Origin of the sequence: Roseomonas genomospecies 6, assembly GCF_008365375.1 — a bacterium.
In the GTDB taxonomy this organism is placed as follows: domain Bacteria; phylum Pseudomonadota; class Alphaproteobacteria; order Azospirillales; family Azospirillaceae; genus Azospirillum.
Map to the genome: position 1 here is coordinate 55,639 of NZ_QOKW01000014.1, position 57,480 is coordinate 113,118.

47 protein-coding genes and 1 tRNA gene (2 of these 48 cut by a window edge) are annotated in these 57,480 nt (G+C 68.7%); 30 read left to right on the forward strand and 18 right to left on the reverse strand.

Features of this window, described 5'->3' with window-relative positions:
- The 9 genes from DS843_RS17960 to xsc form a co-directional block, all read left to right on the forward strand.
- Positions 1-371 carry the 3' portion of a tripartite tricarboxylate transporter permease gene (locus DS843_RS17960; RefSeq protein ID WP_149470235.1) on the forward strand. 1,168 nt of this gene lie to the left of the window's left edge, so the window shows 371 of its 1,539 coding nt (coding positions 1,169-1,539); the start codon falls outside the window, past its left edge; it ends in the stop codon at positions 369-371.
- Between the two features lie 50 nt (positions 372-421).
- Positions 422-1,849: an acylating sulfoacetaldehyde dehydrogenase gene (sauS, locus tag DS843_RS17965; RefSeq protein WP_149470236.1), complete on the forward strand. Its 1,428-nt coding sequence runs from the start codon at positions 422-424 to the stop codon at positions 1,847-1,849.
- A gap of 11 nt (positions 1,850-1,860) precedes the next feature.
- Positions 1,861-2,985 (forward strand): ADP-forming succinate--CoA ligase subunit beta, encoded by a 1,125-nt coding sequence (gene sucC / locus DS843_RS17970; RefSeq protein WP_149470237.1) that lies wholly within the window; start codon positions 1,861-1,863, stop codon positions 2,983-2,985.
- Positions 2,982-3,890: a succinate--CoA ligase subunit alpha gene (locus tag DS843_RS17975; protein ID WP_149470238.1), complete on the forward strand. Its 909-nt coding sequence runs from the start codon at positions 2,982-2,984 to the stop codon at positions 3,888-3,890. The genes sucC and DS843_RS17975 overlap by 4 nt, the downstream gene beginning before the upstream one ends.
- A gap of 100 nt (positions 3,891-3,990) precedes the next feature.
- Positions 3,991-6,987, forward strand: coding sequence for a molybdopterin oxidoreductase family protein (locus DS843_RS17980; protein WP_149470239.1), 2,997 nt, complete (start codon positions 3,991-3,993; stop codon positions 6,985-6,987).
- A complete protein-coding gene (locus DS843_RS17985; protein ID WP_149470240.1) occupies positions 6,984-7,742 on the forward strand; it encodes a 4Fe-4S dicluster domain-containing protein in 759 nt (252 codons plus the stop codon). The genes DS843_RS17980 and DS843_RS17985 overlap by 4 nt, the downstream gene beginning before the upstream one ends.
- A 13-nt stretch (positions 7,743-7,755) precedes the next feature.
- A complete protein-coding gene (locus DS843_RS17990) occupies positions 7,756-8,706 on the forward strand; it encodes a dimethyl sulfoxide reductase anchor subunit family protein (RefSeq protein WP_149470241.1) in 951 nt (316 codons plus the stop codon).
- 38 nt (positions 8,707-8,744) lie between these two features.
- A complete protein-coding gene (locus tag DS843_RS17995) occupies positions 8,745-9,128 on the forward strand; it encodes a hypothetical protein (protein ID WP_286192165.1) in 384 nt (127 codons plus the stop codon).
- A 59-nt stretch (positions 9,129-9,187) separates the two neighbouring features.
- Complete coding sequence (gene xsc, locus DS843_RS18000; RefSeq protein ID WP_149470242.1) at positions 9,188-10,963, forward strand: sulfoacetaldehyde acetyltransferase; 1,776 nt, start codon at positions 9,188-9,190, stop codon at positions 10,961-10,963.
- Positions 10,964-11,224: 261 nt separating this feature from the next.
- Here the strand turns inward: xsc and DS843_RS18005 are convergent, their stop codons facing one another.
- Complete coding sequence (locus DS843_RS18005) at positions 11,225-12,082, reverse strand: ParB/RepB/Spo0J family partition protein (protein ID WP_149470243.1); 858 nt, start codon at positions 12,080-12,082, stop codon at positions 11,225-11,227.
- Positions 12,072-13,094 carry an AAA family ATPase gene (locus tag DS843_RS18010; protein WP_149470244.1) on the reverse strand — a complete coding sequence of 341 codons (1,023 nt, stop codon included), beginning with the start codon at positions 13,092-13,094 and terminating at the stop codon, positions 12,072-12,074. The genes DS843_RS18005 and DS843_RS18010 overlap by 11 nt, the downstream gene beginning before the upstream one ends.
- A 295-nt stretch (positions 13,095-13,389) precedes the next feature.
- Here DS843_RS18010 and DS843_RS18015 point away from each other — a divergent pair, with 295 nt between their 5' ends.
- Both DS843_RS18015 and DS843_RS18020 read left to right on the forward strand, forming a co-directional pair.
- The gene (locus tag DS843_RS18015) at positions 13,390-13,614 is read left to right on the forward strand and encodes a hypothetical protein (RefSeq protein WP_149470245.1); all 225 of its coding nucleotides are present in this window, start codon (positions 13,390-13,392) and stop codon (positions 13,612-13,614) included.
- Between the two features lie 453 nt (positions 13,615-14,067).
- Positions 14,068-15,180: a lipid II:glycine glycyltransferase FemX gene (locus DS843_RS18020; RefSeq protein ID WP_286192166.1), complete on the forward strand. Its 1,113-nt coding sequence runs from the start codon at positions 14,068-14,070 to the stop codon at positions 15,178-15,180.
- Positions 15,181-15,239: 59 nt separating this feature from the next.
- On the opposite strand, the gene DS843_RS18025 is transcribed toward DS843_RS18020, so the two are convergent.
- Together DS843_RS18025 and DS843_RS18030 are read right to left on the reverse strand one after the other, a co-directional pair.
- Positions 15,240-15,437, reverse strand: coding sequence for a hypothetical protein (locus DS843_RS18025; protein WP_149470247.1), 198 nt, complete (start codon positions 15,435-15,437; stop codon positions 15,240-15,242).
- Positions 15,438-15,546: 109 nt separating this feature from the next.
- A complete protein-coding gene (locus tag DS843_RS18030) occupies positions 15,547-16,200 on the reverse strand; it encodes an HAD family hydrolase (protein ID WP_149470248.1) in 654 nt (217 codons plus the stop codon).
- 282 nt (positions 16,201-16,482) lie between these two features.
- On the opposite strand from DS843_RS18030, the gene DS843_RS18035 reads away from it, so the two are divergent.
- Positions 16,483-17,004 carry a hypothetical protein gene (locus DS843_RS18035; protein WP_149470249.1) on the forward strand — a complete coding sequence of 174 codons (522 nt, stop codon included), beginning with the start codon at positions 16,483-16,485 and terminating at the stop codon, positions 17,002-17,004.
- Positions 17,005-17,079: 75 nt separating this feature from the next.
- On the opposite strand, the gene DS843_RS18040 is transcribed toward DS843_RS18035, so the two are convergent.
- Positions 17,080-18,150: a YeiH family protein gene (locus tag DS843_RS18040; RefSeq protein WP_149470250.1), complete on the reverse strand. Its 1,071-nt coding sequence runs from the start codon at positions 18,148-18,150 to the stop codon at positions 17,080-17,082.
- Between the two features lie 116 nt (positions 18,151-18,266).
- Here DS843_RS18040 and DS843_RS18045 point away from each other — a divergent pair, with 116 nt between their 5' ends.
- Positions 18,267-19,148, forward strand: coding sequence for a LysR family transcriptional regulator (locus DS843_RS18045; protein WP_149470251.1), 882 nt, complete (start codon positions 18,267-18,269; stop codon positions 19,146-19,148).
- A gap of 15 nt (positions 19,149-19,163) precedes the next feature.
- Here the strand turns inward: DS843_RS18045 and DS843_RS18050 are convergent, their stop codons facing one another.
- On the reverse strand, positions 19,164-20,126 hold the full coding sequence (locus DS843_RS18050; RefSeq protein WP_149470252.1) for a replication initiator protein A: 963 nt from the start codon (positions 20,124-20,126) through the stop codon (positions 19,164-19,166).
- Between the two features lie 1,769 nt (positions 20,127-21,895).
- Between DS843_RS18050 and DS843_RS31800 the strand changes: the two genes are divergently transcribed.
- From DS843_RS31800 to DS843_RS18100, 9 genes are all read left to right on the forward strand, one after another.
- Positions 21,896-22,822, forward strand: a complete 927-nt coding sequence (locus DS843_RS31800) for a hypothetical protein (RefSeq protein WP_475849233.1) — start codon at positions 21,896-21,898, stop codon at positions 22,820-22,822.
- Positions 22,823-22,987: 165 nt separating this feature from the next.
- Entirely contained in the window at positions 22,988-25,567 is a 2,580-nt protein-coding gene (locus DS843_RS18065) for a PAS domain S-box protein (RefSeq protein ID WP_286192178.1), read from the forward strand.
- Positions 25,568-25,667: 100 nt separating this feature from the next.
- Positions 25,668-26,276 carry a hypothetical protein gene (locus DS843_RS18070; RefSeq protein WP_149470256.1) on the forward strand — a complete coding sequence of 203 codons (609 nt, stop codon included), beginning with the start codon at positions 25,668-25,670 and terminating at the stop codon, positions 26,274-26,276.
- A gap of 117 nt (positions 26,277-26,393) precedes the next feature.
- Positions 26,394-27,887 (forward strand): ATPase domain-containing protein, encoded by a 1,494-nt coding sequence (locus tag DS843_RS18075; RefSeq protein ID WP_149470257.1) that lies wholly within the window; start codon positions 26,394-26,396, stop codon positions 27,885-27,887.
- Between the two features lie 9 nt (positions 27,888-27,896).
- On the forward strand, positions 27,897-29,561 hold the full coding sequence (locus tag DS843_RS18080; protein ID WP_149470258.1) for an ATP-binding protein: 1,665 nt from the start codon (positions 27,897-27,899) through the stop codon (positions 29,559-29,561).
- A 424-nt stretch (positions 29,562-29,985) separates the two neighbouring features.
- A complete protein-coding gene (locus DS843_RS18085; protein WP_286192167.1) occupies positions 29,986-30,393 on the forward strand; it encodes a DUF2946 family protein in 408 nt (135 codons plus the stop codon).
- A 39-nt stretch (positions 30,394-30,432) separates the two neighbouring features.
- Positions 30,433-30,939: a copper chaperone PCu(A)C gene (locus DS843_RS18090; RefSeq protein ID WP_149470260.1), complete on the forward strand. Its 507-nt coding sequence runs from the start codon at positions 30,433-30,435 to the stop codon at positions 30,937-30,939.
- Between the two features lie 167 nt (positions 30,940-31,106).
- Positions 31,107-32,012, forward strand: a complete 906-nt coding sequence (locus DS843_RS18095) for a DMT family transporter (RefSeq protein WP_149470261.1) — start codon at positions 31,107-31,109, stop codon at positions 32,010-32,012.
- A gap of 164 nt (positions 32,013-32,176) precedes the next feature.
- Positions 32,177-32,374: a hypothetical protein gene (locus DS843_RS18100; RefSeq protein WP_149470262.1), complete on the forward strand. Its 198-nt coding sequence runs from the start codon at positions 32,177-32,179 to the stop codon at positions 32,372-32,374.
- A gap of 62 nt (positions 32,375-32,436) precedes the next feature.
- On the opposite strand, the gene amaB is transcribed toward DS843_RS18100, so the two are convergent.
- On the reverse strand, positions 32,437-33,939 hold the full coding sequence (amaB, locus tag DS843_RS18105; RefSeq protein ID WP_149470263.1) for an L-piperidine-6-carboxylate dehydrogenase: 1,503 nt from the start codon (positions 33,937-33,939) through the stop codon (positions 32,437-32,439).
- 21 nt (positions 33,940-33,960) lie between these two features.
- On the reverse strand, positions 33,961-35,619 hold the full coding sequence (locus DS843_RS18110; RefSeq protein ID WP_149470264.1) for a thiamine pyrophosphate-binding protein: 1,659 nt from the start codon (positions 35,617-35,619) through the stop codon (positions 33,961-33,963).
- Positions 35,620-35,728: 109 nt separating this feature from the next.
- Here DS843_RS18110 and gcvA point away from each other — a divergent pair, with 109 nt between their 5' ends.
- The gene (gcvA, locus tag DS843_RS18115) at positions 35,729-36,628 is read left to right on the forward strand and encodes a transcriptional regulator GcvA (protein WP_149470265.1); all 900 of its coding nucleotides are present in this window, start codon (positions 35,729-35,731) and stop codon (positions 36,626-36,628) included.
- Here the strand turns inward: gcvA and DS843_RS18120 are convergent.
- Entirely contained in the window at positions 36,603-37,031 is a 429-nt protein-coding gene (locus DS843_RS18120; RefSeq protein WP_040138311.1) for an Lrp/AsnC family transcriptional regulator, read from the reverse strand. The two genes, gcvA and DS843_RS18120, sit on opposite strands and share 26 nt — an antisense overlap.
- A 129-nt stretch (positions 37,032-37,160) precedes the next feature.
- Between DS843_RS18120 and DS843_RS18125 the strand changes: the two genes are divergently transcribed.
- Positions 37,161-38,288, forward strand: a complete 1,128-nt coding sequence (locus tag DS843_RS18125) for a saccharopine dehydrogenase family protein (RefSeq protein WP_149470266.1) — start codon at positions 37,161-37,163, stop codon at positions 38,286-38,288.
- 33 nt (positions 38,289-38,321) lie between these two features.
- Here DS843_RS18125 and DS843_RS18130 read toward each other — a convergent pair whose 3' ends face one another.
- Complete coding sequence (locus DS843_RS18130) at positions 38,322-40,076, reverse strand: thiamine pyrophosphate-dependent enzyme (protein ID WP_149470267.1); 1,755 nt, start codon at positions 40,074-40,076, stop codon at positions 38,322-38,324.
- Positions 40,077-40,337: 261 nt separating this feature from the next.
- Here DS843_RS18130 and DS843_RS18135 point away from each other — a divergent pair, with 261 nt between their 5' ends.
- Complete coding sequence (locus DS843_RS18135; protein ID WP_149470268.1) at positions 40,338-40,616, forward strand: hypothetical protein; 279 nt, start codon at positions 40,338-40,340, stop codon at positions 40,614-40,616.
- Between the two features lie 145 nt (positions 40,617-40,761).
- Positions 40,762-40,935, forward strand: coding sequence for a DUF1328 domain-containing protein (locus tag DS843_RS18140; protein WP_149470269.1), 174 nt, complete (start codon positions 40,762-40,764; stop codon positions 40,933-40,935).
- A gap of 4 nt (positions 40,936-40,939) precedes the next feature.
- On the opposite strand, the gene DS843_RS18145 is transcribed toward DS843_RS18140, so the two are convergent.
- The 4 genes from DS843_RS18145 to DS843_RS18160 all read right to left on the reverse strand — a co-directional run bounded on the left by DS843_RS18145 (position 40,940) and on the right by DS843_RS18160 (position 45,815).
- Positions 40,940-42,136 carry a S41 family peptidase gene (locus tag DS843_RS18145; protein ID WP_149470270.1) on the reverse strand — a complete coding sequence of 399 codons (1,197 nt, stop codon included), beginning with the start codon at positions 42,134-42,136 and terminating at the stop codon, positions 40,940-40,942.
- A gap of 111 nt (positions 42,137-42,247) precedes the next feature.
- A complete protein-coding gene (locus tag DS843_RS18150; RefSeq protein WP_149470271.1) occupies positions 42,248-42,895 on the reverse strand; it encodes a DUF47 domain-containing protein in 648 nt (215 codons plus the stop codon).
- A gap of 253 nt (positions 42,896-43,148) precedes the next feature.
- Positions 43,149-45,353, reverse strand: coding sequence for a xanthine dehydrogenase family protein molybdopterin-binding subunit (locus DS843_RS18155; RefSeq protein ID WP_149470272.1), 2,205 nt, complete (start codon positions 45,351-45,353; stop codon positions 43,149-43,151).
- Between the two features lie 3 nt (positions 45,354-45,356).
- Positions 45,357-45,815, reverse strand: a complete 459-nt coding sequence (locus DS843_RS18160; protein ID WP_149470273.1) for a (2Fe-2S)-binding protein — start codon at positions 45,813-45,815, stop codon at positions 45,357-45,359.
- Positions 45,816-46,092: 277 nt separating this feature from the next.
- Here DS843_RS18160 and DS843_RS18165 point away from each other — a divergent pair, with 277 nt between their 5' ends.
- Positions 46,093-46,986 (forward strand): LysR family transcriptional regulator, encoded by an 894-nt coding sequence (locus DS843_RS18165; RefSeq protein ID WP_149470274.1) that lies wholly within the window; start codon positions 46,093-46,095, stop codon positions 46,984-46,986.
- A gap of 129 nt (positions 46,987-47,115) precedes the next feature.
- Positions 47,116-49,500 carry a bifunctional diguanylate cyclase/phosphodiesterase gene (locus tag DS843_RS18170; RefSeq protein ID WP_149470275.1) on the forward strand — a complete coding sequence of 795 codons (2,385 nt, stop codon included), beginning with the start codon at positions 47,116-47,118 and terminating at the stop codon, positions 49,498-49,500.
- 19 nt (positions 49,501-49,519) lie between these two features.
- On the opposite strand, the gene DS843_RS31260 is transcribed toward DS843_RS18170, so the two are convergent.
- The 3 genes from DS843_RS31260 to DS843_RS18180 all read right to left on the reverse strand — a co-directional run bounded on the left by DS843_RS31260 (position 49,520) and on the right by DS843_RS18180 (position 51,659).
- Positions 49,520-49,684: a hypothetical protein gene (locus DS843_RS31260; RefSeq protein ID WP_167525358.1), complete on the reverse strand. Its 165-nt coding sequence runs from the start codon at positions 49,682-49,684 to the stop codon at positions 49,520-49,522.
- A gap of 146 nt (positions 49,685-49,830) precedes the next feature.
- On the reverse strand, positions 49,831-51,342 hold the full coding sequence (locus DS843_RS18175) for an FAD-binding oxidoreductase (protein WP_149470276.1): 1,512 nt from the start codon (positions 51,340-51,342) through the stop codon (positions 49,831-49,833).
- A 241-nt stretch (positions 51,343-51,583) separates the two neighbouring features.
- Positions 51,584-51,659 (reverse strand) — tRNA-Phe (locus DS843_RS18180).
- Positions 51,660-51,998: 339 nt separating this feature from the next.
- On the opposite strand from DS843_RS18180, the gene adhE reads away from it, so the two are divergent.
- A complete protein-coding gene (adhE, locus tag DS843_RS18185; RefSeq protein WP_149470277.1) occupies positions 51,999-54,659 on the forward strand; it encodes a bifunctional acetaldehyde-CoA/alcohol dehydrogenase in 2,661 nt (886 codons plus the stop codon).
- Positions 54,660-54,952: 293 nt separating this feature from the next.
- Entirely contained in the window at positions 54,953-56,605 is a 1,653-nt protein-coding gene (locus tag DS843_RS18190; RefSeq protein WP_149470278.1) for an AraC family transcriptional regulator, read from the forward strand.
- Between the two features lie 56 nt (positions 56,606-56,661).
- Here the strand turns inward: DS843_RS18190 and DS843_RS18195 are convergent, their stop codons facing one another.
- Positions 56,662-57,480: the 3' portion of a hypothetical protein gene (locus DS843_RS18195; RefSeq protein ID WP_149470279.1), read on the reverse strand. The gene runs 399 nt beyond the window's last position; 819 of the gene's 1,218 nt are visible here — the last part of the coding sequence; its start codon lies beyond the right edge, outside the window — the gene reads right to left on this strand; the stop codon is at positions 56,662-56,664.

The following is a 57,480-nucleotide window of genomic DNA, read 5'->3' on the forward strand; positions in this document are numbered from 1 at the left end:
TTCTCGGCGCCTTCATCATCGTGCTCAGCGTCGTCGGCGCCTACGGCGTGCGCAACAACCTCTTCGACGTCTACGTCTGCCTCGCCTTCGGCATCGCCGGCTACATCATGAAGCGCACCGGCTTCCCGCCGGCCCCGCTGGTGGTGGGCGTGATCCTGGGGCCGCTGTGCGAGCGCTACTTCCTCACCTCGCTCGCCAACTACGACGGCAACATGGCGGTCTTCTTCACCCGCCCGATCAGCGGCACGATCCTGGCCCTGGCCGCCGCCTTCCTCGTCTGGTCGATGTGGCCGTCGGGCAGGCCGCTGCTCCGCCGCCGCCCCAAGAGCCAGCCTCACGAGGAACCGCCGCAACGGGTGCTCAAAGCCTGACCGTCCGCCCCAACGAATGAACGAACCTTCAGGGAGAGAGACAAGCAACCATGGACAACATCATGCTCGACCGAACGCCGGCCAGCGCCGACCAGGAGGCCATCGCCGCCCTCGTCGCCCGCGCCCGCGCCGCCCAGCGCGCCTTCGCCGACGCGACGCAGGAGCAGGTGGACGACGCCGTCGCGGCCCTCGCCTGGTCCATCTACGAGCCGGGCCGCGCCCGCGCCCTGGCGGAGCTGGCGGTGGCCGACACCGGCCTCGGCAACGTTACGGATAAGATCACCAAGAACCAGCGCAAGACCTTCGGCACGCTGCGCGACCTGATGCGGGTGCGCACCGTCGGCGTGATCGAGGAGGACACCGCCAAGGGCATCGTCAAGATCGCCAAGCCGCTGGGCGTCGTCGGCGCCGTCACCCCCTCCACCAACCCGGCGGCCACCCCGGTCAACAAGGCGATGATGGCCGTCAAGGGCCGCAACGCCATCATCATCGCCCCCTCCCCCATGGGCTCCACCGCCACCGGCCGCACGGTCGAGCTGATGCGGGCCGAGCTGGCGCGGATCGGCGCGCCGGAGGATCTGGTGCAGATGATCCCCACCCCCATCACCAAGGGCCTGACCCAGGCGCTGATGGAGGCGGTCGATCTGGTCGTCGTCACCGGCTCGCAGGACAACGTGCGCCGCGCCTATTCCAGCGGCACCCCGGCCATCGGTGTCGGGGCCGGCAACGTTCCGGTCATCGTGGACGAGAGCGCCGACCTGGCCGAGGCGGCGCGCAAGATTTGCGCCTCCAAGACCTTCGACAACTCCACCTCCTGCTCGTCGGAGAACGCGCTCGTCGTTCTCGACTCCGTCTACGACGCGACCATCGCGGCGCTGGAGGAGGCCGGCGGTTACCTCTGCACCGCGGAGGAGCGGGAGCGGGTGCAGTCCCGCCTGTGGGAGAACGGCAAGCTGAACCGCAAGCTGATCGCCAAGGACGCCGCCATCCTGGCCGATGCGTTCGAGCTGTCGCCCAAGGCGCGCGAGGCCCGCTTCTTCCTGGTGGAGGAGACGGGCGTAGGCAAGGCGCATCCCTTCTCCGGAGAGAAGCTGTCGCTGGTCCTGGCCGTCTACCGGGTGCCGGACTTCGACGCGGCGGTCGATCAGGTGCGCCGAATCCTCGACCACCAGGGGCGCGGCCATTCCTGCGGCATCCACACGCGGGACGACGCGCACGCCAAGCGGCTGGCCGACGAGCTGGACGTGGTGCGCGTTCTGGTCAACTTCGCGCACACCTTCGGCAACGGCGGCGGCTTCGACAGCGGGCTGAACTTCACCCTCTCCATGGGCTGCGGGAGCTGGCAGAAGAACTCCATCTCCGAGAACCTGAACTGGAAGCATTTCGTCAACATCACCCACCTCGTCCGCCCGATCCCGGAGGACAAGCCGAGCGAAGAGGCCCTGTTCGGCCCCTTCTGGTCCCGCCACGGACGCTGACGGAGGCGACGATGAACTTCGAGGAACATGCCGGAAAATCCGTTCTCGCCCGTGCCGGGGTGAGCGTTCCGCAGGGGCGCCTCTGCGCCAGCGCGCAGGAGGCCGAAGCCGCCGCCCGCGCCATCGGGCCGGTGGTGGTCAAGGCGCAGGTGCCGACCGGCAAGCGCGGCAAGTCGGGCGGCGTGAAGCTGGCCGCCACGCCGGAGGAGGCCGCAGCATCCGCGCAGGCCATCCTGGGCATGGAGATCGGCGGCTTCCCGGTCGCCCGCGTGCTGGTCGAGGAGCAGGCGGCCATCGCCCGCGAATTCTACGCCGCGGTGCTGAACGACCCGGCCAGCCGCAGCCCGCTCGTGCTGTTCTCCACCGAGGGCGGCATGGACATCGAGGAGGTCGCGGCGACCCGCCCCGAATCCCTGCGCCGCATGTCGGTGGACATCCGCAAGGGCTTCGGCCCGGCGGACGCGCGCCGCCTGCTGCTGGGGCTCGATCTCGGCGAGGCCGCCGTGCCGGTGGCGGCGATGCTGGTCGATCTCTACCGCGTCTACCGCCAGCACGACGCCGAACTGCTGGAGATCAACCCGCTGGCCCTGCTGGCCGACGGCCGCGTCGTGCCGCTGGACTGCAAGCTGACGGTGGACGATTCCGCGCTCTACCGGCAGGCGGACATCGCCGGGCTGGGCGCGAAGGAGCCGCTGTCGGCGCTGGAGGAGCGCGGACGGGCGCTCGACCTCAAATACATCGAGCTTGAGGGCAACGTCGGCGTCCTGGCGAACGGCGCCGGGCTGACCATGACAACGATGGACGTGGTCAGCCACGCCGGCGGGCGCCCCGCCAATTTCCTGGAGATCGGCGGCGAGGCCTACACCAAGGGGACGGAGGCGCTGGACCTCGTGCTGTCCAACCCCGGCGTCAAAAGCCTCGTCGTCAATTTCTGCGGCGCCTTCGCCCGCACCGACGTGATGGCTGGCGGCGTGATCCAGGCCTGGAAGACGCTGAACCCCACCATCCCCGTCTTCTTCTCCATCCACGGCACCGGCGAGGACGAGGCCGTGCGCATGGTGCGGGAGGAATTGGGGATCGAACCCTACGACCGGATGGAAGACGCCATCTCGGCAGCCGTGGAGGCCGCGCGATGATCGTACGCAAGAGCGACCGGGTCCTGGTGCAGGGCATCACCGGCAAGCAGGGCACCTTCTGGACCGAGCAGATGCAAGCCTACGGCACCACCGTGGTCGGCGGCGTCAACCCGAAGAAGGCGGGGCAGAGCCATTGCGGCGTGCCCATCTTCGCCACCGCGAAGGAGGCGATGGCGAACGGCGGCTTCGACGTGTCGGTGATGTTCATCCCGCCCGCCGCCGCCAAGGCCGCCGCCATCGACGCCATCGAGGCCGGGGCGAAGACGGTCGTCTGCCTGACCGAGCACATCCCATCCCACGACGTGATGGAGATGCACGCCGCGGCGGCGGAGCACGGCACCCGCATCATCGGGCCGAACACCGCCGGCATCGTGACGCCGGGGGAATGCTTCGTCGGCATCATGCCCGCCTTCAACCCGCGCGTCTTCCAGCCGGGCCGGGTCGGCGTCATCTCGCGCAGCGGCAGCCTGGGCACGCTGGTCTGCCTGAACCTCGTGCGCGGCGGCCATGGCCAGTCGGCCTTCCTCGGCATCGGCGGCGACCCGATGATCGGCACCACGACCAAGGACGCGCTGGCCGCCCTGATCGACGATCCGGGCACCGACGCCATCGCCCTGATCGGCGAGATCGGCGGCAGCATGGAGGAGGAGGCGGCGGAGCTGGTGGCGAAGACGGACAAGCCCGTCGTCTCCTTCATCGCGGGGCGCGCCTCCCCGCCGGGCAAGAAGATGGGCCATGCCGGGGCCATCGTGACCGGCGACCGCGGCAGCTACGCCTCCAAGCGCGGTGCGCTGGAACGGGCCGGGGCCGTCGTGGTGGACGTGCCCGGCGACCTGCCGGCGGCCCTCGACGCGCTGATGGCCGAGGCCGCGAAGCGGTCGGGCGCGCAGCGGCTCGCGGACTGAGCGACCGGCGGCTTTTTTAGGAACGGCACGGCAACCGCCCCCTCTCCCGGCACCCGCCGGGAGGGAACGGGGGAGGCATTCCGGAAGGGAACGGAACAGGATGGCGAAGATCGACGACGTCGGCGGCCAGCGTGCGCGCGGGTTCGCCTTCACCCAGAGCCACCAGCGAAGGAGCGGGCCGGCGGCGCCGGAGGACGCGCGCGGCTGGCTCGACCGCTACCAGTCGCCGCGCGAGAACATCGACCCCTCGCCGACCGTCTCCGACACGGTCAAATACACCACCTGCTACATGTGCGCCTGCCGCTGCGGCATCAAAGTGCACATCAAGGACGGCCAGCTCCGCTTCATCGAGGGGAACAAGGACCATCCGGTGAACCACGGCGTGATCTGCGCCAAGGGGTCCGCCGGCATCATGACCCAGAACTCCCCGGCCAAGCTGCGCAAGCCGCTGCTGCGCACGGGGGAGCGCGGCACCGGCGAATTCCGCGAGATCGAGTGGGACGAGGCGCTGACCATCCTGACCGAGCGCCTGTCCAAAATCCGCGACGACGACCCCAGCAAGCTCGCCTTCTTCACCGGGCGCGACCAGAGCCAGTCGCTGACCGGCTTCTGGGCGGCGCAGTTCGGCACGCCCAACTTCGCGGCGCACGGCGGCTTCTGCTCCGTCAACATGGCGGCGGCGGGCATGTACACGCTGGGCGGCAGCTTCTGGGAGTTCGGGGAGCCGGACTGGGACAACACCCGTTACCTGCTGCTGTTCGGGGTGGCCGAGGACCATGACAGCAACCCGATCAAGATCGGCCTGTCGAAGATGAAGGCGAACGGCGCCAAGATCGTCTCCGTCAACCCGATCAAGACCGGCTATTCCGCCATCGCCGACGAATGGGTCGGCATCCGTCCGGGCAGCGACGGGCTGTTCGTCTTCGCCCTGATCCACGAGCTTCTGCGCGCCGACCGCATCGACGCCGAGTATCTCGTCCGCTACACCAACGCCCCCTGGCTGGTCATCCAGGACCCCGGCGCCCCCGACGACGGCCTGTTCGCCCGCGACGCCGACGGCGCCCCGCTGGCCTGGGACGCGGTGGAGCGGCGCGCCGTCCCCGCCGCGCAAGCCGGCATCCACCCGGCACTGGTCGGCGCCGTCACCCTGCCCGACGGGCGGCGGGCCGTGCCCTCCTTCCATCTGCTGGCCGAGCGCTACCTCGACCCGCAGCACGCGCCGGAAGCGGTGGCCGAGCGCTGCGGCGTTCCCGCCGACACCATCCGCCGCATCGCCGCGGAGATGGCCCACCTCGCCTTCCAGGAGACGCTGACCATCGAGCAGCCCTGGACCGACTGGGCCGGGCGGCGCCACGAGCGGATGGTCGGGCGGCCCATCGCCATGCACGCCATGCGCGGCATCTCGGCCCATTCCAATGGCTTCCACACCTGCCGGGCCATCCACATCCTGCAAATCCTGCTGGGCACCATCGACGTGCCGGGCGGCTGGCGCTACAAGTCGCCCTACCCCCGCCCCGCCCCGCCGGGTCCCAAGCCCGCCGGCAAGCGCGGCGAGACCGGCCCCGGCAAAGCCATCGCCGGGATGCCGCTCGGCTACCCCATGGGGCCGGAGGATCTGCTGGTCGGCGAGGACGGGCAGCCGCTGCGCATCGACAAGGCCTTCAGTTGGGACGCGCCGCTGTCGGTGCACGGGCTGATGCACATGGTGGTCGCCAACGCCTGGGAGGGCGACCCGTACCGCGTCGACACGCTGTTCATGTACATGGCCAACATGGCCTGGAACTCGTCGATGAACACGTCCGAGACGATGCGGATGCTGTCCGACAAGGACCCCGACACCGGCGAGTACCGCATCCCCTTCATCGTCTATTGCGACGCCTACGCGTCGGAGATGGTGGCCTACGCCGACCTCGTGCTGGCCGACACCACCTATCTGGAGCGGTGGGACTGCATCTCGCTGCTCGACCGTCCGATCGGCAGCGCGCACGGCCCCGGCGATTCCATCCGCCAGCCGGTGCTGACCCCCGACCGCGACGTGCGGCCCTTCCAGGACGTGCTGATCGAGCTGGGCGCCCGTCTCGGCCTGCCCGCCTTCGTCCGCGAGGACGGCAGCCCGCGCTACCCCGGCGGCTATCCCGACTACATGACCAACCATGAGCGCAAGCCCGGCATCGGCCCGCTGGCCGGCTGGCGCGGCGCCGACGGGACGGAGGCCGGCAAGGGCGCGCCCAACCCGGACCAGCTCGACCGCTACGTCCGCAACGGCTGCTTCTGGCATTTCGAGCTGCCACCGGAGCAGCACTATTTCAAACACGCCAACCAGGCCTATCTGGAGACCGCCACCCGCATGGGCTTCCTCGACAAGCCGGAGCCGGTGATCCTCCAGCTCTACGTCGAGCCGCTCCAGAAATTCCGCCTCGCCGCGCGCGGGCACGGCGCGGTGGTGCCGCCCGCCGACAAGCGGCAGCGGGTGGAGACCTACTTCGACCCCCTGCCCTTCTGGTATCCGCCGCTGGAGGAGGAGGGGCTGGACGAGGGCGCCTTCCCCCTGCACGCCGTCACCCAGCGCCCGATGCCCATGTACCATTCCTGGGGCTCGCAGAACGCCTGGCTGCGGCAGATCCTGGCGCGCAACAGCCTCTACATTGCGCGCTCCACCGCGGAGGAACTCGGCCTCGCCGACGGCGACTGGGCCTGGGTGACCAGCCCGACCGGGCGCGTCCGGGTGCCGGTCCGGCTGATGGACGGGGTGGAGGCCGGGACGGTCTGGACCTGGAACGCCATCGGCAAGCGCTCCGGCGCCTGGAACCTGTCCACCGACGCGCCGGAGGGGACGAAGGGCTTCCTGCTCAACCACCTGATCTCGGAACTGCTGCCGGAGCGCAACGGCTACCGCCACGCCAACGCCGACCCTGTGACCGGGCAGGCCGCCTGGTACGACCTGCGCGTCCGCGTCGAGAAGGCCCCGCCCAAGGAGCGGGCCGAGACGATGCCGCGCTTCCCCGCCCAGGCCATGCCGCCGGGCGTCGAGCCGCCCCCCGCCATCCTGCGGACCGGCGCCGTCTTTCGCCCCGCTGCCCGGAGGAACCGCGCATGACGAGCCTTCCCGACCGCGAGCCCGGCGCCCCCCGGCTGGGGCTGGTCATCGACCTCGACACCTGCGTCGGCTGCCACGCCTGCGCGGTGGCCTGCAAGCAGTGGAACCACGGCGGCCACATGGCGCCGCTGACCGATGTCGACGCCTACGGCGCCGGGCCGGACGGGGTGTGGTTCAACCGCATCCACAGCTTCGAGGCCGGCACCGAGCAGAGCGGCGGCTGCGGATCGCGCACCACCAACTTCCCGCGCTCCTGCCTGCATTGCGAACAGCCGGCCTGCGTGACCGTCTGCCCGACCGGCGCCTCCTACAAGCGGGCCGAGGACGGCATCGTTCTGGTCAACGAGGATCTGTGCATCGGCTGCAAGCTCTGCTCCTGGGCCTGCCCCTACGGCGCGCGGGAGTTCGACCAGGATGTCGGCGTGATGAAGAAATGCACGCTCTGCATCGACCGCATCTACAACGAGACCTTGGATGAGGCGGACCGGGTGCCGGCCTGCGTCATGGTCTGCCCGACCTCCGCCCGCCATTTCGGCGACCTCGCCGACCCGTCCTCCGCCGTGTCGAAGCTGGTGGCGGAGCGCGGCGGCTACGACCTGATGCCGGAGCTGGGCTACGAGCCGACCAACAAGTATCTGCCGCCCCGGCCCCGGCCCACTCTGACGCTTGACGAGCGCGTCGCCAAGGACAGCGCCAACGACGATCTGCCACTCCACGGCCTGCTGAAATGGGCCGACCGCATCCTGGCGCGCTGAAGGAGGAAGTCCCATGCATCCGGCCTTCTCCATCATCTTCTTCACGAGTGCTGCGGGCGCCGGCTATGGGCTGCTCGCCCTGCTGGGCCTGCTGGCGCCGCTCGGGCTGCTTCCGGCGAACCCGCTGTTCGGCCTCGCCGCCCTTGCCCTCGCCCTGGGGCTGGTGGTGGCCGGGCTGCTGTCCTCACTGGCCCATCTCGGCCGTCCGGAACGGGCGTGGCGGGCGCTGTCGCAATGGCGCAGCTCCTGGCTGTCGCGCGAAGGGGTGGCGGCGGTCGCCACCTTCCTGCCGGCAGGTGTCTTCGCCATCGCCTGGATCGCCCTGGCGACCACCGGCGTCATCACCGGCATCGCCGGCTGGATCACCGCGGCGATGGCGGCGGTGACCGTCTACTGCACGGCGATGATCTACGCCTCGCTGAAGCCCATCCGCCAGTGGGCCAACCCCTGGGTGCCGCGCGCCTATCTCGCCCTGTCGCTGATGACCGGGGCGCTGCTTCTGAACGCGCTGCTGGGCGTGGCGGGGCAGGCGTCGGGTTGGTCCTCCCTGCTGGCGCTGGCGTCGGTGGGGCTGGCCTGGGCGGCCAAGGAAGGGCATTGGCGCCACTGCGCCACCGCCCGTCCCGTCAGCACGGCGGAGACGGCGACCGGCCTCGGCCATATCGGGCGGGTCCGCCTGCTCGATAGCCCGCACAGCGAGGACAACTACCTGCTCAAGGAAATGGGCTTCCGCGTCGGGCGCCGCCACGCCGTCCGCCTGCGCCTCGTCACCCGCGTCGCCGCCTTCGCCCTGCCGGCGGCGCTGAGCCTCGGCGCGCTGGCCGCCGGCCCCGGCGCCCTGTCCGGCACCCTGGCGCTTCTGGCCGCCGCCGCCGCCACGCTGGGGGTGATCGCCGAGCGCTGGCTCTTCTTCGCCGAGGCGAAGCACACCGTGACCCTCTTCTACGGCGCCGGGGAAGCCTGAGCGCGCCTCTTCGCCCCAACATCGGGAAAGGAGCAGACATGCCGCATGCAGACATGCCGCACGGCCAAGCACATCACGGCTCCGCCCTGGCCTTCTTCATGACCCGCGCCGAGGCGATGGGCGCCCAGAGCCTCTACATCTGCGGTTCACCCTCCCGCCCCCGCGTGGGGTTCCGCTCCGGTCCCGGCGTCGTCTACGAGCCGCTGACCGCCGGCCTCGCCTGCCGCCTTATGGACCGCTTCGCGGTGGACGGGAACGGCCTGAGCCAAGGGCTGCTCGTCTGGAGCGGGCGCCATTACCGCTGGTTCGCCATGCCGATGCCGGAGGGGGCCGACGGCTACGCCCCCCTGATCGCCGTGCACCGGCCCGCCATTCTCCCCGGCCCCGGCGAGCGGGCCATGCCGCGCGTCACCGCCGGCTGACCGCTTCGCCCTAACCCCTTCATCCCATGCCACCCATCCATGAAACGAGGATGCGCACCATGAAAATGACCACCGAGGAAGCGTTCGTGAAGGTCCTTCAGATGCACGGCATCCGGCACGCCTTCGGGATCATCGGATCGGCCATGATGCCGGTCTCCGACCTCTTCCCCAAGGCCGGCATCCGGTTCTGGGACTGCGCACACGAGACCAACGCCGCCCTGATCTGCGACGGATACAGCCGCGTCACCGGCGAGATGGCCATGGCCATCGCCCAGAACGGCCCCGGCGTGACCGGCTTCGTCACCTCCATCAAAACGGCCTACTGGAACCACACGCCGATGCTTCTGGTGACGCCCCAGGCTGCCAACAAGACCATCGGCCAGGGCGGTTTCCAGGAGGTCGAGCAGATGGCCATGTTCAAGGACATGGTCTGCTATCAGGAGGAAGTGCGCGACCCCAGCCGCATGGCCGAGGTTCTGAACCGCGTCATCGAGAAGGCGTGGCGCGGCTGCGCACCGGCGCAGATCAACGTGCCGCGCGATTTCTGGACCCAGGTGATCGACGTCGAGCTGCCGCAGATCGTCCGGCTGGAGCGCCCGGCGGGCGGACGGCAGGCCATCGCCGAGGCGGCGCGCCTGCTGTCGGAGGCGAAATTTCCGGTCATCCTCAACGGCGCCGGGGTGGTGATCGGCGGTGCCATTCCGGACAGCATCGCGCTGGCGGAGCGGCTGGACGCGCCGGTCTGCTGCGGCTACCAGCACAACGACGCCTTCCCCGGCAGCCACCCGCTGTCGGTCGGGCCGCTCGGCTACAACGGGTCGAAGGCGGCGATGGAGCTGATCGCCAAGGCCGACGTCGTTCTGGCGCTCGGCACGCGGCTCAACCCCTTCTCCACCCTACCCGGCTACGGCATCGACTATTGGCCGAAGGATGCGAAGATCATCCAGGTGGACATCAATCCCGACCGCATCGGCCTGACCAAGAAGGTCTCGGTCGGCATCTGCGGCGATGCCCGCCAAGTTGCGCAGCAAATCCTGGCGCAGCTCGCCCCCGGCGCCGGGGATACGGGACGGCTGGAGCGCCGCGCCTTGATCCACCAGACCAAGTCGGCGTGGCTGCAACTGCTCTCCTCGCTCGACCATGAGGACGACGACCCCGGAACGAGCTGGAACGCCGAGGCGCGCGAACGCGAGTCCGACCGCATGTCGCCGCGGCAGGCGTGGCGGGCCATCCAGGCCGCCTTGCCGGCGGACGCCATCCTCTCCACCGACATCGGCAACAACTGCGCCATCGGGAATGCCTACCCCACCTTCGAGGAGGGGCGGAAGTATCTGGCGCCGGGCATGTTCGGCCCCTGCGGCTACGGCTTCCCGTCGATCGTCGGCGCGAAGATCGGCTGCCCGAACACGCCGGTGGTGGGGTTCGCCGGTGACGGCGCGTTCGGCATCTCGATGAACGAGATGTCCTCCATCGGGCGCGAAGGATGGCCGGCGGTCACCATGGTGATCTTCCGGAACTTCCAATGGGGCGCGGAGAAGCGCAACACGACGCTGTGGTTCGACAACAACTTCGTCGGCACGGAGCTGAACCCCAAGCTCAGCTACGCCAAGGTCGCCGAGGGCTGCGGTCTGAAGGGCGTCACCGCGCGCACCCAGGACGAGGTGACGGCGGCCCTGCGCCAGGCCATCGAGGACCAGGGGCGCGGCATCACCACCTTCGTCGAGGTGATCTTGAACCAGGAGCTGGGCGAACCGTTCCGCCGCGACGCCATGAAGAAGCCGGTCGCGGTCGCCGGCATCGACCCGGCGGACATGCGCACGCAGCAGGCCTTGTAAGGCGGGGCGCGGCGCCGTTTGAGCGGTGCTTCTTTGTCATGAGTTGCAGGGGCTTTGCCCCCTCCCTAACCCTCCCCCGCTAACGCAGGGGAGGGAACTTTTTTGCCCCCTTCCCCGCTGCGCAGGGGAGGGTTGGGGTGGGGGCAAGGCTTTCCAAATGCAACACCTAATGGCATCCCACGTTTCGACTTCGAAAGCCCTCACTGGTTGCAATACAAGATATTAATAGCAACCATAAGACGCTTTCGATTTCGAAACCCTTTACTCCCCCAGCAGATCGTCGATGCGCATCCGCAGGTCCCGCAGAAGCTCCCGATGCTCCTTCTGCATCGCGTTGCTGACCGCGTCGATGGCCTTCAGCTCCTTCTCGATGCGGTTGATCGAGCGGCCAAGAACGCGCATCGGCTCCACCGAGCCCGGCGCTTTGGCCGCCCGCGCCGCGCGGACCGACTGCACCGTCAGCCCGCCGGTGCGCGCCGACTGCCACAGCCGCCTCACCTCCCCTTCGTCGCCGACGAAGGCCAGCTCGACCAGAGCGGAACGGGACACCGCGTCGGGGTTTTCCCGGTACTCGCGGAGGATGTCGGTCGGCAGGTCCAGCACCTTCAGCCGCTTCGACACCTCGGCCTCCGAGCAGCCGAGCACCGCGGCGACCTCCGCCTGGGCGTAGCCGTGGCTGTCGATGAGCTGGGTCAGGCCGCGGGCCAGATCGATGGCGTCCAGGTCCACGCGCTGGACGTTCTCGATCAGCGCGATCTCCTCCGCCTTGCCCTTGGTGATGATGGCGGCGATGGTCGGACGTCCGAGCATCTGGTGGGCGCGCAGACGGCGCTCGCCGGCCACGAGGCGATAGACGCCCTTCTCCGCCGTCTCCTGCACCAGAACCGGCTGCTGAAGCCCGTGCCGCTCGATGGAGTCGGCCAGCGAGGCGAGCGCCGTCTCGTCGAAGACGGTGCGGGGCTGGTTGGGGTCGGTGCGGATGGCGGCCACGTCGGCCTCGATCAGCCGGGGCAGGGTGCCGGTCAGCCCGAACAGCCGGTCGGTCTCCAGAGCCGGAGCGGTGTTCTTCGCTTGCAGGACCGTGGCGGCGGTCTGGCGGGTCAGCTTCTTAGGCGGCATCGACCGACTCCCGGATGCGTCCGGCGGCCTTCAGAAGGGCACCGGCGATGGCGGCGTAGCTCTCCACGCCCGGCGCGCCGATGTCGGCGTCCAGCGTGATGACGTTGGCACCGGCGGCCTGCGCGTAGATGGTCGCGCGCGGCACCGGCGGGAAGACGCGGTAATCCTCCCCCCACAGCCGACCGATGTCCTCCAGCGAAGAGCGGTCCTGGGTCTGGCGGGGGTTCAGCATGGTCGGAAGAACGCCCAGCACCCGCAGGTTCGGGTTCAGCCGCCGTTGGATCTTCGTCACCGTGTCCAGGAACGCGTTCACGCCCAGGATGGCGTGGGGCTCCGCCTGGCAGGGGATCAGGACATAGTCCGCCGCGGTCAGCGCGTTGATGGTGACCGCCCCCAGGTTCGGCGCGCAGTCGATCAGGATGAAGTCGTAATCGGCCCGCACCGCGTCCAGCATCTCCGCCATGGCGGTCTGGGCGTTGGTCAGGTTGCCGGGCAGCTCCGTGTCGGCGCTGGCGAGCGCGATGCTGGACGGCACGACGTCCAGCCCCTCCACGCCGGTCGGGCGGATGACCTCGGCCAGCTTCGCCTTGCCCATCAGCGCGTGGTAGAGCACCCTGCCCTGCTCCGTCAGCGCCACCACGTCGGTCTGCGGCACGCCGACATGGACCGTGGCGTTGCCCTGCGGATCGGCGTCCACCAGCAGCACGCGGTTGCCCGAACGGGCCAGCATGAAGGCGACGTTGATGGAGGTCGCCGTCTTGGCCGTGCCGCCCTTTTGCAGGCCGACCGCGATGGTCGTGCCGGCCCGGGGCGCCTCGGTCGGCGGCTGTTCCAGGGACAGCAGAAGCAGCCGGCCCAGCACGTCGCGGGGCAGGGGCTCGCGCCCCGTCTCCCACTTGCTCAGCCGCTGCTTGTCGTATCGGCGGCCCGTCAGTTCGTTCACGAACGCGGCCATCTGCGTCTGGGTGAGGCCGCGCCTCTCGCGCAGCAGCTTCAAATCGTCGCCGGTCATTGCCCCCTCATCGACCCATTGCCGGAGTCGTCCGCGAAGCTATCAAGTCGTCCCAACCCCCGCAATGGGTGTCTACCCGCTGCGCCGGCTTCCTTCGTGGGAAAGATGAACCACAGAGGCACAGAGACACGGAGACCATCACGCTGTTTCTTCTCCGTGTCTCTGTGCCTCTGTGGTGAAATACGCGGCGGATGACCAAGTTGACGATCAACCGGCACTGGCGAAAACAGGGCTCTCCGGTGCATAACTAGGCATGCGGGGCCGGCGGCGGCACCGGGGATATGGGGTTGCGCGAATGGCGGCGAACTGGTCTGTGCGGCAACTGGTGTGTCAGGCGCATGGCTGCGAGCTGGCCGTGTCGTGGCGGACCGATGGCCGCTGGACCTGGACGGTGTCGGTGGCCGGGGAGCGCATCGCCATCGGGATCGCCCAGTCGCAGGAAGGCGCGCAGGACGCCGCCATCGACGCGGCGGCGCGTCACGCGCGCGCGGACGGCATCATCCAATTGACCATGTTCTGAAAAGACAGCGACCGGCAAACCCGTTGCCCGGCGTCGAATTGGGATTATTGCAGCGCAACATAGCCGTGGAACGGGCCTATCCCATGCCGCCCGCAGAAAAAGCGCTTAGCCACAGAGCATAATCCCGTGGGATTTTGCGCGAACCCATCTGGGTTTGTGTGATTTTCCCGTGCGACTCCTATTGTTTGTGAACGATCGCAAAGACCGTAGGCCGCGCGTGATCCTCATAAGACTTTCCGCGGGGCTTCGACCTTAGACGATCCGACAGCTCTGGCCTCCGGCCAAGCATGCGGGACGGGCATCCTCCGGCGCCACGCGCCGGCGCCTGCCCCGGCTCCGCCATTCGACCAACCGCTCGAGAGGTTCGACGTGACTTCGCTGGGGAAACGCCAGATTCACACCGACGCACTTGGGGGCGCACTTGGGGGCGATTGCCTGGACGCTTCACCGGCTGTGGAGATCGACCGTATGGACCGCGGCGGCTGGTACGCCGTCATGGAGGGCTTCGACGACGCCAACATCTTCCAGACTTGGGATTTCGGACGCATCGCCCATCCCAACCGCGATCTCAGCCACATCGTGCTGCGCCGCGGTGGCCAGCCGGTGGCCGCGGCACAGGTGCTGGTCCGCCGGGTGCCGGGCATCGGCGGCATCGCGCTGGCCATGTGGGGGCCGATGTGGCGCCCGAAGGGCCGCCGGCCCGATCCGGCGGCGTTCCAGGCCATCATGGAGGCGATGAAGGCCGAGTACAGCGTCCGGCGCGGGCTGTTCCTGCGCGTCCTGCCGCGTGTGGAGGATGGGGAAGGGGAGGGCGCCGACGCGCTCGCCGCCCTGGACGCGCTGGACATGCGGCACAGCGAGGCCAAGGCGCCCTACCGCACTTTCATCATGGATCTGACCCGCGACGAGGCAACGATCCACAAGGACCTGTCGCGCCACTGGCGCCGCGGTCTCGCCAAGGCCGAAGGGGTCGGGCTGGAGATCGTCGAGGGCTCCTCGCCGGAGATCCTCGACGCCATCGACGATCTGTTCATCCAGACGCAGCGCCGCAAGGGCTTCCGCGCCTTCGACAGCCGCACCCTGACCCAGGTCCACCGCGCCCTGCCCGACGGCATGAAGATGCACGCCGTGATGGCCTCCCACAACGGCGAGCCGGTGGCCGGGGTGGTGGTGTCGCTGCTGGGCGACACGGCACTGATGCAGAATTCGGCCACCGCCGAGGCCGGGCTGCCGCTGAACGCGGCCTTCCTCGTCCATTGGAAGGCGATGCAATGGGTGAAGGCCAGCGGCGGGAAACGCTACGACCTGCACGGCGTGAACGCCCAGGCCAACCCCGGCGTCCACCTGTTCAAGCGCGGCTTCGCCGGCAAGGGAGAGGAGGAGCGGGTGTTCATCGGCACCTTCGAATCGCCCGGCCCGATGCTCAGCCGGCTGCTGGTCGAAGGCGGCCAGACGGTGCGCACGCTCGCCGCGACCTGCACCGCGCAGGCCAGTCATGTGATGGCGATGGCGCTGAACAAGGGGCAGGCCGGGCGCGCCGATGCCACCCCGTCCAACCCGGCGTAAGCTTCGAACATCCGAAACGCCCGGTTCAAAAGAATGAACCGGGCGTCGCGTCGTTCGTATTACTGGGTGCGTGCGACCACCGGCACTCCGTCCAGATCCTTCGGAAGATCATCGGGAACGCCCGTCGCGAAATCGACCGCGATGGCGTAGTCGTCGGACAGCTTCGTGACTTCGGCGCGGGTCATTCCGGGGTACCCGCTCAGGATCGCCAGATAACGGTCACGGGCGGCTTCGGCAGCCTCTTTCGGCACGGGCATACGGACCTCCCTTTCGACATAGGTGCCATAGTCATTTATGAATTGTTTGGTTCATAAACAATACCCCGGCAGGCCCGATCAACCCGAATCCACGCTCCGTATCTGCGGCTCAGATCCGCTCGGCCAACCCGTGCAGATCGCCGACGACCGTCACATCGGGAGGGAAGGGGTTGGGCAGCCCTTCCGACACCACCCCGACGAAGGCCATGCCGACCTTGCGGGCGGCCTCCAGTTCGGTCAGGGAGTCACCGATGGCGAGCGCCTGCGCCGGGTCGTGCCCACCCTCTGCGACGATACGCGCGAAGACCTCCGCCTTCACGTTGGGAGAGCCGGTGATGGTGCGGAAATGCCGGTCCAGCCGCTTGGCGCGCACGGTGCCCAGCAACACTTCATGCGGCGTGCCCGAGACGAGATGGCAGGGCGTGCCGTCCAGCCGGTCCAGCGCCGCCTCCGCCCCGGCGATCAGCGGGCAATCGGGCACCCGCGGGTCGACGATCTCGGCGTAGCGGCGGGCCAGATCGTCGATCTCCGCCGGGCCGGGGTCGCGCCCGAACATCTCCCGCTCCAGGATTTCCAGCATCTTGAACCGGCTGAGGCCGCCGTTGCGCCAGATGGTCTGCCGCATCCGCTCCTCCGCCTCCGGATCGTCGATGCCGTAGAGGATGGCGAAGCCGCCGTTCTTGGTGGGGACGGAATCGATGATGACGCCGTCGAAGTCGAAGATCACGACCTCCGGGTCCAACCGGTCGGGAGTCTGGGGCATTGCGCCGTCTCACATCGTTGTGGTGGCCCCGCACGGAAAGGTGGCGGGGGCCGGAAAAGGCGTCGGGGGATCGTACAGGAAATCCACCCCGCCTCAACGCTTCGGGTGGAGGAGACAGCCATTCGGAAAAGCTGTCCCACAGTGTGGCGCAGGCCACAGCGGGGGAGGGCGGCTGGGCGTACCGTCCAGTCATCGAACAGGCCGGGACGCGACGCAGACAGCCCCCGGCAGCCACTCCCCAGACACCGGCCAACTCCCGAGACACCGAAAGGAAACCAGACCATGCGCCGCACCACCCTGATCGCCGCCGCCCTGCTGTGCTCCGCCATCGCCGCCCCGGCCTTCGCCGGCGACCTGATGACCGGCGGCATCCCGATGGGCAACGTCTCCAATCTCGGCGTCATCTCCAACACCGCGGCGGGCATCCAGAACAAGGCGCAGCAGCAGGTGATGGGCGTCCAGGCCGGCGGCGGGCTGACCGGGCCGTTCGGCACCGCCTCCAACCTGGGCAACGTCTCCAACCTCGCCGCCGGGGTCGGCAACAAGGCCAAGCAGCAGGTCTTCGGCATGCAGACCGGCGGGGCCGGGGTGAAGACGCCCTTCGCGCTGGGCGGTTTCAACAGCAACGCCGGCACCGTCAGCAACAGCGCCGTCGGCATCGGCAACACCGCCAACCAGCAGGTCAAGGCCATGCAGTTCGGCGCCCCCGGCGCCCTCTTCAACCAGAACCTCGGCACCGTCTCCAACCTCTCCGCCGGCATCGGCAACAAGGCCAACCAGCAGGTCATCGGCATCCAGAAGTAAGGGCCCTCCCCCTCGCGTCGTTCCTCCCCGCCAACTCGCGGCCGGCAGAATTCTGCCGGCCGTCTTTTTGTGCGCTCAATGGATGCCCAGCAGCCGGATCAGCCCCAACCCGATGGCGCCCAGCGCCGCCAGCGACAGCACCGCCGCCCCCATGACGCGCAGTCCGGCCCGCGACAGCATCCGCACATCCACCCCCAGCCCCAGAGCGGCCATCGACAGCACCGTCAGGACGCCCGCCGCATTCCGACAGGCCGCCAGCGCCGCGTCCGGGATCAGCCCCGCGGTCCGCAACCCGGCCAGAGCCAGGAAGCCCAGGATGAACCAGGGCACCAGCCGGCGCAGGGGCGGGCGTAGGGGCGGGCGGGCCTTCGGGCGCTCTCCCGCATGTCCCTCCGGCTTCACCAGCAGGGCCAGCGCCACCACCACCGGCCCCAGCATCAGAACGCGCAGCAGCTTCACCAATGTCCCGACCTGGACGCTCAACGCGCCGACCGGTGCCGTCGCCGCCAGGATCTGCGGCACCGCGTAGACGGTCAGCCCGGCGAACACGCCGTACTGCATGGCGCTGAGGCCCAGCAGCGGGACCAGCAGCGGCAGGAGCAGCACCACCAGCACGCCCAATACCGCCGTGAAGGCGATGGCAGCCGCCACGTCGTCGCCGTCCGCGCCGATCACCGGCGCCGTTGCGGCGATGGCCGAGTTGCCGCAGATGGAATTGCCGCAGGCGACCAGCACCGCCATGCGCGGCGGCAGCCCCAGCAGGCGCCCGATGCCGTAGCTGACCGCCAGGGCCAGGGCGACGACCCCGGCGATTCCCGCCACCAGCCCCGGCCCGGCAGCCAGAATCGTGGCCGGGTCGATGGAGGCGCCCAGCAGCATCACCGCGACCTCCAGCAGGGTCCTGGCGCTGAAGTCCGTTCCCGCCTTCCAGCGGCGCCCCGGCGTCCAGACGCTGCGCACCGCCACCCCGATCAGGATCGCCAGCACCAGAGCCTCCAGCCACGCCTGCCCGAAGACACGCTCCTCCAGGCTTTGCAGGGCGAGCGCCGCGCCGCTCACGCCGGAGCAGAGCAGGACTCCCGGCAGCAGGGGCGGCAGCAGGGCCGGAAGGGACGGGCGCGGCGATGGTTGGCAGAGACGCGGCATGGGGTCCTCGGGAAACGGAGCCGTGACCCTGCGCGCCCTCGACCGTTCGATCCAACGGATTATACTGGATGAAACGTTCGGGAAAATCGAACGTCCGAACGGCAAGGAAAGAGCGCGTGACCCTGGAGCAGCTCCGCATCTTCGTGGCCGTCGCCGCGCAGCAGCATGTGACGCGGGCGGCGGCATCCCTGAACCTGACGCAGTCCGCGGTCAGCGCCGCCGTCTCCAGCCTGGAGGCGCGGCACGCCGTCCGCCTGTTCGACCGGGTGGGCCGCCGCATCGAGCTGACGGAGGCCGGACGCCTGTTCCTGACCGAGGCCGTCGGGGTGCTGGCCCGCGCGGAGGCGGCGGAACGCATGCTGGCCGACCTGTCGGCGCTGAAGCGCGGGCGCATCGCCATCCACGCCAGCCAAACCATCACCGCCTACTGGCTGCCCGGTCCTCTCGTCGCCTTCCGCAAGCGCCATCCGGACGTGGACGTCGCGGTGAAGGCCGCCAACACCGCGCAGGTCGCGCGGGCCGTTCTGGACGGCGCCGCCGACCTGGGGCTGGTGGAAGGGGAGGTGACGGACCCGCTGCTGGACCAGGACATGCTGCCCGGCGACCGTCTGGTGCTGGTGGTGGGCGACGATCACCCCTGGCGCGGGCGCGGCGATCTGACGGCGGAGGACCTGCCCCGTTCGCCCTGGGTCCTGCGGGAATCCGGTTCGGGCACCCGCTCCGAATTCGAGGAGGCGCTGCGCGGGCAGGGGACCGCCCCGGAGGCGTTGCCGGTCGCCTTGGAACTGCCGTCCAACGAGGCGGTTCTGTCGGCGGTCATGGCCGGGGCGGGGGCGAGCGCCCTGTCGGATCTGGTGGCGCGCGGCGCGCTGGCGGCGGGGCACCTGCACCGCGTTCCCTTCCCGCTGCCCGAACGGCCCTTCCGCCTGCTGCGTCACCGGGAGCGCGGATTGAGCCACGCCGCCCGGACCTTCCGCGATTTGCTGCTGGCGGAATAGGGGAGGGGAGGTGGATCAGACCACCTCGTCGAACTCGACCCTGGGGATGTCGATCCAGCTTTCCGGTTCGCCGGCGTCCTTGCGCCAGAAGATCACCGGCAGGTCGGCGTTCAGCACGCGGGCGATGGAGGCGCCGCGGGCCGTCATCAACTCCTTGTATTCCGCGGCCTCGACGATGCGCACGCCGTAGCCGGGGATGCGGTCGGCCTGGAGCACGGGGCCGAGCGCGTTCTTGAACTTGCGCAGGTCGTTGTCGGACCCGACCCGCTTGCGCAGCGGCTCCAGCGCCATCCAGAAGGCGTTGCCGTGGCCCAGATGGGCGCGGGCGATCTCGTAGAGCCGCTTCTCGATGGGTTTCAACGCGAAATAGTCCTCCGAATAGGTCAGCAGGTTGTTGCCCAGCGCCGCGCGCACCACCCAGTTCGACAGGACCAGCGTCAGGCCGCGCACCTGCCGCTCGCCGTCCTTCTTGCCGCGGCGATACAGCAGCTTGTAATCGGAAATCCAGGAGAAGGCGCCGCTTTCGCCCTCGCCTCCGGCCTCCAGGTTGGTCTTGATCTGCGTGCCCTGAAGCCGCTCCAGCGCCCCTTCGATCTTGTCGTAGGCGCTGCCCCCGGCGGTCTTGCCGACGATGCGCTGGAGGTCGCTGGTGGTGAAGTGCAGCTTTCCCACCTCCGGCCCCATCTTGCCCTCCGCCATCTTCTCGCGCAGCAGCGAGACGGCGTAGATCAGCACCGACTTGTCCCAGATCGTCGCAACGCCGACGTCGCGGGGGGCGCGCACCTCGATCTTCACCTTGCCGTCGTCGTAGGTGGGAAGGCTTTCCACCTTGTCCTTGGACAGGCCGAACAGCGAATAGGCCATCAGCGCCCGGTCGTTGTTCACGTCGCCGCGCAGCGGCGAATCCAGCCGCAGCGCGAGCTGGACCGGCCGGTCCAGCAGTTCGGCGTTTTCCGTTTCGGTCTTGTGGTCGTCCATGCACCCAGTCTCCCCGGCCCCGCCGGTGGGCGGTTACGGTCATGATTCCCGATACGCCCCGCATGTTCCACGGCGCAGGCGCAAACGTCGCCATTCTGCCGAAAGATTCCTCATCGCCCGGAAACGACGCTGTGACCGTGCGAACGAATGTCGCCGTTCTGCCAGTTCCCCCGGACGCTGTGCCCCGCTGGGGCTCGTCCCTGCCGAAAGCGTCCGCGTTCTGACGGTCCGGCCTCCCCACAGGCCGGGGAAGGACGCTGAAAGGCTTGGATTCCCTGACTCTTTCCGGACTCCGCAGGGTCCGGAGGCGTCTTGGGAGGGAGCACATTGGCAGAACGGCGACACTCGGTCGCGCGAGTCGGAGTCCGATTCCCGGCCGATTCCCGGAGTCACCGATGGGCCACAGCCCAGATTATTCGGCAGAACGGCGACATCGGGCGGACTCCGACGCTCCGGCGCCCGGAGCCGTGCGCAGGAATCTTTCGGCAGAACGGCGACGTTTTCAGCCCGGTTTCTCGGCAGAACGGCGACACCCGGACACCGCCCGACGCCGTCACGAAGGCCTCAAAGCCTTGATTCCGCTGACTCCAGCGCCCCGCCGGACCGCAACCGGAGCGATTCCGACGCACGCATTTGAATCGTGGACAGCCTGTCGGGGCCACGACAACATCTTGCGCAACGGGCCCCACGAAGCCCGAACCGATAGCTTTTGGGCGTCGGTTTTCAGGAGTGGGGTTTTGAGAGTTGGTTTTCTGAACAGCCGCGGAACGCCGAAGGAGGCGACGATGACGTAGCGGAGGACGCGACCTCCGGAAACACAAAGGGCACAGGTTTGGCGACCTGTGCCCTCGTGTACACCGAAGTGTCGAAAACCGATGGAAGACCGGGAGAACCGGACCCACGCATCAGCGGTTTGGCGACTTCATGATGCCAGGGTGATTCCGGAAAACCAAGTGGAATCGCGGATTCCGCTGACGCTCCCGCTTTGTCTTCCACCGGGATCGAAGCGCTGGATCATGGGAAGACGATGACCCCGTACACGACCTTGTACCGGCGATGGATCGGTGCGCCCGGTGTCGGCGCCGCGGAAATCGCGGTGCTCTCCGGTCTTTACGCGCGTGCGGATGCGGCCGGCGTGTGCACCGGTCTGGTCCAGGACGAACTGGCCGCCGAACTGGGCAAGAGCCGTCCGTGGCTGTCCGCCGTGCTGACGAAATTGCAGGCCCCGGACCTGTCCCTGGTGGAAGCCCGCCGTGAACGCGGCTTCCGCGGGATGGTCTATGCCCTGGTGGGAGCGCAGGACACCGACTCTTCCGGTCGGCCCGCCGACGCCACCGGTCAGCCGGCTGACGGACTCCTAAGGACTGGGAATCCTGAATCTCAAAACTCCTCCTCCTTCCGGGCGGGGGGATCGGTCGGCAAATCGGATGGAAGACCGGAGGGCAAGGGCCGGGACGCTCTGGCCGAAGACTGGCAGCCGGACGCCGCCGATCTGGCCTGGGCCGCCGAAACCCGGCCGGAGGTCGATCCCGCCGCGGTGACCCGCAAGTTCGTGGCCTGGTGCCGCAAGGCCAACGCCCGCAACGGCTACAGCCCGGCCGATCCGTCCGGCGCCTGGCGCAAATGGGTGGCCCGCGAACTGGTCGCCCCCGCCGCAGCGCCAGACAAGGACATGCCCACCGGGGACATGTCCGCCGGGGACACGCCCGCAAGCACCGTCGTCCCCTTCGGCACCGCTTTCCACCGCCCCTCCAACCGGAGCGACCAGTATGACCGACAGCCTTCCGAGCCTTTCCGCCAGCGCCGCACCGCAGACGCCGGACATGGCGTGGCTGCCCGCAACGCCGGTGTCCTCTCTGCCCTGCGCGATCGCCTCGCTCGCCCGTCTTGAGCGCGCCGACCTGCGCTTCGAGATCGCGGACCGCACGCCGGAGGAGATCGGGGCGCTGGCCCACCGTGTGGAGGCCGCCCTCGAGAACGCCTGCCCGGCCATCGGGGTGGAGAATGTGCTGACCGGCATCGAGAAGCTGGCCGCCCGCTTCGGCCTGGAGCTTCCGGACGCCGACGTGCTGGAGGCCGACATCCTCGACATGGCCGGCTGGTCCGCCGAGGAGTGGATCGCCGGCTTCCGCGGCGTCTGGTCCTCCTTCCGGTCCGGCTACCGGCGCTTTCCCACGGTCGGCGACTTCCGCGCCGCCGCCGGTCAGGCATCGGTGGACGGTGGAACGGCGGCCCTGCGCCGGCTGGCCATGGCCCTTCGCCAGGAACAGCAGATCCGCGCCCGCGAGATCGCCTTCCGCCGCCGCCAGAAGGAGAAGGAGGCGGAAACCGCCCGCCGTCAGCAGGCGATGGCCGTCGCGGCCCCGATGCCGGTCCCGGCGCTTCCAGCCCCCGTTTCCGCCCGTCCGGAGGGACCGCAAGGGGAGACGGTGGCCGCGCAGCCCCTTCCCCAGACTTCGCATGCGGCCGCAGGCCCGTCGGTTGCGGTGCCGAAGTTCTTCCAAAATAGCCGGACCACAAAAGACTTTCATACCACAGTATGCAATGACGGGCGCCCGGCACTTTCCAGTAAGAGTCCACACCTGAAAAGTGCATACCCAGAAACGAAGCGTTCCAAAGATCGCTCAAGGGGCAGAGGCACCGGCGCCATGGCGCGGCAGGGCGTTCAATATTCCGATAGGTTAGTGTCTTTATAAACAGCTTCATCCGAACGGCCAAGATTCCAGTAGCGAACCACGAAAGGGGGGCGCAAGATACGACAGTCCGTTGGTGCCCCGAACTTTTGGGATCGCCCATCCATGCCGTCCATAAAGGTATTCCGTCAGCGACCGATGACTCTGCGCGGGTACCTCTTGAGGCTTGTGCTCGTGACTCTGGTGCCGATGCTTCTGCTCGGCGGGATGCTCATCGGCTGGCTGGTGCAGCAGCAGCGCGAAGCGGTCGAAGACAACATGTACGACACGGCGGAGGCGCTGGCCCTGATCGTGGACCGGGAACTGGCCGCGACCATCGACTCGCTGCGGGCGCTGTCCCGCGCGGAGGCGCTGGCCGTCGACGATCCCGCCGCCTTCCACCAGCGGGCGACGCAGGCGCTGTCCCAGCATCCCTATTGGACCGGCATCGTGCTGACCGATCCGTCGGGGCGCGGGATCGCCGATACGGCAACCCCTCCTGGCGCCCCCGTTCCGGCCGGGACCCAGCTCGACACCCTGCGACGGGTGATCGCGACCCGCCAGCCGGCGGTGTCCGATCTGATGGCCGCGACGGCGGGCGACCGTCCGACGATCGCCGTCATGGTGCCGGTGCTGCGCGACGGCACCCTCCGCTACGTCCTGTCGGCGGTGATCGACCCGCAGACCTGGAGCAACCTCCTGGAGGGGTTCGAGACCCGGTCCGGCCTGATCGCCGCGATCATCGACGGCCAGAACCGGATCGCCGCGCGCTCGCGCGAGCATGCGGAGTTTCTGGGGCGGACGGTTCCGGACTGGTTCCTGGAAGCGCGCGGCGCGGCGGTGACCGGCAATTACCGCGGAGCCACGCTGGACGGGGTGGAGATCATCGGTGCCTTCCACCGCGCGCAGCTTGCCGGATGGACGCTGGTTGCCGCGACGCCGGCCGAGGCCGTTCTGAATCCCCTGCACCGCACGGTCGTGCTGGCGCTGGGGTTGGGTCTGCTTCTGCTGGGCGTTTCGGCGGCGTCGGCGGCGGTGTTCGCCCGGCGGCTCGCCCACCCCGTCCGCGAACTGGCCGCTCACGGCGGCAGCCTGATGGAAGGGCGGCCCATCCGCTACGACGGCGGCGTGTCCGTGAGCGAGTTCGACGAACTGCACCGGGTCATGGCCGAGGCTAGCACCGCTCTCGTCGGGGCCAGCGAAACCGCCGCTCAGGCGGAGGCGCGCTACCGCGCCATCGTGGACACGGCGGTGGACGCCATCCTGGTCATCGACCGGGCCGGCGTCCTGCACAGTTTCAACCGCGCAGCGGAGCGCATCTTCGGCTACGCCGTGGAGGAGGTGATGGGCCGCAACGTCAGCATGCTGATGCCTGAACCGGACCGCGGCGCCCACGACGGTTATCTGAAGCGCTACCACCGTACCGGGGAACGGCGGATCATCGGCATCGGGCGCGAGGTGTCGGGCCGGCGCAAGGACGGGTCGGTGTTCCCGCTGGAGTTGTCGGTTGCCGAATGGAAGGCGGACGGCGAAACGCGCTTCACCGGCATCGTGCGCGACATCACCGCCCGCAAGACGGCGGAGGAGGCGCTGCTCGCCGCCAAGGACGCGGCGGAGGAGGCGATGGAGCGCGCCCTGCGCGCCGCGGACGAGGCCCGGCGGGAGAAGACCCGCGCTGAAAAGGCGGAGCGGGCGAAGACCCAGTTCCTGGCGGCGGCCAGCCATGACCTGCGCCAGCCCGTGCAGTCGCTCTATTTCTTCGCGCAGGTGCTGGACGACAAGCTGCGCGGCAATTCCGGGCACGAACTGGTCGCCAGCATGGGGCATTCGCTGGACGCGCTGAAGCTCCTTCTGGACAGCCTGCTGGACGTGTCGCGGCTCGACGCCGGAGCGGTGGTGCCCAGCGTGACGGAATGCGCGGTCGGCCCGCTGCTCGACCGGCTGGCGGCGGAGTACGGGCCGCGTGCGGAAGGGCAGGGGCTGCGCCTTCGCGTCGTGCCGACCTCCTTGTGGGCGCGCACCGACCCGATGCTTCTGGAACGCATCCTGCGCAACCTGATCGAGAACGCGCTGCGCTACACCGAGCGGGGCGGCGTCGTGGTCGGCTGCCGGCGCGGCAACGGCGCTCTGCGGATCGAGGTGGCCGACAACGGGGTCGGGGTGCCGGAGGAGTTGCAGCAGACCGTCTTCGAGGAGTTCTTCCAGATCGGCAACCCCGAGCGCGACCGGACCAAGGGGCTGGGTCTCGGGCTTGCCATCGTGAAGCGGCTGGCCGGGCTGCTCGGCCACACGATCGCCCTGCGGTCGCGGCCCGGACGGGGCAGCGTCTTCTCGGTCGAGCTTCCCTCGGTGCGCGCCCGCGCGATCCTGCGCCGCAACGGGGCCGACCGGGCCAACGACGACGGGCAGGGGCTGGTGGTGGTCATCGACGACGAGGCCATCGTGCTTCTCAGCCTGCGCACCCTTTTGGAACAGTGGGGTTACGAGGTGGTGGCCGCCGTGTCGGGGGAGGAGGCGGTGGACCTGCTGCACGGGCTTGGCCGCCTGCCGGACCTGATCATCGCCGACTACCGCCTGCGCGAGGGGCGGACGGGGGTGGAGGCGATCCGCGACATCCACGGCGTCTGCGGCGTGCGCGTTCCCGCCGTGGTTCTGACCGGCGACACGGCGCCCGAACGCATCACCGAAATCCGCGGCGCCGGCTTCCGCCTCGTCCACAAGCCGATCACCCCGCACATCCTGCGCGAACTGCTGAGGCCCGCGGCCTGACCAAGAGCAGCCAGACGATGAAGGGCCGGTTTTTGACCCTGGCCGCCGACCGGCCGGGTCTTTAGCGTCTCCGCCTCCTTGGGGAAGAGGGAGACGGGAGATGAACTGGAGCAAGGGCCTGTGGCGGGGCTGGCTTGCCGCCGCCCTGCTGTGGGTGGCCGCGGTCGGCGCCTTCGCCGCGAACGACCTGCAAGGCCGGCACCCCTTTGCGGGTCTTTACGCCTTTTCCGAAGCGAAGGACGGTTTCCTGCCGCAGCACTACGCCGCCGACGAGGCGGTGGTGGTGGACGGCGTGAGGCGCGGCGTCGTCGCGCGGACCGACTTCGCCGACGGCACCACGCTGGCCGCGCCCCCGGACCTCGGCGAGGAGCGCCTGCGCCGGATCGCCGACCGTTTCTGGGCGGAGCGCTGGCAGCGCCGGGCGGAGGCGCTGTGGCCCTGGGCTGCGCGCGCCGCGGTGCCGCCGCTGCTTCTTCTTCTGTCCGGCGCCTTCGTCCTGTGGATCGCCCGCGGCTTCCGCCCGGTGGCGGCCCCTGTGGAGACGGTGGCGGCGGAGAGGAGGGCGGCGGAGAGGGTGGAGGAGGAGAAGGGAGAGGACGGCGCGCCGAAGGCCGCCTTCAACACGCGCTCCGCCGGCGGGCTGCCCCCTTTCATCCGCTCGTTGGGGCCTGACCCCAAACGGCGCCGCGTCCTGGGAGCGGGCCGGTAAAGGAAACCGACGGCGTTCGGCTTGCGGAAGGCGCAAAGGAACAGGGGCCCCGGCTTCGGGTTGATGCTGGCGCGGGGCACGGATGGTGCCGACGGGCCGGATCAAGAGGAGATGTGGGTGCCGGAGCCGACCAACACCGAAAAGATCGTTACCGGGATTCCGGAATTCGACATGATCCTGCGGGGCGGTCTGCCGCGCGGGCGGCTTCATCTTCTGGAAGGCGCGCCGGGAACCGGCAAGACGACCATCGCCCTTCAATTCCTGCTGAAGGGCCTGGAGGACGGCAAGCGCGGTCTCTACGTCACTCTTTCGGAAACCGAGACGGAACTCCGGGCCTCGGCCAGCAGCCACGGCTGGTCGCTGGACGACATCGGCATCTTCGAACTCGTCCCGCTGGAAGCGCAGCTCGACCGCCAGCAGAGCGTGCTTTATCCGTCCGAGGTGGAATTGGGCGAGACCATCCGCCTCATCACCGACCGGATCAAGGCCGAAAACCCCGACCTCGTGGTGATCGACTCCCTGTCGGAACTGCGGCTGCTCGCCCAGGACCAGCTTCGCTACCGGCGGCAGATCCTGGCGCTGAAGCAGTTCCTTCAGGGGCGCCACTGCACCACGCTGGCGCTGGACGATCTGACCAGCCAGACCGGCTCCATGGAACTGCACAGCCTGATGCACGGCGTGGTCAGCCTGGAGCAGATCGAACGGTCCTACGGCGCGGCGCGGCGGCGTCTGCGGATCGCCAAGATGCGCGGCACAGAATACCAGAGCGGCTGGCACGATTTCGCCATCACGCCGGGCAATGTGCTGATCTTCCCGAGCCTGATCGCGGACGAGCACAAGGCGGAGTTCGAGCCGACCGTCGTGTCGAGCAACCTGGACGGGCTGGACAAGCTGATGGGCGGCGGGCTGACCCGCGGCACGACGACGATGCTCGTCGGCCCCTCGGGCGTCGGCAAGTCGTCCATCGCTCTTCAATATGTCACGGCGGCGGTGCGCCGCGGCGAACACGCGGCCTATTTCTCCTTCGACGAGTCCTTCGAGACCCTGGCGCTGCGCAGCACCGCGCTCGGCATCGACATCGAGGAGGCGGTCCGCAGGGGCGAGCTGGGCTGGGAACGCGCCAATCCGTCGCGCCTGTCGCCGGGCCAGTTCGTCTGGCAGGTCCGCCGTCAGGTGGAGGACCAGAAGGCCCGCGTCGTGGTGATCGACAGCCTGAACTCGTACCTCAGCACCATGCCGGAGGAGAAGGCGCTCATCCTCCAGATGCACGAACTCCTCACCTATCTGAACAACCAGGGGGTCGTGACCATCCTGATCCTCGCCCAGCAGGGCATCGTCGGCGACATCCAGAATCCGGTGGACCTGTCCTTCATGAGCGACACGGTGGTGCTGCTGCGCTTCTTCGAGGCGGCGGGGGAGGTGCGGAAGGCGATCTCGGTGGTCAAGAAGCGCACCGGCGTCCATGAGCTGTCGATCCGCGAATTCCGTCTGTTCCCCGAGGGCATGCAGATCGGCCCGCAGCTCATGGAATTCCGCGGCGTGCTCACCGGCATCCCCAGCTATGACGGCTCCGCGGACCCGCTGTTGCGCGGGCAGAGCGAGACGGGCTGACCGCAGGCCATGGACGCCCCGATCCTCGTCCTCGCCCCGCATGGCCGCGATGCGGAGGTCATCCGTCTCGTGCTGGACGAGGTCGGGCTGGCCACCCGGGTCTGCGCCGACCTGCCGGCCGTGTGCGACGGGCTGACGAAGGAAATCACGGCGTTGATCCTGTCCGAAGGCGCCCTGGGTGCCGGGATGGAGGAACTGATCGCTTGCCTGGAGGCGCAGCCGCCCTGGTCGGACCTTCCCATTCTCGTGCTCACGGCGCGCGGCAGCCGTTCGGCCACCAAGGCGCGGTGGGCGCAGTTCCAGCGGCTCGGCAACGTCACGCTGCTGGACCCGCCCCTGCACGCCGAAGCCCTGCAGAGCGCGGCGCGGTCCGCGACCCGGACGCGCCTGCGCCAATACCGCACCCGAACGCTTCTGGCCGACATCGAGCGGGCCAACGACGAACTGGAGCGCCGGGTGACGGAGCGGACCGCCGCGCTGGAAAACGAAATGCTGGAGCGCCGAAAGGCCGAGGAAGCGTTGCAGCAGGCGCAGAAGATGGAAACGGTGGGCCAGCTCACGGGCGGGATCGCCCACGACTTCAACAATCTTCTGCAGGTCATGCTCGGCAACCTGCATTTGGTGCAAGGCAAGCTGCCGGACGACGACCCGCTGCTGCGCCATGTCGCCATGGCCATCACCGCCGGAGACCGCGCCGCCGCGCTCACCCGGCATCTTCTGGCCTTTGCCCGGCGCCAGCCGCTGTCCCCCCGGAGCCTGGACGTGAACGCGCTGGTCACCGCCATGAGCGGCCTGCTTCAGCGGTCCGTCGGCGAGTCGATCCAGGTGGAGACGGTGCTGGCTCCCGGTCTCTGGCGGACATGGGCGGATGCCAATCAGGTCGAAAGCGCTCTTCTCAATCTGGCCATCAACGCCCGCGACGCCATGCCCGACGGCGGGCACATCCGCATCGAGACGTGCAACGCCGTTCTGGACGAGACCTTTTCCGACACGCAAGGGGACGCCCTTCCCGGCGGCTACGTCCTGCTCCGCATGACGGATACCGGCACCGGCATGTCTCCGGCCGTTCTGGAGCGGGCGTTCGAACCGTTCTTCACGACGAAGCCCATCGGTCAGGGCTCCGGGCTCGGGCTGAGCCAGATCTACGGCTTCGCGCGCCAATCGGGCGGACACGCGGCCATCCATTCGAAGCCCGGGCGCGGCACGACCGTCAGCCTGTATCTGCCGCGGCATGACGGTGCCGCCGATGCGGACAGGCCGGTCGCCGATCCGGAACCGGAGCCGCAGACTCCCATCCGGAGCAATGAAACCATCCTCGTGGTCGAGGACGAGGCTCTCGTGCTGATGCTGTGGGTCGAAGCGCTGGAAGGCCAGGGATACCGTGTTCTGCAGGCGGCGGACCCCCAAGCGGCGAGCCGGATACTGGAGTCCGACGCATCGATCGATCTTCTGGTCACCGATGTCGGATTGCCTGGAATGACCGGACGGGAGCTGGCGAGCCTCGCGCGCGGCCTTCGCCCGGGGTTGAAGGTGCTGTTCGTGACCGGTTACGCGCATTACGCCGCCCTTGAACCGGACAGTCTCGGACCCGGCACGCGGATGCTCGGCAAGCCGGTCGGGGTTGAAACCTTGCAGATCACGGTCCGCTCGCTGCTGGACGGCGACGAGGCCTGAGGCCATAGTCCCGGTTTCCGAAGCAGGGTCATCGCATTTGATTTCCCTCTCCCGCCCCGGGAGAGGGAAGGGACCCACGCGCCAGCGTGGGAAGGGTGAGGGTCGCACGAGAATCCGTCGCTGATCCTTGCCGGTACCCTCACCCGGCTCTCAGCGGATGCCAATGGCATCCGCCTGTCGCCGTCAGCGCTGGCTTCCAGCCAGCGCGAGAGGCCGCTGCGCGGCCACCCTCTCCCGGGACGGGAGAAGGACTCAGCACCAAATGCGATAGCCTTGGTTTCCGAAGGACGGCAACTCGACAAGCCCCCGGTCCATCGCCTACAACCGGTTGTCCGGCCTGGAGACGGAATTGGCATCGGCGGGTGAACGGGGCGACACTGGCGAGGTCTTCGGCCTTCTCCCCGGCGGGGGCGAGGGAAACCGCATGACGCTCCGCCGTTCCCTGTTCCGCTGGAGAGCCGCGCTGTCCACGGCTCTGGCCGTCGGGCTGCTGCTGATCCTGGTGCAGGCGCCGGTTCAGGCTGTCGCCACGCTGTCCGCGGGATTGGCGCAGGCGTTCTGGGCGTCGTCCATGTGCGGGCCGGACGGCGCCGGGGAACGGCTGCCCTCGGTACCCGGTCAGCCGGGGCACGATCTTGCGCACTGCCTGGATTGCCAGCTCGGCTGCGCGCCTCCGGCGGCGCTCACCCCGGCGGGTGTGGCCGTTCCTCCGCCGCGCTTTTTCGGGGCGCTGCGGTTGCCGCCGTGTCGGACCCGCCGGCTCCGCCGCCCGCGCGGTTTTCGCCCGAACGCCCGTGCGCCGCCGGTGACGCTTCCTGCCTTGTCCCTTTGATCTCCAGATCCACCGAATTTTTCGCAGGACTACGTCATCATGAAGAAGCACACCCTGGCGCTCGCCGCTCTGATCGCCCTGACCGCCGGCACCGCCCTGGCCCACGATCACAAGGCCGGGCCGATCAACATCGAACATCCCTGGGCGCGCGCCACGGCGCCCTCGGCGCGGAACGGCGCGGCCTATATGGTCCTGAACGCCCACGGCGCGGACAGCGACCGTCTGCTGTCGGCCAGCACGCCCGTCGCCGACAAGGCGGAACTGCACACCCACCTGATGGACAACGGCGTCATGAAGATGCGTCAGGTCGACGCCATCGAGGTGGCTCCGGGCTCGCCCACGGCGCTCCAGCCCGGCGGCCTGCACGTCATGCTGCTCGGCCTGAAGCAGCCGTTGGCCCAGGGGAAGGCGTTCCCGCTGACCCTGACCTTCGAGAAGGCCGGCCCGGTCACCGTGCAGGTGGACGTGCAGGGCGCCGGTTCCGCCGCCCCGTCCCACAACGGCGCGGGCGGGCCGCAGCCGGGCGGCACGCAGCACAAGCACTGACGGGTGTCCGCCGCGCCGGACCCGCCCACGGGCCGGCGCGGCGGCAACCGCAGGTCCGCACTGATATACCAGTATCGCATTTGACCGGTTGCCGTTCATGGGCCAGGGTTGCGGGGCGCCGCAGGAAGGCTCACAGGAAGGACAGCCCCGCCCATGATCGCCGCCTCATGACCGTCACCGACAAGGCCCTGTCCGCAGCCTCATCCGGGCGGGCCGGCATCGCATGGATGCTGCTGACCACACTGCTGTTCGTCACGCAGGACGCGACGCTGCGTGTTCTGGTCCAGACCTATCCCTTCGCGGAGGTCGCCTGGGCGCGATTCGCGGTGCATCTGGGCATCGCCTTCGTGGTGGTGGCGGCGCGCTCGCCCAGCCACCTGATCGCCAAGCGTCCGGGGGTTCAAATCCTCCGCTCCGCCCTGCTGGCGGTGCTGACGCTGCTGGTGGCGGTGTCCTACAAGACGCTGCCCTTCGTGGATGTGGCGGCCATCGCCAACGTGGCGCCGGTTCTGGTCACCGTCCTGTCCGTCCCGCTCCTGAAGGAGACGGTGGGCTGGCGGCGCGGGCTGGGGGTGCTGGGCTGCTTCGCCGGGGCGATGATCATCATCGGTCCGGCCAGCATCGTCTTCCAATGGGCGATCCTGCTGCCGCTGGGTGCGGCGCTGTGCAACGCGCTCTACCAGATCGTCACCCGGCTGCTGCGCGGCGGCGATTCCACCCTGACGACCTTCTTCTACACCAGCATGGCGGGGACGGTGCTCTGCGGGCTGCTTCTGCCCTTCGGCTGGGTGACGCCCGACCTGACGGGGGCGGCGCTGATGATCCTGCTGGGCGTGCTGGGAGCGTGCAGCCACTTCTGCCTGATCCGCGCCTACACGGTGGCGGACGCCGCGACGGTGGCGCCCTTCGGCTACACGACGCTGATCTGGGCGGTGCTCTACGGCCTGCTGGTCTTCGGCGAGTCGCCCAGCGCCTCTACCCTTGCGGGCGGTCTGGTGATCGTCGCCAGCGGCATCTACATCTTCCACCGCGAGCAGGTTCGGGCGCGCGAGGCGGCGGCGAAGGGGGCCTGAGCGGCCCCCGCCTTTCTAATCCAGAGGCACGTACACAGGACGTTCAGGTACCCGAAATAACACGGGCCGTACGCGCCGAACTGTAACATGCTCCGCGTACCGTACGCCTGCCGGTGAGGGCCGGCGTTTCATCACCACAGGCCGCCACAGCAACGAGAACAGCAATGAACGGACTGCCCAAGCAGACGTGGCGCAGCCGCGTTGCCGAACTGTTGAACGACCCAGTGGTCCAGGCCGTGCTGCGCCGGGACCGTCTGACCCGCGAGCAGGTTCTGGCACAGCTCACCCCCATCGCCGAACACCTGCGCCGCAACACTCCCCCCGACCGACCCGCAAGGCGGATTCAGCGCGAAGCCGTCTGAACCCCGAACGGAAAAAGGCCGCCCGGTGGAACGGGCGGCCTTTCTCTTGTCAGCCGAATGGATCAGCCGGCGATCTCGAACTTGATCCCCTGGGCCAGCGGCAGGGCGCGGGAATAGTTCACCGTGGCCGTCTGGCGGCGCATGTAGGCCTTCCAGGCGTCGGACCCGGACTCGCGCCCGCCGCCCGTCTCCTTCTCGCCGCCGAAGGCGCCGCCGATTTCAGCACCCGACGGGCCGATGTTGACGTTGGCGATGCCGCAGTCGCTGCCGGACGCCGACAGGAAGGTCTCCGCCTCGCGGATGTCGGTGGTGAAGATGCAGGAGGACAGGCCCTGCGGCACCGCGTTCTGAAGCGCGATGGCCTCCTCCAGCGTCTCGTAGGTCAGGACGTAGAGGATCGGGGCGAAGGTCTCGTGCCGCACGATGTCGGTCTGGCCCGGCATCTCCACGATGGCCGGCTGCACGTACCAGGCATCGGGGTACTGCTCGGCCAGCGCGCGGGCGCCGCCGGTCACGATGCCGCCATCGGCCTTGGCCTGCTCCAGCGCGCGCTGCATGCCCTCATAGGCTCCCTTGTCGTTCAGCGGGCCGACCAGAACGCCGGACTCCAGCGGGTTGCCGATGGGAACGGAGGCGTAGGCGGCCTTGAGGCGCGGCAGCAGCGTGTCGCGCACGTCCTTGTGGACGATCAGGCGGCGCAGCGTGGTGCAGCGCTGGCCGCAGGTGCCCACCGCGGCGAAGACGATGGCGCGCACCGCCATGTCGAGGTCGGCGGACGGCGCGACGATCATCGCGTTGTTGCCGCCCAGCTCCAGGATCGGGCGGGCGAAGCGCTCCGCCACCTTCAGCGCGACCTCGCGGCCCATGCGGGTGGAGCCGGTGGCCGAGACGATGGGGACCAGCGGGCTGGCGACCAGCGCCTCGCCCACGTCGCGCCCGCCGTTGACGACCTGCAGCAAGTCCGCCGGAGCGTCGCCGAAGCGGGCCACCGCGCGCTCGAAGATGCGCTGGCAGGCGAGTGCCGTCAGCGGGGTCTTCTCCGACGGCTTCCAGATCACCGGGTCGCCGCAGACCAGCGCCAGGGCGGCGTTCCAGGCCCACACCGCGACCGGGAAGTTGAAGGCGGAGATCACCGCGCAGGGGCCCATCGGGTGCCAGGTCTCGCGCATCGCGTGGCCCGGACGCTCCGACGCGATGGTCAGGCCGTAGAGCTGGCGGGACAGGCCGACCGCGAAGTCGCAGATGTCGATCATCTCCTGGACCTCGCCCAGGCCCTCCTGGAAGATCTTGCCCATCTCCAGCGTGACGAGACGGCCCAGATCCTCCTTGGCGTCGCGCAGCTCCTCGCCCAGCAGGCGGACCAGCTCGCCGCGGCGCGGGGCCGGGACGACGCGCCACGCCTCGAAGGCGCGCTGGGCGCGGGCGGCCACCTCCGGGATTTCCGACGCCGGGGTGACCGGCGCCACGCCCAGCGGCGCGCCGTCGATGGGCGAACGGACGGACAGGCCGGACCCGTCGGCGGGAAGCTCAAGGCCGAGGCGGGAAAGAAGGTCGCGGTGCTGCATGGAGATAGTCCTCGGTGTGGATCAGCGCGGGCGCCCGGCGGCGCGGATGTCGGACAGGCTGCGGTTCGGCGTCAGGGCCTCGGGGTCGAGCTTGACGTGCAGGATGGCGGGCAGGCCGGAGGCGCGGGCGCGCTCGAAGGCCGGAGCGAACTCCTCCGTCCGCTCCACCGTCTCGCCATGGCCGCCATAGGCGCGGGCCAGCGCGGCGAAGTCGGGGTTCTTCAGGGCGGTGCCGGACACGCGGCCCGGATAGTCCCGCTCCTGGTGCATGCGGATGGTGCCGTACATGCCGTTGTCGATGACCAGAACGATGAGGTTGGCGCCCTCCTGCACGGCGGTGCCGAACTCCAGCCCGGTCATCTGGAAGCAGCCGTCCCCGGCGAAGCAGACCACGTCCCGCTCCGGATGCAGCAGCTTGGCCGCGACGGCGGCGGGCAGGCCGTAGCCCATGGAGCCGCAGACTGGCGCCGCCTGCGTGCCGTAGCGGCGGAAGCGCCAGAAGCGGTGAATCCAGGTGGCGTAGTTGCCGGCGCCGTTGGTCAGGATTGCGTCGTCGGGCAGGGTGTCGCGCAGCCAGGACATGACGGCGCCCATCTGGACGTCGCCGGGGATCGTGGCCGGCGGCTCGCTCCAGGCGGTGTAGGCGGCGTGCGCGGTCTCGGCCTGCCCGGCCCAGGCGGGGGAGGCCGGCGGCTCCAGCCCGGCCACCGCGTCGAGGAAGCCGCCCGGCGTGGCGTTGATGGCGAGGTCCGGGTGGTAGACGCGGCCCAGCTCCTCCGGCCCCGGATGGACGTGGATCAGCGTCTTGCCCGTCTCCGGGATACCCAGAAGCCCGTAGCTCTGCGACGGCACCTCGGAGAAGCGCCCGCCGAGCAGCAGGATCACGTCGGCGTCCTTCACCAGCGCCACCAGCTTCGGGTTGATGCCCAGACCGATGTCGCCCGCGTAGTTCGGGTGCGTGTGGTCGAACAGCATCTGGCGGCGGAAGGTGACCGCCACCGGAAGCGCGAAGCGCTCCGCGAAGCCGCGCAAGCCGGCCACCGCCTCCTCCGACCAGCGGGAGCCTCCGGCGATGACCAACGGGCGCTTCGCCCCGGCGAGCAGACGTCCGAATTCGACCACCTGGGCGGGGGTGGGAGCGCTGTCCACCGGCTGGGCCGGGCGGGCGGCGGTGACGTCCGCCGTCTCCACCAGCATGTCTTCCGGAAGCACCAGAACGACCGGGCCGGGGCGTCCGGCGAGCGCGGTGTGGAAGGCGCGGCTGACCATCTCCGGCACGCGGTCGGCACTGTCGATCTCCGCCACCCACTTGGCCATGCCGCCGAACATGAGCGTGTAGTCGACCTCCTGGAAGGCGTCGCGCCCGCGCATGCCGCGCTCGATCTGGCCGATGAACAGGATCATCGGGGTGGAGTCCTGCTGCGCCACATGCACGCCCGGCGCGGCGTTGGTGGCGCCGGGGCCGCGGGTGACGAAACAGATGCCCGGACGCCCGGTCAGCTTGCCCTCCGCCTCCGCCATCATGGCGGCGCCGCTCTCGTGACGGGCGTTGACGGTGCGGATCGGGGAATCGTGCAGCGCGTCCAGCACGGCGAGGTAGCTTTCGCCCGGCACGCAGAACACGCGCTCGACGCCCTGCGCCTCCAGCGCCTCGACGATCAACTGGCCTCCGGTCTTCATAGCGCGCTCGTTCCTCGGCTGGGCGTTCAAATCCTCCTCAATCTGGCGGCAGGCCCCGCCCCGCGCAACCGACTTTCTTTCCCCCGGTCATGAGCTATAGTCATGACCCATGGGTCTGCAACGCCGCCTTCTTCCTTCCATGAGCGCGCTCTCCGCCTTCGAGGCGGCGGCGCGGACCGGCAGCTTCACCGCCGCCGCGCAGGAGCTGGCGCTGACCCAGGGCGCCGTCAGCCGCCAGATCAAGGCGTTGGAGGACCAGCTCGGCGTCCCGCTGTTCCTGCGCCGCGACCAGCGCGTGACCCTGACCCCGGCGGGCGAATCCTACGCGGCGGAGGTGCGGGAGGCGCTGCATCGCGTCGGTGCGGCGACGCTGCGGGTCATGACCGCGCCGCAGGGGGGCGTGCTGAAGCTGGCGGTGCTGCCGACCTTCGGCACGCGCTGGCTGGTGCCGCGCCTGCCCGCCTTCCAAAGGGCGCACCCGCAGGTCATCATCCATTTCATGACGAAGATGGAGCCCTTCGACTTCCGGTCGGAGGATCTGGACGCCGCCATCCATTTCGGCGCCGCCGACTGGCCCGGCGCCGTCTGCGAACGGCTGATGGAGGAGGAGGTTCTGCCGCTCTGCGCCCCGTCCTTCCTGGCCGCCCACCCGATCCGCGCGGCGGCGGACCTCGTGGCGCTGCCGCTGCTGCACACCACCAGCCGCCCGGAGGCGTGGCGGGACTGGTTCGCCGCCCAGGGCATCGAGCGGCACGAAGGCGCCGGCATGTTCTTCGAGCAGTTCTCCACCACCGCGCAGGCGGCGATCACCGGGCTGGGGGTGGCGCTCCTGCCGACTCTGCTGGTGCAGGCGGAGTTGCAGGACGGGGCGCTGGTCCCGGCGCTGGACCGGCCCTACCGGAACCCGGATCGCGCCTATCACCTCGTCCACCCACCGTCGCGGGCGCATCACCCGCCGCTGGTGGCCTTCCGGGAGTGGTTGCTCACCGCTCGAACTTCGTCGCCATGATGATGGAGGAGGTCGTGCGCTCGATGCCGTCGATGGCGCCGATGCGGTCGATCAGAGCGTCCATCTCCTCCATGGTCCCCGTCCGCACCACGGCGATCAGATCGTGGGCGCCGCTGATGGCGTGGAGCGCCCGCACTTCCGGGATGCGCTTCAGAGCCTGGACCACGGCAGCGGTCAGCTTGGGCGACAGGTTGATGGAGACATGCGCGCGGATCATCCGGCGCGCCGTCTCGTCCGACAGCCGCACCGTGTAGCCGGCGATCACGCCGCGCTCCTCCAGCCGTTGGATGCGGCTCTGCACCGTGCTGCGCGACACGCGCAGGCGGCGGGCCAGCGCGGCGGTGGGCTCCCGCGCGTTGTCCTGAAGCGCGTCAAGGAGGTGCTGATCCAGTTCGTCCATCATTCCGCCGGTTCTTCCATCAATTCGCCGACCAATATCGGGCGATTCGGCACCCTGCACACTGCACATCGACAGCCCGCCCGGTCAAGATTGCGGCATAACGACGCGAACCGAAGAACGGGAGACGGGACGATGCGCGACATTCTTCTGATGGGCGGCGGCAAGATCGGCGAGACCATCGGCGACTTCCTGAAGGCCACGGGCGATTACCGGGTGACCGTCGCCGACCGCTCGGCGGAGGCGCTGGAGCGGTTGCCGACGCACCCGCGGATGGAAACGCGCGTGGTGGACGCCGCCAACCCCGCCGATCTGGCCGAGGCCATGCGGGGCAAGTTCGCGGTGCTGAGCGCGCTGCCCTATCACCTGACGGTCGGCGTGGCGGAGGCGGCGCGGGACGCCGGCACCCATTACCTCGATCTGACCGAGGACGTGGCGAGCACGCGGCGCGTCAAGGAACTGGCGGAGGACGCGCCCTGCGCCTTCATCCCGCAGTGCGGGCTGGCGCCGGGCTTCATCTCCATCGTCGCCAACGACGTGGCGTCGCGTTTCGACACGCTGGACACGGTGCGGATGCGCGTCGGCGCCCTGCCGAAATACCCGTCCAACGCCCTGAACTACAACCTGACCTGGAGCACCGAGGGCGTCATCAACGAGTATCTGGAGCCCTGCGAGGCCATCGTCGAAGGCCGCCTCGTCTCCGTCCCGCCGCTGGAGGAGCGCGAAGAGTTCTCCCTCGACGGCGTGCTGTACGAGGCGTTCAACACCTCGGGCGGGCTGGGCACGCTGTGCGAGACGCTGGCGGGGAAGGTGCGGACGCTCAACTACCGCTCCGTCCGCTATCCGGGGCACCGTGACCTGATGAAGGCGCTGCTGCACGACCTGCGGCTGGGCAGCCGGCGGGAGCTGCTGAAGGACATTCTGGAGCACTCGATCCCGGCGACCCTCCAGGACGTCGTGCTGATCTTCGTGACGGTGACCGGGACGAAGCGGGGGCGGCTGCTTCAGGAAACCTACGCCAACAAGATCTACGGGCGGGAGATCGGCGGCACCTTCTACAACGGCATCCAGATCACCACGGCGTCGGGCATGTGCGCCGTGCTGGACCTGTTGGCCGACGGCGCGCTGCCGCAGCGGGGCTTCGTGAAGCAGGAGGAGGTGCGCTACGCCGACTTCATCGCCAACCGCTTCGGGCGCAACTACGCGATGACCGACGCGGCCCCCCAGCAGGGATCGCAGCACGGGGCGGGGCGCGCCGCCTGAGCGGGCGCCCCTCCTTCCCCACCGGGCCGCGTCTCAGATCACCTCGCGGGCGCGGCCCTTGAAGACGGTGGCGGCAATCTTCAGAGCGTCGGGGGTGCCGCGGGCCAGCGCCTCGGTGAAGTGCAGGGCCTGCTTGACCTGCACCTTCGGCGGCATCGGCGGCTCGTTGGTGTCCACGAGGCAATCCACCACCACCGGTCCGGGATAGGCGAGGGCTGCGTCCAGCATGGCGCCGCAGTCCTTCGGGTCGGTGACGGTGAATCCCTTGCCGCCGCAGGCCTCCGCCACCTTGGCGAAGTCGATGGGCTGGAGGTCGCAGACATACTCGGGATTGCCGAGCATGGCGATCTGCTCCCACTTGATCTGGCCGAGCGAGTTGTTGTTGTTGATGATGACCTTGATCGGCAGCTTGTACTTCACCGCCGTGGCGAAATCGGCCATCAGCATGGAAAAGCCGCCGTCCCCGACATAGGCCACCACCTGCCGTCCGGGATGGGCGAGCTGCGCCGCGATGGCGTAGGGAACGCCCGGCGCCATGGTGGCGAGGTTGCCGGACAGGGAGTGCATCTGGCCGCGCCGGGCCGGAATCTGCCGCGCCCACCATGTGGCGATGGTGCCGCTGTCGCAGGCGACGATGGCCGTGTCGGACAGGCGCTTGCCCAGCTCCCACGCGACGACCTGCGGCTTCATGGGCAGGTCGGGGCGGGTGCCGCGCTCCTCCATCAGCCGCATCCACTCCGCCTTGCCCGCCTGCGCCGTCTGCAGGAAGGAGCGGTCCTCGTGCCGCCGCGCCCGCTCCGTCAGGATGTCCAGCGCCAAGCCGCAATCGCCGACCAGCCCGGCCTCCACCGGATAGCGCAGGCCGATGCGCGCCGCGTCGATGTCGATCTGGATGGCGCGGGCCTGCCCCGGCTTCGGGTAATATTCGATGTAGGGGAAAGTCGATCCGGCGATCAGCAGCGTGTCGCAGGTCTCCAGCGCCTCCTGCGAGGGGGCGGTGCCGAGCAGACCGACCTGGCCCGTCGTGAAGGGGCTGTCGTCCGGCACCGCGGCCTTGCCCAGCAGCGCCTTGACGATCACCGCCCCCAGCTTGTCCGCCAGCCGTTCGAGCTGGTCGGTCGCCTTCAGGGCGCCCTGCCCGGCCAGGATGACGATGCGCTTCCCGGCGTCGAGGATCTCCACGGCGCGGCGCGTCTGCGCTTCCGACGGGACGGGCAGTTGGGGGGCGAACAAGGCGGTGTTGTGGCCCTTCACGTTGCGCGGCGCCCGCATGTCGTCGCCGATGCCCTGCTCCTGCAGGTCCACGGGGATGGTGATGTGCGACACCCCGCGGTGGGCGAGCGCGGTTCGGCAGGCGAGGTTGGCGATGTTGCGCACATGGGCCGCTCCCATGATGCGCTGGTTGTAGAGCGCGACGTCCTGGAACACCTTGTCCAGTTCCACATCCTGTTGGGTGTAGGTGCCGACGAGGTCGTGGTATTGCAGCCCGGTGATCGCCAGCACCGGCTGGTGGTCCAGCTTGGCGTCGTAGAGGCCGTTCAGAAGATGCAGCCCGCCGGGGCCGGAGGTGGCGATGCACACGCCGAGCCGCCCCGTGAACTTGGCGTAGCCGCAGGCGGCGAAGGCAGCGGCCTCCTCGTGCCGGACCTGGATGAAGCGGATCTCGTCCTGACGGCGGCGCAACGCCTCGACGATGCCGTTGATGCCGTCGCCGGGCATGCCGAAGATCGTGTCCACACCCCAGTCCACCAGCACATCCACCAGGATGTCGGAAGCCGTGCTCGCCATTCGGGAGTCTCCGTCGCAAACGGTCGTGATGACGTTGTTCACCCCATCGGCAACCGGACGGAGCGGGGACGGTTCCCTTGGGTTGTTCCCCTTGGGTTGTTCCCCTTGGGCTGTTCCCCTGGGCCGGGAACCCTGCCTGACGGAAGGGGTTGAGAAGGGCGATGCCTGCCGGTTTCCGGCGTCGGTCATCGGACCGGCGTCATGAGCGGATTCATATTCGAGACATCGGCATAGGCACGACATCGGCACAGGGAGCGGAACATGCGCAATCTGATGATCGCGGCGTCGGCCGCGATGCTTCTCGCCGCCTGCTCGGGAATGTATGATGGCGGTGTGGATGGTGGAGGCAGGGCAGCGGGGAGCGGTGGTTCCGGCAGCAGCATCTCGGGCGGCGGCACGTCCGGCAGCCAGGGCGTGGACGAGCCGAACGTCTCTCCGAACGCCACCAGTTCCAGCCCCGGCCCCTACAGCGGGTCCGGGGTGAGCGAGCCGCAAAGCCGCTCGCAATCCTTTCCGAACCGTTCCGGTTCCGGGTGGTAACCCGCTTCTGACCGTCCATCCCGCGGAAATCCGGATGCAAGCGATTACGGGGGCTGGGCGTGCTGGCGCCGGAACCCGCGGCGGTCCGTGAGGTTCCTACCCTGCCGGACAGCCGGCTGGGTCCCGGGAACCGCAGGAGTGGTCCATGCTGAAGTGGGCGTTGATCTTTTTCGTGGTTTCGCTGGTGGCCGGCGCGCTCGGCTTCACCAACGTGTCGTCGGCCACCGCGGGCGTCGCGAAGATCCTGTTCGGAATCGCGCTGATCATCTTCCTGGTTTTTCTGGTTCTCGCCCTGCTGGCCGGCGAGATGATCTTTTAAATTCCTAGCGGGAGCGCAGGAGCGACAGCGCGCGGGCGAAGGCCTGATCGTTGGCCGCGTTCGGGATGCCGCTGGAAGGGGAGGCGGACGCGCCATCGTCCCCGGCGGGGTCCGCGATGGTCTCGTCGGGCTGGATGCCCGTCTGGTGGATCGACTGGCCGGACGGCGTGTAGTAGCGCGCCGTGGTCAGCTTCAGCGCGCCGCTGTCGAAGGGGATGACGCTCTGGATGATCCCCTTGCCGAAGGTCGTCGTGCCGATCACCGTGGCGCGCCGGTGGTCCTTCAGCGCTCCGGTCAGGATCTCCGCGGCGGAGGCGGAGCGCTTGTTGACCAGCACCACCAGCGGCAGGCCGTCGGTCTCATCGCCGGGTGTGGCGGTGTAGGTCTTGTCCGCCCCGCGTCCGGGACCGCGGGCGGTCAGGATCGTCCCCTTTTCGAGAAAGGAATCGGCGACGCGGACGCTGGCCTGCACCAGCCCGCCGGGGTTGTCGCGCAGGTCGATGACGAAGCCGCCGATGCCCGGCCCGATGCGGTCCCGCAGCGAGCGGATGGCCGCGCTGACTCCGGTGTGGGTCTGGCGGTCGAAGCGGGCGATGCGGATGTAGCCCACCGTCCCGACGGCGGCCAGCCGGACCGAGGGGATGCGCAGCTTGCCGCGGACCACGCTGACCTCGAAGGGGTCCGGACTCCCGTCGCGCAGGACGGTCAGGGACACCGCCGCCCCTTCCGGCCCGCTCAGCATCTGCTTGACGGTCGCCAGTTCCGCCCCGCCCACCGGTTGCTGGTCCACCGCCAGGATCACGTCGCCGGAGCGCAGCCCGGCGGCCTCGGCGGGGGAGTCGGGAACCGTCTCGACGATGCGGACGCGGGTGCCGTGGGCGTCGTAGCGGATGCCCAGCCCGGCGAAGGCGCCGTCGTTCGACGCCTGCAACTGCCGGTATTCGCCGTCGTCGAGATAGGCGGAGTAGCGGTCCCGCCCGGCCATGGCCCTGATGGCGATGTCCACCAGTTCGCGGTCGGTCAGCGGTTCGACATACTGGCCGCGGATGGTGCGCAAGGCCCGCAGGAAGCGGTCGACCTCCTCCGCCTCCGTCGTGTGGGCGGGGGAGTCGCCCGCTTGCGCGCTCCGCCCGGCGGTAACGCCGGCCGGAATCGCGAGGAAGGCGCAAAGGGCGGCGGCGGTGACGAGGCGCAGCTTCACGGCGGCAATCTCTCGGGATCGGAGCGGCGATGCCCGAGAGATTAGCGGGAAATTGGTTTATGCTCGGTTAACCATAACCGGAGCGTGTCCGTCCTTACGCCTGATCCGCTCTCAGGCCTGATCCAGGGTGATTCCCTCGATCAGGTCGCCCACGTCGTCGCAGCGGTCGGTGACGGCTTCCAGAAGTTCGTAGACCTCGCGGCGGCCCAGGAAGTCGATCATCTCCGGACGCTCCGCGATGAGGGATTTCATGGCGTCGCGCAGGATCTCGTCGGCCTCGTCCTCCAGGTCGGAGATCTGGCCGCAGATGTGCAGGATGCGGTCGGCGTTGACGGTGATGCGGGTCAGCAGCGGCATGACCTCCGCCAGAAGGACCGCCTGCTGGCGGCCGATCGCCGCCATGCGCATCATCCGGTCGTCGAAGGTCTCGATGCCGTAGAGCGCGGCGAGGCGCGGCACCTCGTCCATCAGGTCGATGCAGTCGTCCAGCGCGTTGATGAGGGCCTGGATTTCCGACCGGTCGAAGGGGGTGATGAAGGTGCGGTGCAGCCCGCGCCCGGCGTCCTTGGCGACGCGGTCGGCGTCCTTCTCGATCCGCTTCAGGACGGCGGTGCGCTCGGCGCGCTCTTCCGGCCCGGCCTGCATGACGGCTTCCAGGGCGGTGGAGGCGTCGACGATGTGGCGGGCCTGTTCGATGAATTGCTCAATGACCCGCTCTTCCTTCGGCATCATGGAGCGGATGGCGCGCAGCAGCAGCATGGAAGCGGTTCTCTCGGTCGGTTCTGCCGCTTCCTCTTAACGCCGCGCGTCATGAATTTGCAGCAAAAACGTCATACGGGCGGGGCAGGGCAGGCAGGCCGGAGACAAAACGCCCCAGCCTGCCGTGTCCTATGCCTCATTCATACCGGCGGCTCTTGATCCTGACAGGTCAGGATCAAGAGCTTCGGCGGCATGGGCCGCCGCCGCGCCGGTCGGCGCGGATACCAGCGGTCATCTTCAATGACCGCTGGTATTACACCATGCCCGAGCGGGTGAAGGGCAGGTGGTGCAGGCGCTTGCCGCTGGCCGCGAAGACCGCGTTGGCGACCGCCGGGGCGGCGGTCGGCACGCCGGGTTCGCCGACGCCGGTCGGACGGGCGGTGGAGGGGAGGATGTGCACCTCCACCGGCGGCATCTCCGAATTGCGGAGCGGCTGGTAGCCGTCGAAGTTGCTCTGGTCCACCAGCCCGCCGGTCAGCGTGATCTCGTCGCGCAGCGCGTGGCCGATGGCCCAGCCGGTGCCGCCGGAGATCTGCGCCTCGATGATGTTCGGGTTCACGACCTGCCCGCAATCCACGGCGCACACCACGCGGTCGATGGTCACCCGGCCCTGGTCGTCCACGGTCACCTCCGCGACATGGGCGACGAAGCTGCTGAAGCTTTCATGCACCGCGACGCCGCGCCCCTTGCCCTTGGGCAGCGGCTGGCCCCAGCCGGCCTTCTCCGCCGCCAGTTTCAGCACGCCCTGGAGGCGCGGGTGGTCCTTCAGCATCTCCAGCCGGAAGGCCACCGGGTCCTTGCCCGCCGCCGCGGCCAGCTCGTCGATCATCACCTCCTTGGCGTAGGCGGTGTGGGTGTGGCCGACCGAGCGCCACCACAGGGTGGTGACCGGCGACTTCGGCGAATGCAGATCGACATGCAGGTTCGGCACGGCGTAGGCCATGTCCGACGCGCCCTCGACGGAGGTCGCGTCCACGCCGTTCTTGACCATGAAGGCTTCGAACAGGGTGCCGCTCATGAAGCTCTGCCCGACGATGCGCTGCTGCCACGCCACCAGCTTGCCCCCGGCGTCCAGCCCGGCCTTCACCTTGTGCAGGAACAGCGGGCGGTAGCGGCCGCCGCGGATGTCGTCCTCGCGCGTCCAGACCAGATGAACCGGCGCCTTCCCGCCGTAGGCCTTGGCAATGGCCACCGCTTCCGCGATGTAGTCGGCGTCCGGCGTGGCGCGCCGCCCGAAGCTGCCGCCCGCCCAGACGGTGTTGATGGTCACCTGCTCCGGCTTGCAGCCCAGAATGGCGGCGGCGACCTTCTGCTCCACCCCTTGGAACTGGGAGCCGGCCCAGATCGTGCAGCCGCCGTCCGGGGTCAGTTCGACCGTCGCGTTCAGCGGCTCCATCGGCGCGTGGGCGAGGTAGGGGAAGACGAACTCCGCCTCCACCACCTTGGCGGCGCCGGCGAGCGCCTTCGCCGCGTCGCCGGTATCGGTGGCAAGGTTGCCCGGCTGCTCGGCCAGCTTGCGGTAGTCGGCGAGCATCTCGTCGGTGCCGCGCATCTCCGCCTTGGCGTCGTCCCACTCCACCGTCAGGGCTTCGCGGCCCTTCATGGCGGCCCAGGTGTTCCTGGCGACGACCGCGACGCCCATCGGCAGGGTCAGCACCTCCAGGACGCCGGGCACCTGCTTCGCGGCGGTGGCGTCCACCGACTTCACCGTGCCGCCGAAGCGGGGAGAGCGGGCCAGAACCGCCGTCACCTGACCAGGGCGGCGGATGTCCATGGAGAAGATGGCCGTGCCGTCGGTCTTGGACGCATGGTCCAGCCGGTGCAGCGACGGATTGCCGATCAGCGTGTAGTCCTTGGGGTCCTTCAGCGCGACGTTCTGCGGGACGGGCAGCTTGGCCGCGTCCTCCGCCAGCTCGCCGAAGCGGGCGCTGCGGTTGGAGGCGGCGTGACGGACGACGCCCTTTTCCACCGTGACGGACGAGGCCGGGACCGACCAGCGCGCCGCGGCGGTGGCGACCAGCATCGCGCGGGCGGCGGCGCCGGCCATGCGCAGCTCGTCCCAACTGTTGGCGACGGCGGTGGAGCCGCCGGTGCCCTGGATGCCGAAGAAGTGGTTGGCGTAGAGCGTGCCGTCCGCCGGGGCGAAGGCGCCGCGCATCTGCGCCCAGTCGGCGTCAAGCTCCTCCGCGACGATGGTGGTCAGGCCGGTCATGATGCCCTGGCCCTTGTCCAGATGCTTGACCAGCACGGTGACCGTGTCGTCGGCGGCGATGCGGATGAAGGCCTGCGGGCGCGGGTCCGCCGGGCCGACGATCTTGGGAGCGGCGGTCTCGGCGGCGAAGCTGCTGCGGGGCAGCATGGCGCCCAGCACCAGGGCGCCGCCGGCCCCCTTCAGGAATCCGCGGCGCGAGGGCGCGGCGACGTCCGCCGCCGCCTGCTTGATGAGCTGGTTCAGCATGGCTCAGGCCCCCATCGCCTTGGCGGCGTACTTGATGGCCGCGCGGATGCGCGGGTAGGTGGCGCAGCGGCAGACGTTGCCGTCCATCGCCGCGTCGATGTCGTCGTCCGTGGGGTTGCGGTTGTCGGTCAGCAGCGCCACGGCGCTCATGATCTGGCCGGACTGGCAGTAGCCGCACTGCACCACGTCCAGCTTCCGCCAAGCGGCCTGAACGGCCTGGGCGACCGTGCCGGACACGCCTTCGATGGTGGTGATCTTCGTGCCCACCGCGGAGTCCGCCGGGGTCTGGCAGGCGCGCACCGGCGTTCCGTCCATATGGACGGTGCAGGCGCCGCACTGGGCGATGCCGCAGCCGAACTTCGTGCCGGTCAGGTTCAGCTCGTCCCGCAGGACCCACAGAAGCGGCATGTCGCCGGGCACATCCACGTCCCGGTCCTGTCCGTTGATGTTCAAGCGAATCATCGGATGATCCCTGTCTCTCGACTCTGCCTGTCGGGTTTTTGGTGTCGGGTTTTTTGGATTTGGGCCTTGCCGGATTCTTCCGCCGGAACAAGGCTCCACGCAGTGTCGTACCGTTCGGTGGCGGCGCAAACATCCCAGTGTGGGAGTCGGTCTTCCGCCGATGCGCCCGCCCTATCCGTCCGTTCGGCCCGCAAGCGTGACCACGGGCATCCTAACCGCTTCGCCCACAACTGATTAGACGGTACAATCCGCTTGGGCTTATGAGCGCGGTGCATGAATGAACCGGAACGACCTGAGCGATCTGGCGGCTTTCGCCGTGGTGGCGGAGGAGGGGAGCTTCACGCGGGCGGCGGCCCGGCTGGGCATGTCCCAATCCGCGCTCAGCCACGCCATGAAGGCTTTGGAGGACCGGCTGGGTCTGCGCCTTCTGGCACGCACCACCCGCAGCGTGTCCACGACGGAGGCCGGGCAGCGGCTGCTCCGCACGCTGCGGCCCGCGCTGGACGACATCGCCGCCGGGCTGGCCGCGGTGGGTGAGTTGCGGGAGAAGCCCGCCGGCACCGTTCGCATCACCAGCGGGAAACACGCCGCCGTCCGGCTGCTGTGGCCCGTGCTGAAGCGTTTCCTGGCCGATTTTCCGGAGGTGCAGGTGGAACTGTCCATCGACAGCGGCCTGACCGACATCGTGGCCAGCCGCTACGACGCCGGGGTCCGGCTGGGCGAGCATGTGGAGAAGGACATGATCGCGGTGCGCATCGGCCCGGACCTGCGGGCGGCCATCGTCGGCGCTCCCTCCTACTTCGCGCGCCGTCCGGTGCCCTGCGTCCCGCAGGATCTGGCCGGGCATGACTGCATCAACTACCGCTTCACATCCTCCAGCGCCCTGTATGTCTGGGAGTTCGAGGACAAGGGGCAGCCGATCAACGTCCGGGTGACCGGATCGCTGGTGTCCAACGACATGGACGTGATCCTGGCCGCCGCCCTGGATGGCCGGGGGCTGGCCTACATCTTCGAGGACGAGGTGGCGGAGCACATCGCCGCCGGGCGGCTGGTCCGGGTGCTGGAGGACTGGTGCCGGCCCTTTCCCGGCTATTACCTCTACTACCCCAGCCGCCGGCAGATCCCGCCGGCCCTGGCCGCGCTGGTGGACGCGCTGCGTTACCGGCTCTAGCGATCCGCGCAACGTGCGCATGCCGATTCCGCGCTCCGGACAGATCCGAAAAAGGATTATTAACGTACCAAAGAGATAAGGTAATCGGAGCAAGCGGCGGTCAAGCCGCAGGGACGGGATGAGCGCCGAATGATGCGTGTGTATGCCTGTATAACCCAGCAACACGATCTGTGGCTCGTGCTGCTGGCCGCCGCGGTCTGCGGATTCGGTGCCTGGGTGTCGCTGAACCTCGCCCGGCGCGCCGCGGCGGCGGGGGGGCGGGCGCGCTGGGGCTGGCTGGCCGGTGCGGCGACGGCGACCGGCGGCGGCGTGTGGGCGACCCACTTCATCGCCATGCTGGCCTTCCGGACCAGCCTGCCCATGGGTTACGACGTCGGCCTGACGGTCCTGTCCATCCTGTTCGCCATCGGCGGCGCCGCGGTCGGAATCCGCCGCGCCATCGGCGGCGGGCGGTTCGCCGCACCGCTGGGCGGCGCCATCGCCGGGGCCGCGGCGACGGCGATGCATTTCACCGGCATGGCGGCGCTCCAGGTGCCGGCCAATCTGCATTACGACGTGGGCCATGTCGCGGCGGCGCTGGGCTTCGGGGTGGTTCTGGGCGGGGCGGGCTTCACCGCCGCCTTGCGCAACCGGTCGCTGAAGGGTCTGGCCGTGGGAGCGGCCTCGCTGGCGCTGGGCATTTGCGGGCTGCATTTCACCGGCATGGCCGGCGTCACGCTGATCCCCGACCCGCTTCACGACCTGTCCGACCAGATCATGGAGCCAGGGCTGCTGGCGGTCGCCATCGCGGTGACGGCCACGGTGGTCATGGCGTTGGGCCTCGCCGGGGCGATCGTCGACCAGCGGCTGGCCGACCGCACGGCCCGCGAGGCGGCCCGGCTGCGCGCCAGCGAGGAGCGGTTCCGCCAGCTCGCCGACGCCACGACGGAAGGCATCGTGATCCACCGCGGCGGGGTGATCCTGGACGTCAACCGCGCCCTGGCCGAGCTGCTGGGCTGGCCGCCGGGCCATTTCATCGGTCAGCCCATGCTGGAATTCGTCGTGCCGAACCGCCGGTCCGACATCCTGCGGAAGCTGGCCGAGCCGACCTCCGAGCGGGTGGAGTTGAATCTGCTCCACGCCGACGGCACGGCGGTGATGGCGGAGGCGCACGGGCAGGACATCACGCACGAGGGCCGCCCCGCCCGCGTCGTGACCATCCGCGACATCCGTGAGCGCAAGCGGGCGGAGGAGCGCATCCGGCATCTGGCGAACCACGACCTGCTGACCGGCCTGCCCAACCGATCCCTGTTCCTCGACCGTCTGAACGTCGCCCTGGCGAACGCGGAGCGGGCACGCACCGGCGTGGCCGTGCTCTATCTGGACCTCGACCGCTTCAAGGCGGTGAACGACCTGCTGGGCCACCCTGCGGGCGACCGGATGCTGCAGGAGATGGCGCGCCGTCTGCAGGACGCCGTTCCCGGCCACGACACGGTGGCGCGGCTGAGCGGCGACGAGTTTGCCGTGCTGCACCGCATCGCCCAGCCGGGGGAGGCGCTGGCCCTGGCCGACCGGCTGGTGAAGTCGCTGAGCGCGCCCGCCGATCTGGACGGCCAGAGGATGGTGGTCGGGACGAGCATCGGCATCGCCCTGTTCCCCCAGGACGGCGCCGGGGCGGAGCCGCTTCTCCAGCACGCCGACACCGCCCTCTACCGCGCCAAGGAGGAGGGGCGGGGAACCTTCCGCTTCTTCGAATCGGCGATGAACGAGCGGTTGCAGGCCCGCCGCGGCATGGAGCGCGACCTGCGCCAGGCGCTGTCCGACGGCGCGCTCACCGTTCATTACCAGCCGCTGGAGGATTGCGGGACGCGCCGCATCCTGGGCTTCGAGGCGCTGGTGCGCTGGAAGCACCCGGTGCGCGGCATGGTTCCGCCGTCGGAATTCGTGCCGCTGGCCGAGGAGAGCGGGCTGATCATGCAGCTCGGCGAATTCGTCCTGCGCACCGCCTGCCGGGACGCCCGGCACTGGCCCGACCCGGTCAAGGTGGCCGTCAACCTGTCGCCGGTCCAGTTCCGCCATTCGGACCTCGCCGCCACGATCCTCGCCATCCTGGAGGAGGAGGGTCTGCCGCCGCGCCGGCTGGAGATCGAGGTCACCGAGGGCGTGATGATCGACGACACCGAACGCGCGCTGGCGGCGCTGAGCGCCCTGAAGGCCGCGGGCGTGCGGATCGCCCTGGACGATTTCGGCACGGGCTATTCCAGCCTCAGCTACCTTCAGAAATTCACCTTCGACAAGCTGAAGATCGACCGGTCCTTCGTCCAGCTTATGGCCGAAAGCCGCGAATCCCTGTCGATCATCCGCACCATCCTGGCGCTCGCCAAGAGCCTGGACATCGCCGTCACGGCCGAGGGCGTGGAGACGGAGGAGCAGCGCGCCCTGCTGAAGAACGAGGCCTGCAACCAGCTCCAGGGCTATCTGATCGGGCGCCCGCTCCCGGCATCCGAACTGGCGCGTTTCTACGAGCCGGCGTGAGGCGGCATTCCGGCGCGGGTCAGCGGATTTCGAGGAGTCCCGTCAATTCCCGCACGACGAGTTCCAGGCTGTCCGCCACGGCCTCGCAGGACACGCGCTCTTCCGGGGTGGTGAAATCGGCGGAGCGCAGGGTGGCGATCTGTTCCTTCAAGCGGCCGATGTAGGCAATCAGCTTTTCTTCCATGTCCGGACACCTGTGGCGCGAGAGGCTTCCCTCATCGACAACAGGCGAGCGGAGGCTTCGGCGCCGGGAATCTTTCACCGGTACACGCCCCGGGTTCGGGGCGGCGGATCAGGACCGCCGCCCCGCCCTTTCCCTTACAGCTTCTCTTACAGCGGCTTGATGCCCTGCCGGTAGGTGAACAGGTCGGCCTTGTCGTACGCGGTCTTCACCTGCCGCAGCCGGTCGTAGTTGCCGCCGTAATAGGCGCTCGACCAGTCCTTCAGGGACGGATCGGGGAAGTTCTGGAAGGCGCCCACCGCCTTGGTGGTGGTGTTGACGGCGGCGTAGAACCGCTCCTGCCAGGCCAGATTCTCGTCCACCAGCGGCTTCGGGTCCTTGCGGTTCCACCAGTTCACTTCGGAGGAGAACAGCCAGTCGTAGCCGCGGTGGACGTAGGCGGTGGCGCCGGCGGGGGTGGCGTTCACCTTGCCGCCGACCTGGAAGAACTTGAAGGCGTTGGCCATGCTGGTGCCGGGCATGAGACGGGCCATCCCGACCATGGCGGCGACGGAGGAGGGCGTGATGTCCGCCGCCTTCATGTAGGAGGATTTCTCCTGATAGAAGTACGGGTAGGTGAATTCGCTGAGCAGGTCCTGCGCCGGCCAATAGGCCATGTCGCGGTCGATCGTCTTCTTCGACGCCTTCTCCAGGACGGGGCCGATGATTGCCTCGACCGTCGTGTTGCACTTGTGCAGTTGGCCGAGGAGGGAGATGGTGAGCCGCTGGTCGGCGCTGCCGCGCGCCGGCTTGGTGACGCTGATCTTGCTGCCGAACTCCGGCGGCGCCTCCGCCAGACGGGTGAGCAGGGCGTAGAGCACCTCGTCCACGTCCGTGGTCCAGGCGATGTCGAAGAAGGTGACCGTCTCCACCGGGAAGGTGCGCAGGGTGAAGGACGTGTTGATGCCGAAATTCCCGCCGGCCCCGCCGCGGCAGGCCCAGAACAGGTCGCTGCCGGGGCCGCTCTCCTGGATGTCGGAATGCAGGGCGCCGTCCGCCGTGACGATGCTCGTGGACTGGAGCAGGTCCGACCCCATGCCGAACATGCGCATGTTGAAGCCGATGCCGCCGCCCAGCAGGAAGCCCGCGGCACCCACGGTGGTGCAGCGCCCGTGGGTGACGGTGCGGTTCAGCCGTTCGAGCGCCTGATAGACCATCCCGTTCAGCGCGCCGCCGCCGACCTTGACCAGCCCGTCCCCGCCGGGCAGGGCGGTGATGGTGCTCAGCGGCGTCATGTCGATCAGCAGGCCGGGGGTGGTGGAGAAGCCCGCGTAGTTGTGCCCGCCGCTGCGCACGGCGAACCGGGCGCCGTGCTTTTTCACCCAGGCGACGCAGGCCTGGACGTCCTGTTCGGTGGCGCAGCGCGCGATGGCGGTCGGCAGCGTCTGGAAGCGCAGATTGTTCGGCCGTGCGTAGTCGCCGAAGAACGGGTCGTCGGGCAGCACCACGCCGCCCTGCACCGCCCCGGCGAGATCCTTCAGCGCCGAAGCCTCCATCCGGCGGCTGCCGGTCTCCGCGGCGGCGGCGGTGAAGGGCACGGCGCTGGTGAGCGCCGATGCGGCGGCGAACCGGCCGGCACCGACCAGGAACGTACGGCGGCTCGGCTGCACGAAATCGAACATTGGCTTCCCCCACAGAATTCTGTGGTATCGTATACAACTTTCTGAGGGGGATGGCGAGTTTTGCGCTCGTCAAGAGAGATGAAACCGAACGGGTTTCACCCATTCTGTCGTGGTGACCGTTGACACAGGAAACCAGGCACACCGCAAAAAGGAAAGCTGCCCCTTGCAGCCACGAAAAATCGCGCCAAGCAAACAATGTTTGCTGGCCGCGCCGTCATCTGATTGTCATGTGAGAAAAGAATGGTGCCCAGGGACGGAGTCGAACCGCCGACACGGGGATTTTCAGTCCCCTGCTCTACCAACTGAGCTACCTGGGCGCCGCTGCGTGCGGGGGCGTCTTATAGGAAGAAGCGGGGCGCTTGTCCAGCGCAATTCGTCACCCGTTCGAAAGAGATTTTTCAGCGGCGCGACGCCGGACGGGGCGGGGCTACCCCGAAAGTGGTCATACCGGTTTTGACTTGAGTCATGGTCCCTCACCCGCAATGGCGGGATAGTCCTTGTGCCGCGCGGACCAAGGAAAAAGCGCCGCCCGGCCATGACCGAATTTCCGTGCGTGCCCCGGATGCCGACCCGCGAGGGCCACAGCCCGTTCGCATCCGGCCTGATTGCCCGGCCCGAACAGGCCGGGGGCGCGCCAAACGCAAAGGCGACACGATATGCCCGTCACCACGCTCGCAGAACTGAACGACCTCGTCCTTCGGGTCCGGGAGGCTCAGAAAATCTACGCCGGCTTCCCGCAGGAGACGGTGGACCGCATCTTCCGCAGCGCCGCCCTGGCCGCGGCCAACGCGCGCATCCCGCTGGCGAAGCTGGCGGTCGAGGAGACGCGCATGGGCGTGATGGAGGACAAGGTCGTCAAGAATCACTTCGCCTCCGAATACATCTACAACAAGTACAAGGACGAGAAGACCTGCGGCATCCTGGAGGAGGACCCGGAATACGGCATCATGACGATCGCCGAGCCGGTGGGCCTGATCTGCGCCATCGTGCCGACCACCAACCCAACCTCCACGGCCATCTTCAAGGCGCTGATCAGCCTGAAGACGCGCAATGGCATCGTCTTCTCGCCGCACCCCCGCGCCCGCAAGGCCACCTGCGAGGCCGCCCGCATCGTGCTTCAGGCCGCGGTGGAGGCCGGTGCGCCGCCGGACATCATCGGCTGGATCGATGCGCCCTCGCTGGAGCTGTCGAACGCGGTGATGCATCACCCCGACATCAACCTGATCCTGGCGACCGGCGGACCGGGCATGGTGAAGGCGGCCTATTCCTCGGGCAAGCCGGCCATCGGCGTGGGCGCCGGCAACACCCCTGCGGTGATCGACGAGTTCGCCGACATCAAGCGCGCGGTCGCCTCCATCCTGATGTCCAAGACCTTCGACAACGGCGTGGTCTGCGCGTCGGAGCAGTCGGCCATCGTCGTGGACTCCGTCTATGACGCGGTGCGCGACCGCTTCGCCCACCACGGCGGCCACATCCTGTCCGCGGAGGAGGCCGACGCGGTGCGCAAGGTTCTGCTGAAGAACGGCGCGCTGAACGCCGACATCGTGGGCCAGTCCGCCGGCGCCATCGCCGCCATGGCCGGGCTGACCGTTCCCGCCCACACCAAGGTGCTGATCGCCGAGGTCGAGGCGGTGACCGAGGACGAGCCCTTCGCGCACGAGAAGCTGTCGCCGACCCTGGCGCTCTACCGCGCCCGCGATTTCATGGACGCCTGCGAGAAGGCGGCGGCCCTGGTCGCGCTGGGCGGCATCGGCCACACCTCCGCCCTCTACACCGACCAGGATCAGCAGCCGGAGCGCATCCGCCATTTCGGGCAGGCGATGAAGACGGCGCGCATCCTCATCAACACCCCTTCCTCGCAGGGTGGCATCGGCGACCTCTACAATTTCCGGCTGGCGCCGTCGCTGACGCTCGGCTGCGGGTCGTGGGGCGGCAACTCGATCTCCGAGAATGTCGGGCCGCAGCACCTCATCAACCGCAAGACCGTGGCGAAGCGGGCCGAGAACATGCTCTGGCACAAGCTGCCGAAATCCATCTACTTCCGCCGCGGCTGCCTGCCCTTCGCGCTGGAGGAGTTGCGCGGGAAGAAGCGCTGCCTGATCGTCACCGACCGCTTCCTGTTCGAGAACGGCCACGTCGACGAGACCGTGCGCATCCTGAAGGGGCTGGGCCTCGCGGTGGAGACCTTCTTCGAGGTCAACGCCGATCCCACCCTGGCGGTGGTGCGGCGTGGGCTGGCGCTCGCCAACGCCTTCCAGCCGGACGTCATCCTGGCGCTGGGCGGGGGCTCGCCGATGGACGCGGCCAAGATCATGTGGGTGATGTACGAGGCGCCGGACGTCGCCTTCGAGGATCTGGCCCTGCGCTTCATGGACATCCGCAAGCGCATCTACACCTTCCCGAAGCTGGGCGTGAAGGCGCAGTTCGTCGCCGTCCCGACCACGTCCGGCACCGGGTCGGAGGTGACGCCCTTCGCCGTGGTGACCGACGAGCGCACCGGCATCAAGTACCCGATCGCCGATTACGAACTGACGCCGAACATGGCGATCATCGACGCCAATCTGGTGATGGACATGCCGAAGGGCCTGACCGCCGCCGGGGGCATCGACGCGGTGACCCACGCGCTGGAGGCCTACGTCTCCGTCCTGGCGAACGAATACACCGACGGGCAGGCGTTGCAGGCGCTGAAGCTGCTGAAGGAGCATCTGCCCTCCGCCTACGCCAACGGCGCCAAGGACCCCAAGGCGCGGGAGCAGGTGCACAGCGCCGCGACGCTGGCCGGCATCGCCTTCGCCAACGCCTTTCTCGGCGTCTGCCATTCCATGGCGCACAAGCTGGGGGCGGAGTTCCACCTGCCGCACGGCATCGCCAACGCGCTGCTGATCGCCAACGTGATTCGCTACAACGCCGCCGACATCCCGACCAAGCAGACCGCCTTCAGCCAATACGACCGGCCCAAGGGCGTGGCCCGCTACGCCGAGATCGCCCGCCATCTGGGGCTGGGCGGCAACCGCGACCACGAGCGGGTGGAAAAGCTGGTGGCCTGGGTGGAGGAGCTGAAGCGCACGCTGGACATTCCGGCCTCGATCCAGGCCGCCGGGGTGCCGGAGGCGGAATTCCTGGCCCGGCTGGATGCCATCGCGGAGGCCGCCTTCGACGACCAGTGCACCGGCGCCAACCCGCGCTTCCCGCTGGTCGCGGAGATGCGGCAGCTCCTGCTGGACAGCTACCATGGCCGCGCCTACGCCGAAGGGGTGGCGCCCGCTCCGGACGCCGGGGCGGAGCGCAAGCCGGTGGCCCTGATCCATTCGCGGTGATCCGTTCGCGCTGAAGCCTTCCTGATGGGCCGCCCGGCACCGGGACACCGGATGCCGGGCGGCCCATTCTTTTGCCCGGATAAAAAGCCGGTCTGCCGAAGTCTTCACGCCCTGACGCCATGAAACGTCGATTGGCTGTGAACCCATTGACTGAAACGGCAGCAGGTGATCCCGGTCATGATCCGATCCTATCAATCCGATTACCGTCATCGCGGTCCCGCGATGCATGCATTCGTCTTCAAAGCCCGGCGCCTGCGGAAGATGCGGCACGGCCTTTTCACGGAGGCGGTGCGATGAGCCTGTCGGTGGTAAGTCCGCCGGTCTGCGGCACGCTGGACGAGATTCTGCACCCCGCATCCACCGATTTCCGCAGCCTGCCGGACCTGATCGGCGGGCTGATGGGCCGGCTGGCGGAGCGCGCGCCGCTGCGCGGCGGGGCGCTGTGGCTTCAGGACATGGGCACGCTGGTTCTTGCCCGGGACGGGACGGGGGGCGGCCGCTGCTGGACGGCGGACGGGGACCCCAACGACGCCGCGGCCGATCCGGAGGCGGTGGTGGTGCCCATCACCTACGCCGACACGCCGTTGGGCGAGATGCGGCTGGTCCTGGACCGCGCGCCGGACGGCGCGGCGCCCGACGCCCCCATCCTGCACGACGTCGCCCGCCAGTGCGGTTATCTGGCCAAGCGCTACGAGGTGCGGCGCTGGGCGGAGCGGCGGTTCGGGCGGCCCCTGATGATGGTCGGCATGAGCCGGGCGCTGCGCGAGCTGGACGCCTTCCTGGAACAGGCCGCCCACAGCGCGCTGCCCGTCCTGCTGACCGGGGAGTTCGGGACGGAGAAGGCGCTGCTCGCCGCCGCGATCCACGGCTGCGGGCCGCGCCGCGATGGCCCCTTCGTTCAGGTCAGCGGGGCGGACCCGGCGGGGACGCCCGCCGACTGGTTCGCGCGGGCCGCCGGGGGCACCCTGTTCCTCAGCGGCGTGGACGAGATGACCCCGGCCCTGCAGGGCCAGATCGTCCAGCACATGCCGTCCCATCTCGGCCAATGGCTGGACGCGCCGGGCGGCTGGACGCTCTCCGCCAACGGGGCCGCCAACGGGATGGCCGACGGGATGGGAGGGCCGCGCGTCATCGCCTCGACCACCGCGGACCTGCGGCGGCGGGCGGAGGAGGGGCGCTTCTCCCGCCCGCTTCTCGCCGAGCTGGACTTTCTCTGCGCCACCGTGCCGCCGCTGCGCGACCGTCCGGCGGACATCGAGCCGCTGGTCCTCGCCGCCCTGGACCGCCACGGCGGACGCGCCGACGAGACGCGGACGGACGAGCTGATCGCCCTGTGCAAGGCCCATTCCTGGCCGGAAAACCTGTTCGAACTGGAGCGTGTGATCGCCCGGCTGGCGGTGATGACCGGGGGGAAGCCGATCCGCCATGGCGACGTGCGCCGGCACGCCCCCTGGATGGTCGGCGGCGCCATGCCGGCGGAGCCGATGCCCGGCGCCGACAGGACGCTCCATCCGGACACCGCCCCGGTCCCCCCGCCGGACCCGTCGCCCGCGGATCGCTGGGTGCACGGCGCGCTGACCCGCGACCAGGCCGCTCTGGCGCCATTGCATGGTGGCCTGCGCAAGGCGCTGGCCTTCCTGGGCGAGCGCTACGCCGATCCGATCACGCTGGACGAGCTGTCCCGGCAGGCGCATGTCAGCCCCTCCCACCTCAGCTACCTGTTCCGGACGGAGCTTCGGACCTCCTTCAAAGGGCTTCTGGGCCGCATCCGCATCCACAAGGCGCGGGAGATCCTGGCCGCGGACCGCCGCCTGCCCATCACCGAGGTGGCGATGAGCGTCGGTTACGGCGACCTCAGCCATTTCGAAAAGAGCTTCCGCCGCGTCGTCGGGCAGAGCCCGCGGGAGTACCGGCGCAACCTGCCCGGAACCGCCGCGGGCGGCTGATCGGGGAATTCATGGACGTGGGCCTGTCGGGTTAGCTCCCGACAGGCCCGTTTCATTCATGGGAAGGTTCGAAGGGGAATCTCATCCCTAGAGTTGTACAAATTATAGAAAAATGGGCCGTTCAATTCGATGCTGCTTTTTATCATCATCGTCCTGTGCAGAGATATTGTCTTGATGCCGTTATCTTCGAAGAAATACACAAGAAACTTCGCCTCTCTCCCGAAAGAGCTGCATGTTATCAAATCACCGTTTACCTCTATATCGACTTTTATCTTTAGAAACGGTTTGAATACAAAATTGATTTGGAACATCGAATCCCAATTTCTGTCGAAGAACTGCGACGGATTATCTTTGGTCTGAACGATTTCTGGAGGATAGTTTCTGTTCCATCCCAATTTGTTAGTTTCAACCATGGGAAATATCTGTTTACGTCCTATCTGGCCTCTTTTCCACGAAGATTTGATTATATCAGAAAAATAATCGTATATGCTGTTTTGCTCGAATGCGCCGTAATTAATAATCATATTTTGCAACATATCCTGGATGTAGTTTATTTCAACGACCGCGCTCAGCTTCCTGTGAGCAAAGCTTATTCCGTTGTAATCAACAGAGCGTTTGCAGAGCTGAAGTATTGCCGAATTAAGTTGGCTTTTTATGTTGTTGTTGATTGTTTCTTCGGTTCCTGAGGTCGATTTAAATTCTATTACTTTTGCTTTATCGTTTGAATAAGGAGAATGAACCCGCATATCTGGGTCATTTTTCTTGTCAAGATCAATGCCGATGAACTTCCCTTTATCCAAATATTTAGCGGCCTTCTCCCATTCCAAACGGGTGCCGCGCACAACGGACGCGATGCCCCTGGCCTTCGCCTCGAA

Excerpts from the sequence above, each read along its gene's own strand:
- DS843_RS17985 (WP_149470240.1), top strand. The coding sequence starts at position 6,984 with ATGACGAGCCTTCCCGACCGCGAGCCCGGCGCCCCCCGGCTGGGGCTG.
- DS843_RS31260 (WP_167525358.1), bottom strand. The coding sequence starts at position 49,684 with ATGGAAGAAAAGCTGATTGCCTACATCGGCCGCTTGAAGGAACAGATC.
- amaB (WP_149470263.1), bottom strand. The coding sequence starts at position 33,939 with ATGCAGCACCGCGACCTTCTTTCCCGCCTCGGCCTTGAGCTTCCCGCC.
- adhE (WP_149470277.1), top strand. The coding sequence starts at position 51,999 with ATGCCCGTCACCACGCTCGCAGAACTGAACGACCTCGTCCTTCGGGTC.
- DS843_RS18110 (WP_149470264.1), bottom strand. The coding sequence starts at position 35,619 with ATGAAGACCGGAGGCCAGTTGATCGTCGAGGCGCTGGAGGCGCAGGGC.
- gcvA (WP_149470265.1), top strand. The coding sequence starts at position 35,729 with ATGGGTCTGCAACGCCGCCTTCTTCCTTCCATGAGCGCGCTCTCCGCC.
- DS843_RS17980 (WP_149470239.1), top strand. The coding sequence starts at position 3,991 with ATGGCGAAGATCGACGACGTCGGCGGCCAGCGTGCGCGCGGGTTCGCC.
- DS843_RS18080 (WP_149470258.1), top strand. The coding sequence starts at position 27,897 with ATGGACGCCCCGATCCTCGTCCTCGCCCCGCATGGCCGCGATGCGGAG.
- DS843_RS18170 (WP_149470275.1), top strand. The coding sequence starts at position 47,116 with ATGATGCGTGTGTATGCCTGTATAACCCAGCAACACGATCTGTGGCTC.
- sauS (WP_149470236.1), top strand. The coding sequence starts at position 422 with ATGGACAACATCATGCTCGACCGAACGCCGGCCAGCGCCGACCAGGAG.
- DS843_RS18125 (WP_149470266.1), top strand. The coding sequence starts at position 37,161 with ATGCGCGACATTCTTCTGATGGGCGGCGGCAAGATCGGCGAGACCATC.
- DS843_RS18175 (WP_149470276.1), bottom strand. The coding sequence starts at position 51,342 with ATGTTCGATTTCGTGCAGCCGAGCCGCCGTACGTTCCTGGTCGGTGCC.
- DS843_RS18035 (WP_149470249.1), top strand. The coding sequence starts at position 16,483 with ATGCGCCGCACCACCCTGATCGCCGCCGCCCTGCTGTGCTCCGCCATC.
- DS843_RS18165 (WP_149470274.1), top strand. The coding sequence starts at position 46,093 with ATGAACCGGAACGACCTGAGCGATCTGGCGGCTTTCGCCGTGGTGGCG.
- DS843_RS18030 (WP_149470248.1), bottom strand. The coding sequence starts at position 16,200 with ATGCCCCAGACTCCCGACCGGTTGGACCCGGAGGTCGTGATCTTCGAC.
- DS843_RS18090 (WP_149470260.1), top strand. The coding sequence starts at position 30,433 with ATGAAGAAGCACACCCTGGCGCTCGCCGCTCTGATCGCCCTGACCGCC.
- DS843_RS18040 (WP_149470250.1), bottom strand. The coding sequence starts at position 18,150 with ATGCCGCGTCTCTGCCAACCATCGCCGCGCCCGTCCCTTCCGGCCCTG.
- DS843_RS18150 (WP_149470271.1), bottom strand. The coding sequence starts at position 42,895 with ATGCTGCTGCTGCGCGCCATCCGCTCCATGATGCCGAAGGAAGAGCGG.
- DS843_RS18100 (WP_149470262.1), top strand. The coding sequence starts at position 32,177 with ATGAACGGACTGCCCAAGCAGACGTGGCGCAGCCGCGTTGCCGAACTG.
- DS843_RS18190 (WP_149470278.1), top strand. The coding sequence starts at position 54,953 with ATGAGCCTGTCGGTGGTAAGTCCGCCGGTCTGCGGCACGCTGGACGAG.
- DS843_RS18050 (WP_149470252.1), bottom strand. The coding sequence starts at position 20,126 with ATGGACGACCACAAGACCGAAACGGAAAACGCCGAACTGCTGGACCGG.
- DS843_RS17995 (WP_286192165.1), top strand. The coding sequence starts at position 8,745 with ATGCCGCATGCAGACATGCCGCACGGCCAAGCACATCACGGCTCCGCC.
- DS843_RS18085 (WP_286192167.1), top strand. The coding sequence starts at position 29,986 with ATGACGCTCCGCCGTTCCCTGTTCCGCTGGAGAGCCGCGCTGTCCACG.
- DS843_RS18095 (WP_149470261.1), top strand. The coding sequence starts at position 31,107 with ATGACCGTCACCGACAAGGCCCTGTCCGCAGCCTCATCCGGGCGGGCC.
- DS843_RS17990 (WP_149470241.1), top strand. The coding sequence starts at position 7,756 with ATGCATCCGGCCTTCTCCATCATCTTCTTCACGAGTGCTGCGGGCGCC.
- DS843_RS18005 (WP_149470243.1), bottom strand. The coding sequence starts at position 12,082 with ATGCCGCCTAAGAAGCTGACCCGCCAGACCGCCGCCACGGTCCTGCAA.
- DS843_RS18120 (WP_040138311.1), bottom strand. The coding sequence starts at position 37,031 with ATGATGGACGAACTGGATCAGCACCTCCTTGACGCGCTTCAGGACAAC.
- DS843_RS17975 (WP_149470238.1), top strand. The coding sequence starts at position 2,982 with ATGATCGTACGCAAGAGCGACCGGGTCCTGGTGCAGGGCATCACCGGC.
- DS843_RS18130 (WP_149470267.1), bottom strand. The coding sequence starts at position 40,076 with ATGGCGAGCACGGCTTCCGACATCCTGGTGGATGTGCTGGTGGACTGG.
- DS843_RS18025 (WP_149470247.1), bottom strand. The coding sequence starts at position 15,437 with ATGCCCGTGCCGAAAGAGGCTGCCGAAGCCGCCCGTGACCGTTATCTG.
- sucC (WP_149470237.1), top strand. The coding sequence starts at position 1,861 with ATGAACTTCGAGGAACATGCCGGAAAATCCGTTCTCGCCCGTGCCGGG.
- xsc (WP_149470242.1), top strand. The coding sequence starts at position 9,188 with ATGAAAATGACCACCGAGGAAGCGTTCGTGAAGGTCCTTCAGATGCAC.
- DS843_RS31800 (WP_475849233.1), top strand. The coding sequence starts at position 21,896 with ATGACCGACAGCCTTCCGAGCCTTTCCGCCAGCGCCGCACCGCAGACG.
- DS843_RS18135 (WP_149470268.1), top strand. The coding sequence starts at position 40,338 with ATGCGCAATCTGATGATCGCGGCGTCGGCCGCGATGCTTCTCGCCGCC.
- DS843_RS18015 (WP_149470245.1), top strand. The coding sequence starts at position 13,390 with ATGGCGGCGAACTGGTCTGTGCGGCAACTGGTGTGTCAGGCGCATGGC.
- DS843_RS18010 (WP_149470244.1), bottom strand. The coding sequence starts at position 13,094 with ATGACCGGCGACGATTTGAAGCTGCTGCGCGAGAGGCGCGGCCTCACC.
- DS843_RS18070 (WP_149470256.1), top strand. The coding sequence starts at position 25,668 with ATGAACTGGAGCAAGGGCCTGTGGCGGGGCTGGCTTGCCGCCGCCCTG.
- DS843_RS18160 (WP_149470273.1), bottom strand. The coding sequence starts at position 45,815 with ATGATTCGCTTGAACATCAACGGACAGGACCGGGACGTGGATGTGCCC.
- DS843_RS18140 (WP_149470269.1), top strand. The coding sequence starts at position 40,762 with ATGCTGAAGTGGGCGTTGATCTTTTTCGTGGTTTCGCTGGTGGCCGGC.
- DS843_RS18155 (WP_149470272.1), bottom strand. The coding sequence starts at position 45,353 with ATGCTGAACCAGCTCATCAAGCAGGCGGCGGCGGACGTCGCCGCGCCC.